Annotated in this window: 53 protein-coding genes, 2 pseudogenes and 1 riboswitch (1 of these 56 running past the window's edge); of the genes and pseudogenes, 29 read left to right on the top strand and 26 right to left on the bottom strand. The window is 68.4% G+C overall.

Features of this window, described 5'->3' with window-relative positions; translation table 11 throughout:
• From FFS52_RS06590 to FFS52_RS23840, 3 genes are all read left to right on the top strand, one after another.
• A protein-coding gene (locus FFS52_RS06590; protein WP_137809226.1) for a GMC family oxidoreductase crosses the window boundary here: on the top strand, positions 1 to 45 show its final stretch. It extends 1,734 nt beyond the left edge of the window; 45 of the gene's 1,779 nt are visible here — the last part of the coding sequence; its start codon lies off the left edge, out of view; the stop codon is at positions 43 to 45.
• A 95-nt stretch (positions 46 to 140) separates the two neighbouring features.
• Entirely contained in the window at positions 141 to 746 is a 606-nt protein-coding gene (locus tag FFS52_RS23845; protein ID WP_249356243.1) for an NAD-dependent epimerase/dehydratase family protein, read from the top strand.
• A 66-nt stretch (positions 747 to 812) separates the two neighbouring features.
• Positions 813 to 1,076: a DUF1731 domain-containing protein gene (locus FFS52_RS23840; RefSeq protein ID WP_249356240.1), complete on the top strand. Its 264-nt coding sequence runs from the start codon at positions 813 to 815 to the stop codon at positions 1,074 to 1,076.
• Positions 1,077 to 1,085: 9 nt separating this feature from the next.
• Here FFS52_RS23840 and FFS52_RS06580 read toward each other — a convergent pair whose 3' ends face one another.
• The 3 genes from FFS52_RS06580 to FFS52_RS06570 are packed head-to-tail and all read right to left on the bottom strand — an operon-like array spanning position 1,086 to position 3,020.
• Positions 1,086 to 1,688, bottom strand: coding sequence for an energy-coupling factor transporter transmembrane protein EcfT (locus FFS52_RS06580; protein WP_058250690.1), 603 nt, complete (start codon positions 1,686 to 1,688; stop codon positions 1,086 to 1,088).
• Positions 1,685 to 2,359: an ABC transporter ATP-binding protein gene (locus FFS52_RS06575; RefSeq protein ID WP_137809225.1), complete on the bottom strand. Its 675-nt coding sequence runs from the start codon at positions 2,357 to 2,359 to the stop codon at positions 1,685 to 1,687. The genes FFS52_RS06580 and FFS52_RS06575 overlap by 4 nt, the downstream gene beginning before the upstream one ends.
• Before the next feature lie 22 nt (positions 2,360 to 2,381).
• Entirely contained in the window at positions 2,382 to 3,020 is a 639-nt protein-coding gene (locus FFS52_RS06570; protein ID WP_065629955.1) for a biotin transporter BioY, read from the bottom strand.
• A 160-nt stretch (positions 3,021 to 3,180) separates the two neighbouring features.
• Between FFS52_RS06570 and guaA the strand changes: the two genes are divergently transcribed.
• A complete protein-coding gene (gene guaA, locus FFS52_RS06565; RefSeq protein ID WP_058250688.1) occupies positions 3,181 to 4,728 on the top strand; it encodes a glutamine-hydrolyzing GMP synthase in 1,548 nt (515 codons plus the stop codon).
• 60 nt (positions 4,729 to 4,788) lie between these two features.
• On the opposite strand, the gene FFS52_RS06560 is transcribed toward guaA, so the two are convergent.
• Entirely contained in the window at positions 4,789 to 5,019 is a 231-nt protein-coding gene (locus FFS52_RS06560; protein WP_058250687.1) for a hypothetical protein, read from the bottom strand.
• Positions 5,016 to 6,428, bottom strand: a complete 1,413-nt coding sequence (locus FFS52_RS06555) for a PspC domain-containing protein (protein WP_137809224.1) — start codon at positions 6,426 to 6,428, stop codon at positions 5,016 to 5,018. Before FFS52_RS06555 ends, FFS52_RS06560 begins: the two co-directional genes overlap by 4 nt.
• Before the next feature lie 173 nt (positions 6,429 to 6,601).
• On the opposite strand from FFS52_RS06555, the gene FFS52_RS06550 reads away from it, so the two are divergent.
• Both FFS52_RS06550 and FFS52_RS06545 read left to right on the top strand, forming a co-directional pair.
• Positions 6,602 to 7,870 (top strand): ATP-binding protein, encoded by a 1,269-nt coding sequence (locus tag FFS52_RS06550; RefSeq protein ID WP_058250685.1) that lies wholly within the window; start codon positions 6,602 to 6,604, stop codon positions 7,868 to 7,870.
• Positions 7,867 to 8,592, top strand: coding sequence for a response regulator transcription factor (locus FFS52_RS06545; protein ID WP_137809223.1), 726 nt, complete (start codon positions 7,867 to 7,869; stop codon positions 8,590 to 8,592). Before FFS52_RS06550 ends, FFS52_RS06545 begins: the two co-directional genes overlap by 4 nt.
• A gap of 16 nt (positions 8,593 to 8,608) precedes the next feature.
• Here the strand turns inward: FFS52_RS06545 and FFS52_RS06540 are convergent, their stop codons facing one another.
• A complete protein-coding gene (locus tag FFS52_RS06540) occupies positions 8,609 to 9,868 on the bottom strand; it encodes a serine/threonine-protein kinase (RefSeq protein ID WP_137809222.1) in 1,260 nt (419 codons plus the stop codon).
• A gap of 78 nt (positions 9,869 to 9,946) precedes the next feature.
• Here FFS52_RS06540 and FFS52_RS06535 point away from each other — a divergent pair, with 78 nt between their 5' ends.
• The 4 genes from FFS52_RS06535 (at position 9,947) to FFS52_RS06520 (ending at position 15,065) form a co-directional block, all read left to right on the top strand.
• Entirely contained in the window at positions 9,947 to 10,972 is a 1,026-nt protein-coding gene (locus FFS52_RS06535) for an Rv2578c family radical SAM protein (protein WP_137809221.1), read from the top strand.
• Positions 10,973 to 11,230: 258 nt separating this feature from the next.
• Complete coding sequence (locus FFS52_RS06530) at positions 11,231 to 12,079, top strand: hypothetical protein (RefSeq protein ID WP_171011569.1); 849 nt, start codon at positions 11,231 to 11,233, stop codon at positions 12,077 to 12,079.
• A complete protein-coding gene (locus tag FFS52_RS06525) occupies positions 12,079 to 13,752 on the top strand; it encodes a DNA polymerase Y family protein (protein ID WP_068971744.1) in 1,674 nt (557 codons plus the stop codon). The genes FFS52_RS06530 and FFS52_RS06525 overlap by 1 nt, the downstream gene beginning before the upstream one ends.
• Positions 13,753 to 13,835: 83 nt before the next feature.
• A complete protein-coding gene (locus FFS52_RS06520; protein ID WP_137809220.1) occupies positions 13,836 to 15,065 on the top strand; it encodes a UPF0158 family protein in 1,230 nt (409 codons plus the stop codon).
• Position 15,066: 1 nt separating this feature from the next.
• Here FFS52_RS06520 and FFS52_RS06515 read toward each other — a convergent pair whose 3' ends face one another.
• Positions 15,067 to 16,149, bottom strand: a complete 1,083-nt coding sequence (locus FFS52_RS06515) for an alanine racemase (protein WP_137809219.1) — start codon at positions 16,147 to 16,149, stop codon at positions 15,067 to 15,069.
• Complete coding sequence (locus tag FFS52_RS06510) at positions 16,146 to 18,089, bottom strand: SDR family oxidoreductase (protein ID WP_137809218.1); 1,944 nt, start codon at positions 18,087 to 18,089, stop codon at positions 16,146 to 16,148. Before FFS52_RS06510 ends, FFS52_RS06515 begins: the two co-directional genes overlap by 4 nt.
• Positions 18,090 to 18,293: 204 nt before the next feature.
• Between FFS52_RS06510 and FFS52_RS06505 the strand changes: the two genes are divergently transcribed.
• Entirely contained in the window at positions 18,294 to 19,031 is a 738-nt protein-coding gene (locus FFS52_RS06505; protein ID WP_137809217.1) for a hypothetical protein, read from the top strand.
• On the opposite strand, the gene FFS52_RS06500 is transcribed toward FFS52_RS06505, so the two are convergent.
• Complete coding sequence (locus tag FFS52_RS06500) at positions 18,967 to 20,910, bottom strand: heavy metal translocating P-type ATPase (protein WP_212743648.1); 1,944 nt, start codon at positions 20,908 to 20,910, stop codon at positions 18,967 to 18,969. The genes FFS52_RS06505 and FFS52_RS06500 overlap by 65 nt on opposite strands.
• 92 nt (positions 20,911 to 21,002) lie before the next feature.
• Here FFS52_RS06500 and FFS52_RS06495 point away from each other — a divergent pair, with 92 nt between their 5' ends.
• From FFS52_RS06495 to FFS52_RS06485, 3 genes are read left to right on the top strand one after another with little or no spacing between them, the layout of a single operon-like run.
• Positions 21,003 to 21,365 (top strand): metalloregulator ArsR/SmtB family transcription factor, encoded by a 363-nt coding sequence (locus FFS52_RS06495; protein ID WP_004021707.1) that lies wholly within the window; start codon positions 21,003 to 21,005, stop codon positions 21,363 to 21,365.
• 40 nt (positions 21,366 to 21,405) lie between these two features.
• Positions 21,406 to 22,209, top strand: coding sequence for an enoyl-CoA hydratase (locus FFS52_RS06490; RefSeq protein ID WP_068971750.1), 804 nt, complete (start codon positions 21,406 to 21,408; stop codon positions 22,207 to 22,209).
• A gap of 57 nt (positions 22,210 to 22,266) precedes the next feature.
• Positions 22,267 to 25,554, top strand: coding sequence for an error-prone DNA polymerase (locus tag FFS52_RS06485; protein WP_137809216.1), 3,288 nt, complete (start codon positions 22,267 to 22,269; stop codon positions 25,552 to 25,554).
• 140 nt (positions 25,555 to 25,694) lie between these two features.
• Here the strand turns inward: FFS52_RS06485 and FFS52_RS06475 are convergent, their stop codons facing one another.
• Positions 25,695 to 26,159, bottom strand: coding sequence for a tRNA (cytidine(34)-2'-O)-methyltransferase (locus FFS52_RS06475; RefSeq protein WP_058250672.1), 465 nt, complete (start codon positions 26,157 to 26,159; stop codon positions 25,695 to 25,697).
• A 54-nt stretch (positions 26,160 to 26,213) separates the two neighbouring features.
• Positions 26,214 to 27,152: a serine/threonine dehydratase gene (locus tag FFS52_RS06470; RefSeq protein ID WP_137809215.1), complete on the bottom strand. Its 939-nt coding sequence runs from the start codon at positions 27,150 to 27,152 to the stop codon at positions 26,214 to 26,216.
• A gap of 34 nt (positions 27,153 to 27,186) precedes the next feature.
• Between FFS52_RS06470 and FFS52_RS06465 the strand changes: the two genes are divergently transcribed.
• The 3 genes from FFS52_RS06465 to FFS52_RS06455 all read left to right on the top strand — a co-directional run bounded on the left by FFS52_RS06465 (position 27,187) and on the right by FFS52_RS06455 (position 30,170).
• A complete protein-coding gene (locus tag FFS52_RS06465; RefSeq protein ID WP_171011568.1) occupies positions 27,187 to 28,062 on the top strand; it encodes a bifunctional methylenetetrahydrofolate dehydrogenase/methenyltetrahydrofolate cyclohydrolase in 876 nt (291 codons plus the stop codon).
• Between the two features lie 101 nt (positions 28,063 to 28,163).
• Positions 28,164 to 28,436 (top strand): DUF3017 domain-containing protein, encoded by a 273-nt coding sequence (locus FFS52_RS06460; RefSeq protein WP_068971771.1) that lies wholly within the window; start codon positions 28,164 to 28,166, stop codon positions 28,434 to 28,436.
• 168 nt (positions 28,437 to 28,604) lie between these two features.
• Positions 28,605 to 30,170, top strand: a complete 1,566-nt coding sequence (locus tag FFS52_RS06455; RefSeq protein ID WP_137809214.1) for an Hsp70 family protein — start codon at positions 28,605 to 28,607, stop codon at positions 30,168 to 30,170.
• A gap of 22 nt (positions 30,171 to 30,192) precedes the next feature.
• On the opposite strand, the gene FFS52_RS06450 is transcribed toward FFS52_RS06455, so the two are convergent.
• A complete protein-coding gene (locus FFS52_RS06450; protein WP_058250670.1) occupies positions 30,193 to 31,347 on the bottom strand; it encodes a homoserine O-acetyltransferase in 1,155 nt (384 codons plus the stop codon).
• A gap of 16 nt (positions 31,348 to 31,363) precedes the next feature.
• Positions 31,364 to 32,698: a bifunctional o-acetylhomoserine/o-acetylserine sulfhydrylase gene (locus FFS52_RS06445; protein WP_065630708.1), complete on the bottom strand. Its 1,335-nt coding sequence runs from the start codon at positions 32,696 to 32,698 to the stop codon at positions 31,364 to 31,366.
• Positions 32,699 to 32,760: 62 nt separating this feature from the next.
• A riboswitch (SAM riboswitch) is annotated at positions 32,761 to 32,881 on the bottom strand.
• 268 nt (positions 32,882 to 33,149) lie between these two features.
• Between FFS52_RS06445 and FFS52_RS06440 the strand changes: the two genes are divergently transcribed.
• On the top strand, positions 33,150 to 34,946 hold the full coding sequence (locus tag FFS52_RS06440) for a PE-PPE domain-containing protein (RefSeq protein WP_137809213.1): 1,797 nt from the start codon (positions 33,150 to 33,152) through the stop codon (positions 34,944 to 34,946).
• 91 nt (positions 34,947 to 35,037) lie between these two features.
• Positions 35,038 to 36,327, top strand: a complete 1,290-nt coding sequence (locus tag FFS52_RS06435) for an MFS transporter (RefSeq protein WP_137809212.1) — start codon at positions 35,038 to 35,040, stop codon at positions 36,325 to 36,327.
• A 78-nt stretch (positions 36,328 to 36,405) separates the two neighbouring features.
• Here the strand turns inward: FFS52_RS06435 and bfr are convergent, their stop codons facing one another.
• Together bfr and FFS52_RS06425 are read right to left on the bottom strand one after the other, a co-directional pair.
• Positions 36,406 to 36,891 (bottom strand): bacterioferritin, encoded by a 486-nt coding sequence (gene bfr, locus FFS52_RS06430; RefSeq protein WP_137809283.1) that lies wholly within the window; start codon positions 36,889 to 36,891, stop codon positions 36,406 to 36,408.
• Positions 36,892 to 36,991: 100 nt separating this feature from the next.
• Positions 36,992 to 37,174 carry a (2Fe-2S)-binding protein gene (locus tag FFS52_RS06425; RefSeq protein WP_058250667.1) on the bottom strand — a complete coding sequence of 61 codons (183 nt, stop codon included), beginning with the start codon at positions 37,172 to 37,174 and terminating at the stop codon, positions 36,992 to 36,994.
• 149 nt (positions 37,175 to 37,323) lie between these two features.
• On the opposite strand from FFS52_RS06425, the pseudogene FFS52_RS06420 reads away from it, so the two are divergent.
• From FFS52_RS06420 to FFS52_RS06410, 3 genes and pseudogenes are all read left to right on the top strand, one after another.
• Positions 37,324 to 38,161: pseudogene (locus FFS52_RS06420) on the top strand (exodeoxyribonuclease III).
• A gap of 23 nt (positions 38,162 to 38,184) precedes the next feature.
• Positions 38,185 to 39,240 (top strand): tryptophan--tRNA ligase, encoded by a 1,056-nt coding sequence (gene trpS, locus FFS52_RS06415; protein WP_137809211.1) that lies wholly within the window; start codon positions 38,185 to 38,187, stop codon positions 39,238 to 39,240.
• 49 nt (positions 39,241 to 39,289) lie between these two features.
• Positions 39,290 to 40,390 (top strand): YhjD/YihY/BrkB family envelope integrity protein, encoded by a 1,101-nt coding sequence (locus FFS52_RS06410; protein WP_065630712.1) that lies wholly within the window; start codon positions 39,290 to 39,292, stop codon positions 40,388 to 40,390.
• Between the two features lie 21 nt (positions 40,391 to 40,411).
• On the opposite strand, the gene FFS52_RS06405 is transcribed toward FFS52_RS06410, so the two are convergent.
• The 4 genes from FFS52_RS06405 to FFS52_RS06390 form a co-directional block, all read right to left on the bottom strand.
• The gene (locus FFS52_RS06405; RefSeq protein ID WP_065630751.1) at positions 40,412 to 41,701 is read right to left on the bottom strand and encodes a D-alanyl-D-alanine carboxypeptidase family protein; all 1,290 of its coding nucleotides are present in this window, start codon (positions 41,699 to 41,701) and stop codon (positions 40,412 to 40,414) included.
• A 10-nt stretch (positions 41,702 to 41,711) separates the two neighbouring features.
• Positions 41,712 to 42,491, bottom strand: a complete 780-nt coding sequence (locus FFS52_RS06400; RefSeq protein WP_137809210.1) for a type 1 glutamine amidotransferase — start codon at positions 42,489 to 42,491, stop codon at positions 41,712 to 41,714.
• Positions 42,492 to 42,564: 73 nt separating this feature from the next.
• On the bottom strand, positions 42,565 to 43,044 hold the full coding sequence (locus FFS52_RS06395; protein ID WP_249356238.1) for a hypothetical protein: 480 nt from the start codon (positions 43,042 to 43,044) through the stop codon (positions 42,565 to 42,567).
• A 48-nt stretch (positions 43,045 to 43,092) separates the two neighbouring features.
• Complete coding sequence (locus FFS52_RS06390; protein ID WP_137809209.1) at positions 43,093 to 44,331, bottom strand: cytochrome P450; 1,239 nt, start codon at positions 44,329 to 44,331, stop codon at positions 43,093 to 43,095.
• Between the two features lie 164 nt (positions 44,332 to 44,495).
• Here FFS52_RS06390 and FFS52_RS06385 point away from each other — a divergent pair, with 164 nt between their 5' ends.
• Positions 44,496 to 45,074, top strand: coding sequence for a TetR family transcriptional regulator (locus tag FFS52_RS06385; protein WP_137809208.1), 579 nt, complete (start codon positions 44,496 to 44,498; stop codon positions 45,072 to 45,074).
• A gap of 42 nt (positions 45,075 to 45,116) precedes the next feature.
• Here the strand turns inward: FFS52_RS06385 and FFS52_RS06380 are convergent, their stop codons facing one another.
• The 4 genes from FFS52_RS06380 to sdhC are packed head-to-tail and all read right to left on the bottom strand — an operon-like array spanning position 45,117 to position 48,546.
• Complete coding sequence (locus tag FFS52_RS06380) at positions 45,117 to 45,905, bottom strand: succinate dehydrogenase iron-sulfur subunit (protein WP_058250661.1); 789 nt, start codon at positions 45,903 to 45,905, stop codon at positions 45,117 to 45,119.
• A complete protein-coding gene (gene sdhA / locus FFS52_RS06375; protein ID WP_058250660.1) occupies positions 45,905 to 47,659 on the bottom strand; it encodes a succinate dehydrogenase flavoprotein subunit in 1,755 nt (584 codons plus the stop codon). Before sdhA ends, FFS52_RS06380 begins: the two co-directional genes overlap by 1 nt.
• Before the next feature lie 14 nt (positions 47,660 to 47,673).
• On the bottom strand, positions 47,674 to 48,129 hold the full coding sequence (locus FFS52_RS06370) for a succinate dehydrogenase hydrophobic membrane anchor subunit (RefSeq protein WP_058250659.1): 456 nt from the start codon (positions 48,127 to 48,129) through the stop codon (positions 47,674 to 47,676).
• Positions 48,130 to 48,141: 12 nt separating this feature from the next.
• Positions 48,142 to 48,546, bottom strand: coding sequence for a succinate dehydrogenase, cytochrome b556 subunit (gene sdhC / locus FFS52_RS06365; protein ID WP_058250873.1), 405 nt, complete (start codon positions 48,544 to 48,546; stop codon positions 48,142 to 48,144).
• 224 nt (positions 48,547 to 48,770) lie between these two features.
• Here sdhC and FFS52_RS06360 point away from each other — a divergent pair, with 224 nt between their 5' ends.
• Genes FFS52_RS06360 through FFS52_RS06350 form a run of 3 tightly spaced genes read left to right on the top strand, consistent with a single transcriptional unit; the run spans position 48,771 to position 51,636 of the window.
• The gene (locus tag FFS52_RS06360) at positions 48,771 to 49,175 is read left to right on the top strand and encodes a cytidine deaminase (protein ID WP_137809207.1); all 405 of its coding nucleotides are present in this window, start codon (positions 48,771 to 48,773) and stop codon (positions 49,173 to 49,175) included.
• A complete protein-coding gene (locus FFS52_RS06355; RefSeq protein WP_137809206.1) occupies positions 49,172 to 50,509 on the top strand; it encodes a thymidine phosphorylase in 1,338 nt (445 codons plus the stop codon). Before FFS52_RS06360 ends, FFS52_RS06355 begins: the two co-directional genes overlap by 4 nt.
• Positions 50,506 to 51,636, top strand: coding sequence for an adenosine deaminase (locus tag FFS52_RS06350; RefSeq protein ID WP_068971758.1), 1,131 nt, complete (start codon positions 50,506 to 50,508; stop codon positions 51,634 to 51,636). The genes FFS52_RS06355 and FFS52_RS06350 overlap by 4 nt, the downstream gene beginning before the upstream one ends.
• A 43-nt stretch (positions 51,637 to 51,679) precedes the next feature.
• Here the strand turns inward: FFS52_RS06350 and FFS52_RS06345 are convergent, their stop codons facing one another.
• The 3 genes from FFS52_RS06345 to FFS52_RS06335 form a co-directional block, all read right to left on the bottom strand.
• On the bottom strand, positions 51,680 to 52,969 hold the full coding sequence (locus tag FFS52_RS06345) for a primosomal protein (RefSeq protein WP_137809205.1): 1,290 nt from the start codon (positions 52,967 to 52,969) through the stop codon (positions 51,680 to 51,682).
• Positions 52,970 to 53,093: 124 nt separating this feature from the next.
• Positions 53,094 to 54,053, bottom strand: a complete 960-nt coding sequence (locus FFS52_RS06340; RefSeq protein ID WP_137809204.1) for a C40 family peptidase — start codon at positions 54,051 to 54,053, stop codon at positions 53,094 to 53,096.
• Positions 54,050 to 54,424 (bottom strand): type VII secretion target, encoded by a 375-nt coding sequence (locus FFS52_RS06335; RefSeq protein WP_137809203.1) that lies wholly within the window; start codon positions 54,422 to 54,424, stop codon positions 54,050 to 54,052. Before FFS52_RS06335 ends, FFS52_RS06340 begins: the two co-directional genes overlap by 4 nt.
• A 119-nt stretch (positions 54,425 to 54,543) precedes the next feature.
• Between FFS52_RS06335 and upp the strand changes: the two genes are divergently transcribed.
• The 3 genes and pseudogenes from upp to FFS52_RS06320 form a co-directional block, all read left to right on the top strand.
• Complete coding sequence (gene upp / locus FFS52_RS06330; protein WP_058250653.1) at positions 54,544 to 55,173, top strand: uracil phosphoribosyltransferase; 630 nt, start codon at positions 54,544 to 54,546, stop codon at positions 55,171 to 55,173.
• Between the two features lie 64 nt (positions 55,174 to 55,237).
• A pseudogene (locus FFS52_RS06325) lies at positions 55,238 to 56,138 on the top strand (leucine zipper domain-containing protein).
• A gap of 316 nt (positions 56,139 to 56,454) precedes the next feature.
• Positions 56,455 to 56,606, top strand: a 152-nt coding sequence (locus FFS52_RS06320) for a transposase family protein (RefSeq protein WP_249358706.1), incomplete at its 3' end; no start/stop codon positions are given.

The following is a 56,606-nucleotide window of genomic DNA, read 5'->3' as shown; positions in this document are numbered from 1 at the left end:
CCGGTCGTCCCGGCCACTCCACTGACGGCTCAACGGATCTCGTAGCGTCGGTGCGCCGATCACCCGCCCTGTGAGCACGTAACCCCGGTCGGCGGCGTCGGCGGGTAGTGTCGTCGTCCAGTGCCGAACGGGGGAGACGCATGTCGGGGACAGAACCGCTGACCGTGGTGTTGGCGGGCGGAAGTGGTTCGCTGGGTACGCATCTGGCGACCGATCTCGCCGCGCGTGGGCATCATCCGGTCATCCTGACGCGGAGGATCGATCCGTCGTCGCCGTTCGAACAGGTGGTCTGGGACGGCAGGACCCAGGGCAACTGGGCCGAAGCGCTGACCGCGAACCGTCCGACGGCGGTGGTCAACCTCGCGGGCAAGCTCGTGGATTGCCGCCCCAGCGCCGAGAACATCGCGGCACTGCGGGACAGCCGGGTCGACGCGACGCGCGCACTCGTCACCGCATCGCGCGAACGCACGACGCCGATCTCGTACTGGCTGCAGTCCAGCACGACCGCGATCTGGAGCGACGCGGGCGAACTGTGGTGCACCGAATCGACGCCGATCCCGGTGGGCCTCCCGCAGATGACCGGCGTCGCACGGCCCTGGGAGGAGGCGGTGGACGGCGCGAACACCGACCATCTGACCGTGCTGCGCACCTCGATCGTGCTCGATGCTGATTCGCCGGCCATCCGACGCCTCGTGGGGCTCACGAGGTTCGGGCTCGGCGGCCGGGTCGGCGACGGCCGGCAATAGTTCAGCTGGATTCACATCGACGACTGGCTCGCGATCGCCCGCGCGGCACTGCGGGTCGACGACGCGGTGACGCTGCCCGACGGTGTCGTCGTGGCGGCCAGTCCGCATCCGGTGCGCAACTCCGAACTCATGGCGATGCTGCGCGCGGAGATCGGACGGCCGCCTGCGCCGCCGACGCCCGCGTGGTTGCTCAAACTCGGTGCGGTGGTGCTGCGCACGGACCCGGCCCTCGGACTCACGGGGCGCCGTGCGCGGTCGGATGTGCTCGCGGACGCCGGGTTCGACTTCCGCTTCCCACGGCTCGAGGACGCACTCTCCGATCTGCTCTGAGAGGTCGCCTCAGTCCAGTCCGCGCGCGGTGAGGGTGTCGGCGAAACCGTCGGCGGTGCGCAGGGCGGCGAGGACGACCGGGGCGACGAGGATGCGTGGACCGGGCCGGAGCCCGCGCGCCTTGCGCGCCTCGTCGACTTCCCGCACCACCTCGACCATCAGCGGGATCGCCCGGATGGTCAGTGCCAGCGCGAGCGCGATGAGGTCCACGCGCACCCCGAGCCGTCTCAGGGGGCCGAGCGCACGGACGATCGTGTCGAGCATGTCCGTCGTGCGGGTGGTCAGCGAGACGGCCGCGGCGAGTGCGACCGACAGCGCGAGGACGCCGCAGACGATTACCGCCCGCCGCCAGTCGGTGAAGACGACCTGGAACGCGAAGATGAACAGCAGCAACCACATCAGTGGCCGCAGCTGCCGCCACGCCTCGCGCGGCCCGATCCCCGCCAGCGCGTAGACGACCGCGACCCCGGCCGTCGCGATGCCGAGGGCGGTGAGCGACCGGACCGTCAGCGACAGCACCAGGATCACCACGCCCATCGCGACGAACTTGACGCCCGCGGGCAGTCGGTGCAGCAGCGTGTTGCCGGGACGGTAGACGCCGAGGACGTTCACGACATCATCCCGCGGTAGGCGGCCAGCGCGGGCCGAGGTTCGTCGTCGACGACGACCCGCCCCTCGTCGACGACGATGACACGGTCGAAGTCGGCCAGGATGTCGAGATCGTGGCTGACGACGACGAGTTGCTCGTCGAGGGTCGCGAACACGTCGGTGAGCATGCGGGTGTTGCGCAGGTCGAGCAGGGTGGTGGGTTCGTCGGCGACGATGATCGCGGGGTCGGTCACGAACACCGACGCCAGGGCGAGGAGCTGCTTCTGCCCGCCGGAGAGCCGCTGGGCCGGATGGTCCGCGTGGTCGGCGAGGCCGAACCGGGCGAGCACCTCGCCGGCACGCTCGGCGCGCGCCGACTTGTCGAGATCGGTTCGACGAAGCGACAGTTCGATGTCCTCGCGGACCGTCGGCATGATGATTTGACGGTCGGGGTCGGAGAAGATGAAGCCCACCCGGCGTCGGACCTCACGCTTGTTCTTCGCGACCGATAGCCCGTCGACGATGACGGTCCCGGAGTCGGGCACGACGAGCGCGTTGATCATCCGCGCCAGCGTCGACTTGCCGCTGCCGTTGGCGCCGACGATCCCGATCCGGTTCTCCGACAACGTCAGTGAGACCTCGCGCAGGACGACGCGGTCGCCGTAGGCGTGGGTGACGTCGGTGAACTCGATCATCGCCGGTGGGGTGGGGCGAGGGTCAGCCGGCCACGGTGCCGGATCGGCGCGCGCGCAACGGTTCGATGAGGCCCGGCCGGCCGCGGTGGACCTGGGCCGCGACCAGGGCCGCGATGACGCACTTGGCGATGTCGCCGGGGATGAACGAACCGTTGGTCGCGATGGCCGCCCACAGTGTCAGGTCGGTCCGCACCAGCAGGCCGAGCACCCCGCAGGCGTAGAGGACGACGATGCCGCCGAGCGCGTTGATGCCGATGCCCCACAGCACGCGATATTTCCCGGAGCCCGTCGTCCCGCCGGTCGAGACCATGAGTGCGGTCAGCACCCCGATGACGATGACCGCAGGGAGGAAGCCGATGAAGTATCCGGCCGTCGGGGAGGACAGCGCGGTGAGGCCGTTGCGTCCGCCCGAGAGGATCGGGAGTCCGGCGATCGCCAGCACCATGAAGATGACCACGGCCAGCGTGCCCTTCTTCGGGCCGAGAACCGCCCCGGCGAGGATGACCCCGAGCGACTGGAACGTGATCGGCACACCGCTGGTGCCGATGTTGATGGTCCCGGGCAGGCCGAGCGCGGCGATCAGCGCGGCGAACACGGCGGCCTGGGTGAGGTCGCCGATGCTCAGCGACCAGCGGTTGGGGGATTTCGGCGATGCAGTCATGTCGATTCCGGAGTATTTCACGCGGCGGCCGAGCAGCCGCACCCACCGGGCGGGGTGACCAGGTATCGACGCCGGTCCGCCCACTAGACTCGGCCCGGTGACAGACACTTCTTCTGCGAACTCGTCCTCTCCCGAGGATTTCCTCGAGGGCCCGCGGCCGGTGCTCGTCGTCGACTTCGGCGCGCAGTACGCGCAGCTGATCGCGCGTCGGGTGCGGGAAGCGCGGATCTACTCGGAGGTGATCTCGCACGAGGCGCCGATCGCGGAGATCCAGGAGAAGGATCCGGTCGCGATCATCCTGTCGGGCGGACCGTCGTCGGTGTACGCGGAGGACGCGCCGGACCTCGATCCCGCTCTCTTCGACCTCGACGTCCCGGTCTTCGGCATCTGCTACGGCTTCCAGGCGATGGCCGACAAGCTGGGCGGTGAGGTGGCCAACACCGGCGGGCGCGAGTTCGGCCGGACGACGTTCACGACCAACGGCGAAGGCGTTCTCCACCAGGGTCTCTCGGACACCCAGCCCGTCTGGATGAGCCACAACGACGCCGTCCAGTCCCCGCCGGAGGGGTTCACCGTCACCGGGTCGACGCCCGGTGCTCCGGTCGCATCCTTCGAGAACCTGAAGCGCCGGATGGCCGGTGTGCAGTACCACCCCGAGGTGCTGCACACGCCGCACGGCCAGCAGATCCTCACCCGTTTCCTGTACGAGATCGCCGGTCTCGAGGCCACCTGGACCGCGGCCAACATCGCCGACGCGCTGATCGACGCGGTCGCCGACCAGATCGGTGACGGGCGGGCCATCTGCGGGCTCTCCGGCGGCGTGGATTCCGCGGTGGCCGCCGCGCTGGTGCAGCGGGCCATCGGCGATCGTCTGACCTGTGTCTTCGTCGACCACGGCCTTCTGCGCGCCGGAGAACGCGAACAGGTACAGCACGATTTCGTCGGCGCGACCGGGGCGAAGCTGGTGACGGTCGACGCCGCCGACACATTCCTGCGTGAGCTGTCCGGCGTCAGCGACCCCGAGACCAAGCGCAAGATCATCGGCCGCGAGTTCATCCGGTCGTTCGAGGGTGCGGTCAGCGAGGTCCTCGGCGAGGAGGCCGAGGCGGGGGAGAAGGTCGACTTCCTCGTCCAGGGCACGTTGTACCCCGACGTCGTCGAGTCCGGCGGCGGCAGCGGCACCGCGAACATCAAGAGTCATCACAACGTCGGGGGTCTGCCCGACGACCTCGAGTTCAGTCTCGTGGAACCGCTGCGTCTGCTGTTCAAGGACGAGGTGCGTGCGGTCGGCCGCGAACTGGGGCTGCCCGAGGAGATCGTCGCCCGCCAGCCGTTCCCCGGGCCCGGCCTGGCGATCCGCATCGTCGGCGAGGTGACCGGCGACCGACTGGAGACGCTACGCAAGGCCGACCTGATCGCGCGCGAGGAACTGACCGCCGCCGGCCTCGACTCGCAGATCTGGCAGTGTCCGGTCGTGTTGCTGGCCGACGTGCGCAGTGTGGGCGTGCAGGGAGACGGCCGCACCTACGGCCACCCGATCGTGCTGCGCCCGGTGTCGAGCGAGGACGCGATGACCGCGGACTGGACGCGTGTGCCCTACGAGGTCCTCGAGATCATCTCCACCCGCATCACCAACGAGGTCGCCGAGGTCAACCGGGTGGTGCTCGACGTGACGAGCAAGCCGCCGGGCACCATCGAGTGGGAATGAGCTGACGAGAGCGGCCGGTGGCGTCTGCCACCGGCCGCTCTCGTCAGTGCGTGCCGGTTCTCAGCGCCGCGAACGCGTGCCGGACACGATCAGCACGAGTCCGACCAGCAGCCCGATCCCGACGACGACCCATCCGAGGTCGGCGGCGTCGGGCAGTGCCGGCCCGTCGGCGAGCCCCCACCCGGCCACCGCAAGGGCGGCGAGTCCGAGCAGCCCCAGACCGGGAGCGCGATGGGTGGCGCCACAACCTCGGTCGTCATCGGTGCCGGAAGCGTTCATCTCGGTGCTCATCGCAGGACCTCGACCTCTCCCAATCCGGTGCGGGCCTCGATCTGCAGGACCGGGCCATCGGTGCCGTCACGTCCGCCGTCGAGCCCGGTGGGGCAGTTGTAGTCGCCGACACCGGTCTGGCAGTCGGCACGCACGTTCATGGTCTCCGGCACGTGGACCGTGATCTTGCCGACCCCGCTCTCGAGTCGTACGGTCCGGTCGGCGGTGAGGTCGACCGCACGTAGGTCCAAGGCCATCTCACCGATGCCGAGTGAGTAATCGGCCTGGATGTCGTTCTCGGTCAACGGCTTCCACTCGCGGTCGCCGACCCCGCCGGGCGGCAGCGGGCCGGACAAGCCGTTCACCCCGGAGATCACGGTGGTGACGATGACCGCGGCACCGAGAGAGACCGCGATGGGCGCCAGGCCCGTGCTGTGCTCGCCGGTACGGCGCTTGACGACGGCCGCGACGAGGAGTCCGGCTCCGATCACGGCGAGGGAGAGCGACAGGATGTGGGGGACGGTGAACCACTCGACACCCATCTGGTGCAGGCCCGCACCGATCGCACCCACGATGGTCGCCAGACCGACCACGATCAGGGTCAGCGGTGAGCGTCGGTGCCGACGGACGGCCGGTTCGGCCGGGCGGGTCGGCTCGGGCAGATCCCAGGCGAACCGCGCCGCTCCCAACGGATCCCACGCGGGTGGACTCGCCTCGAGTGGTTCACTCTTCGACAGTTCGACTCCCGGCGCCGGGGTGGCCGGGTGTTCGGTGGCCGGATTCCCGCCGATCGCGGACGTGCCCGGTGCTTTGGTCATGGATACTCCTGGGGTCTGGGGGCCGTCCGTGGGGGTGACCGCGCCGGGGGCCGGGTGGCTCATCGCGCGCGGCACCCACCGTTCGAACTGCCCGGCCGCCGGCGGCGGGACGACGATGTCGGTGACCGCCGCGGTGTCGATGCTGGTACCGGCCGCTGGAGTCGGGGTCCGCAGGTACAGCAGGTACCAGCCGCCGAGCATCAGGATCGCGCCGACGAGCCCGCCCGAGCCCCAGGTGCGATTGGGGCCGAATGAGGTGACGATGACGATCGCGAGCACGACCAGCAGGATCACCTGCGGATTCCCCAGTCCGTGCATCGAGTTGTGCGACGCGGTGTGACCGGCCCGGGAGGAATCGACACGGAGCGCATCGGCCCGGGCGCGTCCGGCGCCCGGGAACGCGACCCAGGCCGCGAGATAGAGGATGAGTCCGCTGCCGCCGAAGAAGGCGGCCACCACGAACGCGACCTTCACCAGAGTCGGGTCGACGCGATACCGGGCGGCGATGCCGGTGCACACGCCGGCAATCGTCCGATCGTCGGGCCGATACGGACGGGTCGCCCACAGGCCCTGGATCTGCTGCTGGAACTCCTTGGTGTCCATGACGATCATCGTGCCGCCCGTCCGGCCCCGGACACATCGGGTGATCCCCTGAATTGTCCCCCGGAGAATCCGCCAGGCCCGGGGGCGGCGGAGCGGACACACCCTGAGATCGCGGCGCATGAACCGGGGTTGACCCCGATGTCGCGAAGCCGATCGCATGGGACGATCGAGGAGTGAGTCGAATGGAGGTCGAGCCGGTCCCGAAACTGGTGCGCCGCGACGGCGGCCGCGTCGTCGCCGGTGTCGCCGGCGGATTGGCCGATCATCTCGGGGTCGAGGTCTTCCGCGTGCGGATCGTCTTCGTGGTCCTGGCCGCGCTGGCCGGCGCCGGGGTCGCCGCCTACGGGCTGCTGTGGTTCTTCTGCCCGCAGGGCGACGACACCGCGTCACCGGCACCGGGAGAGCGTCGTCAATCCCTCGGTCTGGCGATGGTCGGGCTGGTGGCCATGGGCGTGGTCGGATTCGCGGCGTCGGGGACCCCTGCGGAGTACCTCATCCCGTTCGTCTTCATCGCGTTGGGCGCCGCCCTCGTGTGGCGCGAATTCGACACATCCCCGCGCGCACCCCGCACCCCACTGCGCACTTGGACGCGGTTGATCGGCGGCGTCGCGCTCGTTGTCGGCGGCCTCGTGGTCGTGGTGGTGGCCGGGGATCGCAGCTTCGGCGGTCTCAATTCCACGATCCTCGCGGTCGGGGCGACCCTGATCGGCGTCGTCCTGTTGACCGTGCCCCTGTGGATGCGGATGCTGCGCACCATCAACGAGGAGCGCTCGGCCCGCATTCGCAACGCCGAGCGCGAGGAGATCGCCTCGCATCTGCACGACTCGGTCCTGCAGACCCTGGCCCTGATCCAGAAGAAGGCGGGCCGCCCCGAGGAGGTGGCACGCCTGGCCCGGAGTCAGGAACGCGAGCTGCGGGCCTGGCTGTTCGGCGACCCGGCCACCGAACGCGGCTCGCTCGCGGCCGCACTCCGGAGTGTCGGCGCCGAGGTCGAGGACGCCTACGGTATCGAGGTGGAGATCATCACCGTCGGCGATCTGCGTCCGGACAACACCCGGGACGCCAAACGCTGGTCGGCTCTCGTGGGGGCCACCCGCGAGGCGCTGGTCAACGCCGCCAAGCACTCCGGTGAACGCACCGTGGACGTGTACGGCGAGATCACCGACGACGAGGTCGAGGTGTATGTCCGTGACCGGGGAATCGGTTTCGACCCCGACGCCGTCGACGACGACCGCCAGGGCATCTCCCGGTCGATCCGCGCACGTGTGGAGAGGATGGGCGGCCGCGTGCGGATCACGTCGACCCCCGGGCGCGGGACGAACGTGGGTCTGATGATGCCGCGTGGTGACGGGGGATCGGGATCGATCGACGAGAGAGCGGACGACACCCGACGCTCTGCCGAGGTGACCGTCGACGCGGTCGCCCCGACCGACAACAGGAAGGCACGATGACGCCGAGTTCCCCGAGTTCCGACCCGACCGGCCCCGGTCCGGTGACCGTCTATCTCGTCGACGACCATGCGGTCTTCCGCTCCGGGGTCCGTGCCGAACTGGCCGACGAGCCGGGCCTGCGCGTCGTCGGCGAGGCGGGCACCGTACCCGAGGCAATCGACGGGATCGTGGCGGCGGCTCCCGATGTGGTCCTGCTCGACGTGCACATGCCGGCCGGCGGCGGGGTGGCGGTCCTGGGCGGGGTGCTCGATCGACTCGGATCGAACGGAACGGGTTCGAATGCAACGGGTTCGACACCGCCGGTCTTCCTGGCCCTGAGCGTGTCGGACGCGGCCGAGGATGTCATCGCGACCATCCGGGCCGGTGCCCGCGGTTACGTGACCAAGACGATCGCGGGCCCGGAACTCGCCGACGCGGTCCGCCGGGTCGCCGACGGCGACGCGGTGTTCAGCCCACGTCTCGCGGGTTTCGTCCTCGACTCGTTCACCGGAAAATCCTCGGCACCCGAACCGCCGCTCGACCCGGAACTCGACTCGCTGACCAGGCGCGAACTGGAGGTGTTGCGCCTGCTCGCGCGCGGGTACACCTATCGGGAGATCGCCGAGGAGCTGTTCATCTCGATCAAGACGGTCGAGACACACGCGTCGAACGTCTTGCGGAAGACCCAGCAGTCCAACCGCAATGCCCTCACCCGATGGGCGGCCACCCGTCACATCGGCTGACCGCAGCGGCGCCGGCTCAGCGCAACAGCGCGATCGCGAGTACGACGACGACCGCGAGCACGGCGAAGAACACGAAGATCGACACCGCCAGTGCCGTGCTCGACGTGCCCGGTGCCGGCGGACCGGGGTTCGGTTGCCGGGATCCGGATGAGTACTGCTGGGAGGCAGGCGGTCTCGGTGTCGACGACAGTGGTTGCGGCGTCGACATCAGGGTCGGGGAGATGCCGCGACGTGTGTCCGGCAGGTCGCGGGAGCCGCGATCGGCGGACATCGTCGGGGCGTAGGGGGGCAGGGTGGCACCGGCCGGACGATGCGAACCGGTCGTCGACGACCGTGCGGAACGCTGTGACCAGGCCGGCGTGCCCGCTCCGGGCCGGGTGATGAGGCCGGTCAGGACCTGGTCGCGGGTGCCTCGGGAACCGGCCGCGAACGAGGTGAGCATGTCTCGTGCCTGACTCATCGTCGGGCGTTTGGTCGGGCTCGGTTCCAACAGGCGCAGCAGGATCGGCTCGAGCTCGGCGGCATTCTGCATGGGATTGATGCGTGCGCGTGCGACCTTGTGCAGCAAGGCGATCGAGTTGTCGTCGACACCGAAGGGCGGCTGACCCTCCACCATCGTGTAGACGGTCGCGCCCAGCGAGTAGACGTCCGAGGCCTCCTGTGGATCGGCGCCCCGCGCGACCTCGGGGGCGAAATACGCAGGCGTTCCGGTGATCACGCCGGTCTGGGTGAGGGTGACATCGTCCTTCGCCCGCGAGATCCCGAAGTCGGTGATCTTGACCAGACCGGTCTGCCGTCCGCCCTCGGCGATGAGGATGTTGCCGGGCTTGATGTCGCGGTGCACGATCCCCGCGGCGTGGGCCTCGACCATCGCATCGGCAACCTGGGCACCGATCTGGGCGGCCTCGGCGGGCGCGAGAGTCTTTGTGGCGTGCAAGATCTGGGCCACACTGCGGGAGGGTAGGTATTCCATGACCAGCCAGGGCTCGCCCCGGTCGAGGGCGACATCGTGCATGGCGATCGCATTGCGGTGGGAGAGCTTCGCGGCGATCCGCCCCTCCCGCATGGCCCGCTTGCGCACGTTGTCGGCGGAGTCCTCGGTGAGGCCCTCGGTGGAGACGACCTGCTTGACGGCGACGTCACGGTCGAGGAGCTGGTCGCGGGCGAGCCACACGGTTCCCATGCCGCCGCCGCCGATGCGCGACTTCAGACGGTACCGGCCGGCCACCAGGTACTGGGGACCCGGCGCATGGTGGGTTCCGGCGGTCGTCGACATACGGAGATGATAGCGGCGAGGTCGACGCCGCGGGCACCGCACTTGACAGCCATCTCGTACGTATGTTCGACTCCCATCATGCGATGGTCGGATCAGGCGGTCGAGGTCGACGACGGGTCGCTCCCGGGGCTGAGCCGCTCGGGTCTGGTGCGGTCGGTGCGTACGCCCGATTTCGAGGGTGTCACATTCCACGAGGTGCTGGCCAAGAGTGCGCTCAACCGCGTGCCGGAGGCCTCGCAGCTCCCGTTCCAGTTCACGGTCAACACCTTTCGCGGGTGCACGCATGCCTGCCGCTACTGTTTCGCCCGTCCGACGCACGAGTACCTCGACCTCGACGCGGGCACCGATTTCGACACCCAGGTCGTGGTGAAGCTCAACGTCGCGGCGGTGTTGCGCAAGGAACTCAAACGCCGGTCGTGGACCCGGGAGACGGTGGCGCTGGGCACCAACACGGACCCGTATCAGCGTGCCGAGGGGCGGTACCGACTCATGCCGGGCGTGATCTCCGCGCTCGCCGAGTCCCGGACGTCGTTCTCCATCCTGACCAAGGGCACCTTGATCCGTCGGGATCTTCCGCTGTTGCGTCAGGCTGCGGGGGAGGTCTCGGTCAGCGTCGGGATCTCGCTCGCGATCCTCGATCAGGATCTGCAGAAGAAGATCGAACCGGGGACGCCGTCGCCCCAGGCGCGGCTGTCGGTGATCCGCGATCTCGCCGATGCCGGCATCGCGCCGCATGTGATGGTGGCCCCTGTCATCCCGTACCTCACGGATTCGACCGCGCATCTCGACTCGTTGCTAGAGGCCCTCGCCGAAGCGGGCGCGTCTGGTGTGACCGCGTTCCCGATGCATCTGCGATCCTCGACCAAGCCGTGGTTCCTCGAGTGGCTGGCGGAGGAGCATCCGGCGCTCATCCGCCGGTACCGGGGGCTCTACGGGCGTGGCGCCTATGTCACCCCGGAGTACTCCTCGTGGCTGCGTGACCGGATGAAGCCGCTCGTGCACCGGCATGGCCTGGCCGGTTCCGGCGGTCTCCGGCAATCGGGTCCCGACTCGCCGGCGACGGTGGCCGCGCCCGGGCTGCAGCACGCCCTCACCCTGTTCTGACCCGTGCCGTCCTGACCGCGCCCCTGAGCTGGGCTGTTTTCGGCGTGGATGCAAACATCCTATGCTGCGCAACGGCTTTCGGCTTCGGTTGACGCTTGTCGGTGGTTGGTTCTACTCTCGAACAATCGAAACAGTGTTCGAATGATCGGCGGACGAGGGGCCTCCTCGGGATCGTTCGGGAACTGTGTCGAGAACCCTGATGGCGCGCACCTTCCCGGCTCGCTCGAGAACTACTCATGTCGACTGGAGGGTGCCGGAATGGATGTGTCTGCTGGTGTGGCCGTGACCGATGCCGTGACCGATACGGCGGCCGGTGGCCGGGCCGACGAGCTGGCGGGTCTGCGCCGGCGGATGGCGGCCATGTCCGGTCGGCCCGACCAGCGGGTGGTCGAGGTCCGAGACCGGTCGGTGGGTGTCCTTCCCGTGCCGGAATCGTTGTCGGACATCTTGCCGCACAACGGTATTCCGCGAGGGTCGGTGGCCCGGCTCGACGGCGCCCGTTCGGTGCTGATCGCGATGATCGCTTCGGTGACCCGTGCGGGTGGACAGGTGGGGATCGTCGGGTTGCCCCGGTTGAGTCTGCTGCCCGCGGCGGAGATGGGCGCCGACCTGTCCCGCATCGCCACCATCCCCGATCCCGGTCCCGACCCCGTCGAGGTGGCAGCGGTGCTGCTCGACGGTATGGACCTGGTGATCCTGGACCTGGGGAGCGGTGGCGAGGGTGCTCGCCCGCGGAACGAGATGGTGGCCCCCTCGCGTGCCCGGGTGGTCATGGGCCGCGTGCGCAAGCAGTCGTCGGTGCTGCTGGTGACCGGTGGTGCATGGCCGGGTGCGCAACTGGCCCTCGAGGCCCGTGTCCTCACCTACCGGCACAGTCCGGTCCTGCCCGGCCGGTCTGCTCCCGCCTCCCGCGCGGCCGGTCTCGACTCCGCACGCAGCGGCTACGGCCGCATCGGCGGGATGCGGCTGCAGGTCACGGTGTCGGGCCGCGGCCGGCGATCCGAGAGCACCGAGGTCGAACTCCGGGCCACGGGCCACGGTGCCGATCGCACGGTCGAGATGGTCGCGGCGACGACCGTCTCCCCGGTGCTCGCGGTGGCGAACTGATGCCCTCCGGAGAGCAGGGGTCCCGGCGTATCCTCGCGCTCTGGTGCCCGGACTGGCCGGCGATGGCCGCGGCGGCCGAGGCGGATCTGCCCCCGCTGCATCCGGTCGCGGTGCTGTCGGCGAATCGGGTGGTGGCCTGTTCGGCCTCGGCACGGGCCGCCGGTGTGCGGCGGGGAATGCGGAAGCGACAGGCGCAGGCGGCGTGCACGGAGATGACCGTGGTCGCCGCCGACGAGAACCGGGACGGACGGCTGTTCGAACCGGTGGTCGCCGCGGTCGCCGAGGTGATCCCCGCCCTCGAAGTGCTCCGGCCGGGTCTCCTGGTGATCGCCGGCGACCGTGCCGCCCGCTACTTCGGCGGGATGGAGGCCCTCGCGGAGGAGCTCGTCGACGTGGTGTCGGCGTGCGGCATCGAGTCGCAGGTCGGCATCGCCGACGAGATCTTCACCGCCGTCCTCGCCGCCCGGCACGGGCATCAGGTGGAGCCCGGGGGTGACCGGGAGTACCTCGCCGGCCGCCCCGTCGCCGACCTCGCCGTCGAACCCAGCATGAGCGATCCGTCCCGTGCCGATCTCGTGGAGTTGCTGCGCCGGTTGGGGATCGGCACGATCGGCGCCTTCGCCGACATGTCCGTCACCGACGTCGCCACCCGGTTCGCCCGGGATGCGGTCGTCGCGCACCGGCTGGCCAATGCGCTGCCGGGGCGTGTCCCGTCGTCACGTGGTGTGCCGGCCGAACTCGACGTCGACCACACCTGCGACCCGCCGGTCGACCGCATCGACGTCGCGGCGTTCATCGGTCGCACCCTCGCCGACGTGCTGCACCGACGCCTGCGTGATGCCGCGGTGGCCTGCACGCGACTCACCATCATCGCGACCACCGAACGCGGACAACAGCATTCGCGAACCTGGCGATGTGCCCAACCGCTGACGCCGGAGACGACCGCGGATCGTATCCGATGGCAACTCGAGGGGTGGCTGACCGGCGCGGCGCGGCCCACTTCCCCGCGGGTCGAGCCGCGCGCAGCGAGGAGCAGTGCCCGACCCGACTCGCCGATCGTCCGCCTGCGGCTCGAACCGGTCGAGGTCGTCGAGGCCGGGGCCCTGCACTATCAGCTCACCGACGATCTCTCCCGTGGCGGGCTGGCCGGTGAACCGGATGTGGAGGAGCGCGCCCGGCGTTCGCTGGTGCGGATACAGGGGCTGCTGGGCGGGGATGCGGTCCGTATTCCCGTGCTGAGCGGTGGTCGCGGACCCGCCGAACGGATCACCATGGTCTCCCTGGGCGACGAGCCGGCTCCGCGCCGGGATCCGTCGGCGCCGTGGCCCGGACGCCTGCCACAACCCAGCCCGACGGTGCTGGTGGAGACCGCGATCCACGTGCTCGACGCCGTGGGGCAACCGGTGAAGGTGACCGATCGCGGGGCCTTCACCGCCGAACCGGTGACCGTCGCGCTGGCCTCGTCCCGGGCGCGCCGGTCGAGTTGGGGCCTGTGCTGGTGGGCCGGGCCCTGGCCGGTCGGAGGCGCCGACCGGCCCGCCGGGGCCTCGGTGCCGACCGGAGCCGCCGAGACGGGACTGACCGCGCGGGCGCAGGTGCTGCTCGACGATTCGCGCGCTCTGCTGCTGTGCTACCGCGCCGGGGAGTGGATCGTCGAAGGTGTCTACGAGTGACTGCGTCCCGCGGAGTGGCCTTCGAGAAGAAACGCCGCGACCGAAAGCGTGCGCGTTCGCCTCGAAAATGCCACTCTCAACGCATGGCACGTACCTGGTTGTCGGTGACAGTGGAACTGCTCGGTGGTCGCGACGTTGAGTTGTGGCCCTGGCCCGGAAGGGTTTTCGCGGTCGGACCGGCGCACACGTTCAAGGATCTGGCGTCCGCCATCGATGACGCGTTCGCTCGATGGGATCGTTCCCATCTGTCACTGTTCACCCTGGACGACGGCAGGGTGGTCGCCGACGCCGCGCTCGGTGCCGACCTGGCCGGTGGTATCGGCGGCCCGATCTCCGAGCCCGTGGACATCGCCACGGCCAAGGTCGCCGCGTTCGCATCTACCGGTTCCGAGTTCCAGTACACCTTCGATCTCGGCGACGGGTGGACCCATCGGTGCGTCGTGGGAGACCTGAAGGTCGACCCGGTGGACGTGTTGGGCATCAAACCGAAAGCGCCGCTGGCGTACTTCGGTTGGGGCGACATCCCGGATCAGTACGGTCGACGGACGGCCGATGGGGACGACGAGACGCCACCACGCCCCACCGTTCCGCATCCGATGCTCGTCGGCCAGTGGCCCGCGCAGAAGGAGATACGCGAACTCGATCTGGGCGAGGTGCGCGGGTCGATCGCGTCGTCGGATGCCGATCGTTTCCTGGATGCCGTCATCGGATGCGATCTGCACGACGCACTCCAGCAGGTCGGCCCCGGGGTACCGATGGCACTGCAGAAGCGCCGCGAGCGAGCCGAACCGGTGGCCGTGTCGATCGTCGAACAACTCAACCGACGGGGCGAGGCCGGCGACGCCGAACTCGCCGAGGAACTACTCGCGAGCCTGCGCGGGGAACCCGCGCCGGGACGGCCGATCGCCGTGGATCTCGAGATGCTCAGCGACGAGATGGAGGGTGATCCGAACCGGTCAACCGGCGGACTCATCGACCTGAGCACCGGCTGGGTGTACAACGACGAGATGCTCGACCCGGGCGTGCTCGATGAGGAGATCGACGTCGAGGAGGACCCGGACCGCTGGCTGCGCTTCGACTGCATCGGTTCGCGCGACAGCTGGCGGGACATGGCCGATTTCGCCACGCGCACCACCGATCCCGACCTGCGAAACCGTCTGGAGCGCGCGATCGAGGGACGAGGTGCGTTCCGCAGGTTCCGGGACGTCGTCCACGAAGCGGGTGTGAGTCAGCAGTGGTATGCGTTCTCCACCGACCGCAAGTTCGGACGGGCACGCAAATTCCTGGTCCGTGAAGGCATCCGACCGATCTGACTCAACTGTTGCGCCCCCGCGCGATGACCGGCCACCGGCTGTCCGAGCCGTCGATCGCCACCAGTTCGTCGACGAGATTGACCGCAGTGCAGACGTGGTTCGGCACCACCCGGATCACGTCGCCCAACCGGGGGGCCGACGTCGATTCCGACGGAAACTCCACCACCGCATGATGTTCGGACAACTGCACGACGCGGGCGTCGGGGTGATCGAGGAGGCGTCCGTGCCCGGTCGCCCAGGCGGCTCGGTCGGCGCCGAGGATCTTGCTGCCCGCGTCGACGACGATCCGTCCGGGTTCGATCCGCACCACGGTCGCCACCGCCGTCAGTGCGACGTCGTCGAATCCGCAGGTGCCGATCTCGACCTGCTGGGCGTCGTTGAGGGGATACACGCCCGGACGGATCTCGGTGAGCACGCCCGCGTACGTGGGGTCGCCGACGAATTCGACGGTGGGTGTGGACCCGCCGCTGCGCACCCGCGGATCGATGCCCTGCGCTCGTAGGCTCTCCGCCGCCGTACGCAGTGCCGCCACCTCCTGTTCCGCGGCCCGCCGGCGGGTGTCGCCGACGCCGTAGCCGTGGCCGGGGAAGGTGAAGACGCCGACGACGTCGAGCCCCGCTGACACGCCCGCCGTCGCGACGTCTCCGGCGTCCCCCGGTGCGGTCCCGGTGCGGTGTTGCCCGGAGTCGACCTCGACGAGTGCCTCGATCCGCTGCTCGCCGAGCAGCGCTGCGAGATGCCGTGCGCCCTCGACGGAGTCGATACCCACCCGCAGCGACACCCGGTCCGCGAGAGTGCGCAACCGGGCGGCCTTCGCCGGTGTCGGCCAGATCGGGTAGGCGATGAAGATGTCTGTGCACGCGGTGATCTCGGCGGCGTCGGCGAAGGCCTCGGCCTCGCCGATGGTCGCCACCGCCAGACCCGCGGCACCGAGATCGAGCTGCATGCGGGCGATCTCGGCGCACTTGTGGGTCTTGACGTGCGGACGCACCGAGACGCCGATCGATCGCGCACGGTCGGCGAGGAACGTGAGGTTACGCGTCATGCGGTCGACGTCGACCTCGAGATAAGGGGTGTCGATCACGAATTCTTCCCGCCGGCATCACGATCCGACCGACCGAGCGCCGCTGCCGATTCGCCGAACACGAGGAATTCCTGGTGCAGGATGCGGGTGGTCAGTCCGGGGGTCACCCGGTGCCCGATCTCGGCGACGAGCCCGACGAGCGAGTCGACGCGTTTGGGCCGGTCGACGATGGCGTGCAGGACGCGCGCCGCGGCGCGGTCCACATTCCAGGTCCCGGGCTGGTTGTCGTAGGCCTCGGTGGGCGCGATCATCCGCGTCTTCACCAGGGGGAGGCGGACATTGGAGAAGGTGACATGGTCGGAGACGGTCTCGGTGCCGGTGACGTCGCTGAAGGCCTCCAGTGCGGCCTTCGACGCCGCGTACGCGCCGAACCGCGGGCCACGCGACTGCACCGCGACCGACGTCACGTTCACCACGTGGCCTGCCTGCCGGGCGACCATGTGCGGCAGCAATCCGAGGACGAGGTTCACCGCGCCGAAGTAGTTGACCGCCATCACCCGGTGGTAGTCGTGCGACCGGTCCACCGAGTTGACGGTGGCACGACGGATCGACCGCCCGGCGTTGTTGACCAGGATGTCCACGTGACCGTGTGCGGCCAGGACGGTCTTGACGAGGGCATTGACCGATTCCTCGTCGGTGATGTCGCACTGATACGAGGTCACCTGGCCGGGCGGGATGCCCTTCTTGCTCGTCGTCGAGTTCAGTTCCGCTGTCGCCGAGGCGAGTTCCTCGGCATTGCGGGCGACGATGAGGACGTTGGCGCCGCGGGCGACACACATCCGGGCGGTGGCCTTGCCGATCCCGCTCGACCCTCCGGTGATGAGGATGTTCTTGCCGACGAGCGGCCCGCGCGGATCGGTGCGGCGGTTGCGCGACCGGTCGAGGTGTCGCGACCAGTAGGTCCACAGGCGCGGAGCGTATTCGGCGAAGTCGGGCACGGTGATGCCGAGGTCGTGCAGAACCGCGACGGTGGTGTCGGCGCGGAAGTCGACCGGGATCGTCACCGCATCGAGCAGTGCCCCGGGTACGCCTTGCTGCGCGGCGACGAGGTTGCGTCCGACGCGCGCGATCCCCATGCCGGACAACGCCATCACGGGTTCCACCGCCGCCCGCGGAATGGCATCGAAGCCGCGCGGGGCGCGGAATGCCGGTGCCAGCGCGTTGTACATCTCGGTGGTGGTGAGCGACTTCGGGTCGCTGAGATGGAACACCAATCCACTGCGAGTGGGATTGACGCCGATGAGGGCGACCATCGCGTCGGCGACGTAGTCGACGGGCACGATGTTCAGCGTCCCCAGGTCGGGCATCGGCAACCGCAGCATCGAGGGCAGCCGGCCGAGCGCTCCCAGGTGGCCGAAGAAGTAGTAGGGGCCGTCGATCTTGTCCATCTCGCCGGTACGCGAGTCGCCGACCACGATCGACGGCCGGTAGACGCGCCAGCGGAGTCCCTCACGATCGCGGACCACGCGCTCGGCCTCGAATTTGGTGCGGTGGTACGGAGTCGGAAATCCCTGTCCGACTTCGAAATCCATCTCGGTGAAGCGCCCACGGTGGTCACCGGCCACGGCGATCGAGGAGACATGGTGGAACAGCGCATCGTGTGCGATCGCGAAGTCGGCGGCGCGCGAGGTCCCGACGACGTTGGCGGCGCGCTGGGACTCGGCATCGGCGGCCATGTCGTAGATCGCGGCGAGGTGGATGACATGGTCGATCGCGGGCACCGCGTCGGGCGCGATGCCGAGCCCGGGCGCGGTCAGGTCGCCGACCACGGGTGTGACGCGGTCGCCGGCGCCGAGGTCGTCGAGCATCGCGACGAAGGCCGCGCGTGACGACTCGCGAACCAGGGCGTGGATCGTGTCGTCAGGAGAGGCTGTCAGGAGGCGATCGAGAACGCGACGTCCGATGAATCCGCTGCCCCCGGTGATGAAGTAGCTCGTCATGTGAGAGATCCCATCAGATGGGCGGGCCGACGGCCCGCTGGCTGTCCGCGCCCCGCGGGCCGCGGATGTGTCTGGTACTCAGAGTGACACCAACTTGCGGCGATGGCAACGGTTCGTCCCGTCGCGAGTCGCCGGTGTTGACCATTCGTGAGCAGTGCTCTCTAATAGTGAGAGCACTGCTCACGAATTGAAACGGACTGGCTCATGGACCCCGCTTCTCGCCTCGCACTGCCCCCTCGGTCCGCACTACTCGGTCTCGCGGCGCTCTCCTTCCTGCTGTATCCGCTGCTGCGCGGTTTCGGCCCGGAGGTCGGAGTCGCCGGCGCCCGGCATCTCGGCTCCCCGAGCTGGGTCGCCGCACATGTGGCGGCGATGATCGGATTCGTCGCCCTGGCCATCGCTCTGCGCCGGGGAGCCGACGATCCGCGACGACGGTCGACCGAGCTGCTCGCCTGGCTCGCGACCTGTCTGCTCCTCCCGTACTACGGCGCGGAGACGTTCGCGCTCAACGCCGTCGGTCAGTGGGTCACCTCGGGTGGTGATCCGGCCGCGATGGCGGTTCCCGACGATTTCCGGATGTCGCCGGTCCCGCTCGTGACCTTTGTCGCCGGATGGGTGCTGCTGGGGTGGGTGGCGGTTCGGCTCGTGCGGGACGACGGCCGGGCTGCGTCGCCGCAACGGTGGGGTGTCCGGTTGACCGCGATCGGGCTCCTGCTCTTCCTCCCGCAGTTCTTCGCGCCGGGGCCGGTGCGCATCGCGCACGGGATCATCCTGGGTCTCGGTCTCGCGATCTGGGCGATCACCGAAGCCTGGCGCGACGACGGCGTCAGCGCCGCGAACTCGACTGTGCGCCCGAAACCGTCGACTGTGCGTCCGATTACGCCGACTGTGCACCCCGAGACCCCGACCACGCAGAACTCCGGAGCAGACGTGCGCCGTTGAGGGCGACCAGAACGGTGGAACCCTCGTGACCGGCCACGGCCAGGGGGAGAGGCAGGGTTCCGATCAGGTCCCAGGTCACGAGCGCGACGATCACGGTCGCCGCGATGCAGAGGTTGGCGATCACGTAGCGACGGGCGAGGCGTGACAACCGGATCAGTGCGGCGACCGCGGTGAGATCGTCGCGGACGATGATCGCGTCGGCCGTCTGAACTGCGAGATCAGCCCCACGGCGCCCCATCGCGACGCCGGTCCCGGCTGCGATGAGCGCCGGTGCGTCGTTGATCCCGTCGCCGACCACCAGCACGTGCCCGCCCGCCTCGCCGACAACCCGGACCTTGTCTTCCGGCAGGAGGTCGGCGTACACCTCGTCGATGCCGGTCCGGGCGGCGACGTCGGCCGCGACCGACGGGCGGTCGCCGGTCAGCAGGAGGACCGGACCCGACGTGACGTCGCCGATCAGACGTACCGCGTCGGCCGCATCGTCCCGGAGACGGTCGACGAGCTCGACCCGACCGATCTCCACGTTGTCGACGAGCACGCCGACCACGGTGCCGGTCGAGGCGGCGAACGTGCGCTCGACGGTGATCCGGCGTCCACCGACCGTGCCGGTGACGCCGCGCCCGGGAAGTGCCCGGAAGTCGTCGACCGGTTCGACATCCAGCCCGCGGTCGGCCGCGGCCGTCACGACCGCGCGACCCAGCGGGTGTTCGCTGGGGTGCTCGACCGCTGCGGCGAGTGCCAGTACCTCCGACGGATCGCGCCCGTCGAGTGCCGTCACGTCGACGACCTGGGGGCGTCCCTCCGTCAGGGTGCCGGTCTTGTCGAAGGCGACGACGGAGGTCCGTCCGACCGACTCCATCACCGCGGCGGACTTGACCAGGACGCCGTGGCGGCCGGCGTTGGCGATCGACGCCAGCAGCGGCGGCATCGTCGACAGGACGACAGCGCAGGGTGAGGCCACGATCATGAACACGATGGCTCGGCGCAGGGCCTCATCGAAGGCGCTGTCGGACAACAGCATCGGGATGCCCAGCACCAGAAGTGTGGCGACCACGACGATGGCGGAGTATGCCTGCTCGACCTTCTCGATGAAGAGCTGGGTCGGCGCCTTCGTCTCGGAGGCCTCGGCGACGAGTGTCGCGATGCGCGCGATCACCGACTCCGACGCCGAACGTGATACTTCGACGATCAAGGCGCCGGTGCCGTTGACGGTGCCGGAGAGCACCTCGTCACCGGCCTCGCGCACGATGGGTACCGATTCGCCGGTCACCGCCTGCTGGTCGACCTCGCTCCGGCCGCGGACGACCACTCCGTCGGCGCCGATCCGTTCACCGGGTCGGACGAGGATCTGTTGTCCCACGTCGAGGTCGCGACAGTCGACCTCGTGTGTCGTGCCGTCGGCTGCATGGCGGGTGGCCCGCTCGGGGGCCAGCCCGAGCAGCGCGGTCACCGAGTCGGCGGTGCGCTGGGTGACGACGACCTCCAGTGCGCCCGAGGTCGCGAAGATCACGATCAGCAGCGCGCCGTCGACGACCTGTCCGATCGACGCGGCCGCGATGGCGGCGATGATCATCAGCAGATCGACGTCGAGTCGTCGCTGCCGGAGTTCCTGCAGGCCGGACCGGGTCGGTTCCCACCCGCCGCTCAGGTAGCACGCGAGAAACACGGTCCACCACGACCATTCGGGCGCGTTGCCGAGTTGGAGCAACCACCCCGCGAGGAACAGAGCCAGCGCGATACCCGCTCGGCGCACCTCGGGCAGGCGGAGCCCGGTCCGGATCAACGACGGCGGGACGACGCTCCCGCGTTCGGCTCGCTGTCCCGGTGCATCGTCAGGTGCCGCGCGTCCCGTCGTGTCGGTCGCTCTCGTCGCGCCCATCGTGTCTCCCGTCTGCCGCCGACCAGATCCTGACAGTAACAGTTCATATGAAGATATATTCATGTGAAGGGCAACCGGTAGCATCTCGCTGCATGGGACACGGCATCGACGAGGGGATGCGGCCGGCTGCGCGGCTCGACCCGGAGTCGGCTGTGCATGTCGCCACCACGCTGCAGGCGCTCGCGACCCCGAGCCGATTGCTGATCCTCACCGCGTTGCGCTCCGGTCCGCGTTCGGTCACCGATCTCGCCGACGCCGTGGGTATGGAGCAGTCCGCGGTCTCCCATCAGCTCCGGTTGCTCCGGAATCTCGGACTGGTCACCGGCACGCGATCGGGTCGGTCGATCAGTTACAGCCTGTACGACAGTCATGTGGCCCAGCTGCTCGACGAGGCCGTCTACCACAGTGAACACCTGCGGCTCGGGCTCGCCGAGCGTCCGCCGTCGGCGGGTTGACCCCGGCGGCACGCGCAGGCGACGAACCGAAAGGCAGCGCATGAGTAGTGATCAGACGTCCACGCCGGTCGAACCGCCTCTGTTGATCGAGCAATCCGGAAGAGTGCGGACGCTCGTCCTCAACCGTCCGGAGGTCCGGAATGCGCTCAGTTCCGGCCTGATCGACGCTCTCCGAACCGAGTTGGCGAACGCGGATCACGCCGATGACGTCGACGTCGTCATCCTCACCGGCGCGGGGTCGGCATTCTGTGCCGGCCTGGACCTGGCCGAGTTGGGCTCGTCGACCGAGAGTGCTCGACTGCTCGATCATGCGGACGTACCTGTCGGGCATCCGTGGCGCCCCATCTCGAAGCCGATCATCGGCGCCGTCAACGGCGTTGCGGCCACCGGTGGTCTGGAGTTCGCCCTCGCGTGCGATGTCCTGATCGCGTCCGAACGGGCTCGCTTCGTCGACACCCATTCACGGGTCGGGGTGTTGCCGGGCTGGGGGCTGACATCCCGATTGCCGGAAGCGGTCGGCCGAGGTTTCGCACGCCGCATGAGCTTGTCCGGGGAGTTCGTCGATGCCCAGACGGCGCTGCGGGTCGGTTTGGTGACCGAGGTGGTGGCCCATGATCAGCTGATGGCCTCGGCGATGGACCTCGCGGTGTCCATCGCCGGAAGTGACCAGCTCGCGGTACGTACGATGCTCGACTCGTATCGGCGTGCCGAGGATCATCTCGTCGGTCCGGCACTCGATGCAGAACAACACACCTCGGTCGAGTGGATGGCAGGTTTCGACCCTGCTCGGGTGGCCGACCGTCGGTCCGGCATCGTCGAGCGTGGCCGGGTCAACAACAGCTGATCGACGGGGGCGGCAGTCCCGCTGTCGTATCGAACTCATGTTCGATAAACTCTGTGAGTGGGCTGGGATCAAGGGCCTCCGACATGGTCGGAGATGGAGCGGGTGCTCGCGGGCCGAGCGCCCGGGAACGCCGACCGGCCAGGCACCGAATTCGGCCCGGATCTCAGCGAATGGGCACCGTTTCCCGGCGACGGGGGTGACAGTCCGGCGTGGTCGCGCAAGCGCGGCGCCTATCAGGCCGAGGACATCGCGCGCGGCTCCTCGGCGGTGTCCTACGCCGAACTCCACGCGCACAGTTCGTACAGCTTCCTCGACGGTGCGTCGATGCCGGAAGAGCTGGTCGAGGAGGCGCAACGACTCGGTCTCCGCGCCCTGGCCGTCACCGATCACGACGGGTTCTACGGCATCGTGCGCTTCGCCGAGGCGGCCCGCGAGTTCGAGATGCCGACCGTCTTCGGCGCCGAGTTGTCGCTGGAGCCCGACGTCGCTCGGACGGGTCAGAACGATCCGCCGGGAGAGCATCTGCTGGTCCTCGCCCGGGACGGTGAGGGCTATCGGCGCCTGTCCCGGACCATCGCCGCCGCGCACATGGTCGCCGGGGAGAAGGGGCTGCTCCGCTACGACCGCGACACCCTGGCCGGTGCCGGTGGCGGGCACTGGCTCATCCTCACCGGGTGCCGGAAGGGTGCTCTGCGACGCGCCCTCGATCGCGGCGGCATCCCGGCCGCCGAGCAGGCGCTGCGGGAACTGATCGAGACCTACGGCCACGGCAACGTCGTCGTCGAGCTGACCGCGCAGGGCATGGCCGATGACGACGAACGCAATGCGGTGCTCGCCGGCCTCGCCGCCGGTGCGGGCGTGCCGACCGTCGCCACCACCGGCGCCCATTTCGCCGCGCCGCGACGCCGGCGGCTGGCGATGGCGATGGCCGCCGTTCGGGCCCGCACCGACATCGACACCATCTCGGGGTGGATGCCCGGGGTCGCCGGAGCGCACCTGCGCAGCGGTGACGAGATGGCCCGCCTGCTGCCCGCGCATCCCGATGCCATCGACAACGCGGTGAACATCGCCGCGGACTGCGCATTCCATCTGGGCCTTATCGCGCCGCAGTTGCCGCCGTTCGACGTCCCCGACGGGTACACCGAGGCGAGTTGGTTGCGCGAACTCACCATGACCCGGGCACGCCGCCGGTACGGCACCCCCGCCGAACATCCGCAGGCCTACCGGCAGATCGAGCACGAGCTCGCCATCATCGAGACGCTCACGTTCCCCGGCTACTTCCTGGTGGTCGCCGACATCGTCGACTACTGCAAGGCCAACGACATCCTGTGCCAGGGCCGGGGGAGTGCGGCCAACTCGGCCGTCTGTTACGCCCTCGGGATCACCAACGTCGACCCGGTCGCCAACACGCTGCTCTTCGAACGGTTCCTGGCCCCCGAGCGCGACGGCCCGCCCGACATCGACATCGACATCGAGTCCGACCGACGCGAGGAGGCCATCCAGTACGTCTACCGCCGCTACACCCGGGAGCGCAGCGCGCAGGTCGCCAACGTCATCACCTACCGGGGGAAGTCGGCGATCCGGGACATGGCCCGGGCGCTCGGGTACGCGCCCGGCCAGCAGGACGCCTGGGCCAAGATGCCCGACACCGCTCCCGCCGACGTCACCGAACTCGCCGGTGAGATCCTCGGGATGCCAAGGCATCTGGGCATCCACTCCGGCGGAATGGTGATCTGCGACCGGCCGATCGCCGATGTCTGCCCCACGGAGTGGGCGCGGATGGAGAACCGCAGCGTGCTGCAGTGGGACAAGGACGACTGCGCCGCCATCGGGCTGGTCAAATTCGACATGCTGGGTCTCGGCATGCTCTCCGCGCTGCACTATGCGATCGACCTGGTCGCCGAACACAAGGGGATAGACGTCGACCTCGCCACCCTCGACCTCGCTGAACCCGCTGTGTACGAGATGCTCTGTCGCGCCGACTCGGTCGGCGTGTTCCAGGTGGAGTCCCGTGCGCAGATGGCCACCCTCCCGCGGCTGAAACCGCGCTGCTTCTACGATCTCGTCGTCGAGGTGGCCCTGATTCGGCCCGGCCCCATCCAGGGCGGCTCGGTGCATCCGTTCATCAAACGGCGCAACGGGGAAGAGCCGGTGACGGTCGAGCATCCGTCGATGAGCAGGGCGCTCGAACGCACCCTGGGGGTGCCGCTGTTCCAGGAGCAGCTGATGCAGTTGGCCGTCGACGTGGCCGGATTCGACGCCTCCGAGGCCGACCAGTTGCGCCGGGCGATGGGTTCCAAACGGTCGCCGGAGAAGATGGAGCGTCTGCGGCAACGTTTCTACGAGGGCATGGAGAACCTGCACGGCATCACCGGGGACATCGCCGACCGCATCTTCGAGAAGATGGCCGCGTTCGCCAATTTCGGCTTCCCGGAGAGTCATTCGCAGAGCTTCGCGTCGCTGGTGTTCTATTCGTCGTGGTTCAAGCTGCATCACCCGGCGGCGTTCTGCGCCGCGCTGTTACGGGCGCAACCGATGGGTTTCTACTCACCGCAGACCCTGGTGGCCGACGCCCGACGGCACGGTGTCGCGGTCCATCGCCCCGACATCAATGCCTCACTCGCGCACGCCACCCTGGAGAACGAGGGTCTCGATGTCCGGTTGGGTCTCGACGGGGTGCGCGGCGTCGGAGAGGAGGCGGCGCAGCGCATCGTCGACCGTCGGTCCGATGGCCCCTACCTCGACATCATCGATCTCTCCAGGCGCGCCCGGTTGACGACCAAGGAACTCGAGGGGCTCGCCGGTGCCGGCGCCTTCGACGGGTTCGGCCTCAGCCGGCGTCAGGCCCTGTGGGAGGCCGGGGCCGCCGCGACGGTGCGCGACGACCAGCTGGCCCTGGAATCGGCGCAGGCGACCCCCACGCTTCCGGGTCTCTCCGACGTCGAGCTGGCGGCCACCGACGCCTGGGCCACCGGGATCACCCCCACGTCGTATCCGACGCAGTTCCTGCGTCCCCGGCTCGACGCGATGGGTGTGCTGGCCGCCGATCGCCTGCTGTCGGTGCCCGACGGTTCGCGCGTGTTGGTCGGTGGCGCGGTGACCCATCGGCAGCGTCCCGCCACCGCGTCCGGGGTGACCTTCATCAACCTCGAAGACGAGACCGGGATGGTCAACGTGGTGTGTTCGGTCGGGTTGTGGGCGCGGTACCGTGTACTCGCTCAGACGGCACCCGCTCTGCTGATCCGCGGCCGGGTGCAGAACGCCGAAGGTGCTGTGACCGTCGTGGCAGATCGACTGCAGCGCATGGATCTTCGGGTGGGGAGCAGATCCCGGGATTGGCAGTAGTCCTCCGGCGGACGCGCCGGGAGGTCCGAGACGGATCGGTGTTCACGAAGAAACAGGAAGAGCGATGCCGGGTCCCGAAGAGCAAGATCGCGCTCATCGGCGGTGCCACGGCACGCACCAGGCGCTACCGCGTCGGTTGATCAGACCGCGCCGGCGAAACCGTGCTGACGCCACGCCTCGTAGACGACGATGCTCGCGGCGTTGGCGAGGTTGTGGGAACGACGTCCGGCGAGCATCGGGATGCGGACCCGGTCGGTCACCTCGGGTTCGTCGAGGACCTCCGCCGGTAGCCCGGTCGGCTCGGGGCCGAACAGCAACACGTCGCCCGGCTGGTAGTCGACGTCGGTGTGGTAGCGCTCGGCATGGGCGGTGAACGCGAAGACCCGTTCCGGCTTCAGCGTCGTCCAGGCGGTCACCAGGTTCGGATGCACGGTGACATTGGCCATCTCGTGGTAGTCGAGTCCCGCGCGCTTCACCTGCGCGTCGGACATCGAGAACCCCAGCGGTTCGATGAGGTGCAGTTCGCACCCCGTGTTGGCGGCCAGCCGGATCGCGTTGCCGGTGTTCGGCGGGATGCACGGCTGGTAGAACATGATTCGGAACATGATGGTGCCAGCGTAGTCGGTGACGACCTTCGCAGATGCGCGCGATCGCGCCGGTCACACGGCGAGCGCGGTGTTGGCCCCGCAGAGCACGATGCACAGCGTCGAATCGGGTTGCGGCCGAACAGCTCCCGAGATCACACCGGCGACCGCGGTGGCGGTGCCGTGTTCGACGAGGATGCGGTGGGTGTCCCAGAGCATCCGTCGCGCCGCGATGATCTGCTTGTCGGTCACCAGGACGCTGCCGACCGCCGGGTTCCCGGCGACGGCCTTCCAACAGAGCTCGCCGACGCTGGTGGCGCCGAGCGAGTCCGCGGCGATGCTCTCGAGTTCGACGGGTACGGGAGCTCTCGCGGCGAGGGCCTGATGCAGACACGACGCACCGAGTGGTTCGACGCCGACGATGCGGTCGCCCGGGCGCAGTGTGGCGGTGAGGCCCGCCAGCAGGCCGCCACCACCGACACAGACAACCGTGGTGAGCGGTCCGGGCACGTCGTCGATGATCTCGAGACCGATCGTGCCGGCGCCCGCGACGACATCGGGAAGATCGTAGGCGTGCAGCGCGAGCGCGCCGGTCTGCTCCGCCAGCGCGACGGCGGCGTCGGCGGCCTCCGAATAACGCCGTCCGATGAGATGGACGCGCGCTCCCGCGGCGCGCAGCGCGTCGATCTTGACCGGCGGCGCGGTCTCGGGGATCACCACGGTGACCGGCACGCCGACGATCCGCGCCGCGACTGTCGCGCCGATCGCGGCGTTGCCGCCGGAGGCGACGAGCACGCCGGCGTCGGTCAGCAACCCCTGGTCACGGGCGTGCAGCGTGGCCCACAGACTGCCGCGCGGTTTGAAGCACCCGCCGAGCTGGGTGTACTCGAGTTTGAGAACCACCTCGACCGGCCCGTCGACGGTGTCGATGGTCGTGCGCAGTGTCGGCGTGCGACGGAGGTGGGGTGCGATCGCCGCGCGGGCGAGGTCGACGTCGCTGCGCACCACGGTCACCGTTCCGACAGTAGCGCCGTGGAAGAATGTCGGCGTGACCGCGATACGACTCGATGGCAAGACCACGCGCGACGAGATCTTCGCTGATCTGGCCGAGCGGGTGGAGAAGCTCAGGCTGGCGGGTATCACGCCTGGTCTGGGTACCGTTCTGGTCGGCGACGATCCGGGTTCGCACTCCTATGTCAAGGGAAAGCACGCCGATTGCGCCCGGATCGGCGTTGCCTCCATCCGCAAGGACCTGCCGGCCGATGCCACCACCGAGCAGCTCAGCGCGGCGATCGACGAGCTCAACGCCGATCCGGCTTGCACGGGCTACATCGTGCAGTTGCCGCTGCCCAGGCATCTCGACGAGAATGCCGCCCTCGAGCGGATCGACCCGCTGAAAGACGCCGACGGACTCCACCCGATCAACCTCGGGCGGTTGGTGCTGGGCAAGGAGTCGACGCTGCCCTGCACCCCGCGCGGGGTCATCCACCTCCTGCGACGCTACGACGTCCCGCTGGCCGGCGCCCGGGTCACGGTGGTCGGGCGCGGGGTCACCATCGGCCGGCCCATCGGGCTGCTCCTGACCCGCCGGAGCGAGAACGCGACGGTCACCCTGTGCCATACCGGTACCACCGACCTGGCGTCGGAGATCGAGCGCGCCGACATCGTGATCGCCGCCGCAGGCGTGCCGCACCTCATCACCGCGGACATGGTGAAGCCCGGCGCCGCGGTGGTCGACGTGGGCGTCAGCCGTACTGACGAGGGTCGTCTCGCCGGCGACGTTCATCCCGATGTCTGGGAGGTCGCGGGCCACGTCTCGCCGAACCCCGGTGGTGTGGGTCCGCTGACGCGGGCGTTCCTGCTGGTCAATGTGGTCGAACGCGCTGAGCAGATGCTCGCCTCGGGGAGTGGCAGCGACGCGTGACCCGAGAGGAGCACCAGAGTGAGTCCGCTCACTCCGAGTCGCCCGGCACCGCGGACGCCCGTCCCGGACACCGGGGGCGTCGTGCCGCCGACTCCTCCCGGTTGCGGGCGGTGCTCGTCCAGCTCCCGTACCTGCTGGTGATGCTGGGTGTGTTGGCCGCTGCGCTGCTCGTGATGTTCGATCGCTGGCGGCGTGGGTCCTTCGTCTTCGGGGCGGCTCTGCTCGTCGGAGCCGTACTCCGTGCCTTCATCCCGTCGTCGCAGGCAGGTCTGTTGCAGGTCAGGGGCAAATCGTTCGACGTGACGGCGATGGCCACGGTCGGCGGCGTGATGCTGTGGCTGGCGGCGTCGATCGACTCTTTGGGCACGGATTGATTACAATAGAGACCTGAGCGTGACCTGGCGAACCAGTCATGCGCTCAACCAGGCAATTTTCCGCTGCTCTGCGCAGACACACCGACCGCTGGAGTTTGTATCACCGCATCACCAACCGACGGCACCGTGAATGAAGTGACGTCCATGGGCGTGTCAGCAGGGGCTGGCATGATCCACTACGTCCTCTTGACGCGTGACGATCTCGGTCGCAGTGTGGTCGATTCCCGCGTGATCGACGTGGATCCCACCGACGGCCTCGACTCTGCCGGCCGGGTCAACGCCGGGATCGACGTGATGCTCAGCGCCGCCCGCGAGACCGGGACGCGAGTGGGCCCGATCGGGGTCGCCGCACGCACGGGGAGCCAGCGTCGGCAGTTGCGTTCACGGGGCAGCGGACCCCGGCGTCAGGTCCGTCTCGCCGGCGAAGACGAGGCCGTGCTGGCCTACCTGACCGACACCGGGGAGATCGACCGTTTCTCCGCGGCCGTTGTCGTCGACTGCGGCGACACCGGCATGTCGCTCTACACCGTCGATCCCCGCGAGGGTCGCATCGGCGACGCCGAGCACTCGACCGTGTTGAGCGGTCGTCGTCTCGACCGGTCCATCGTCGACCAGCTGACCGCCGACAATCCCGTCCTGGGCGACGCCACTCGGACGCGGGCGGAGCGCAGCGAGTTGCGCAGCGCGTGCCGGACCGCGAAAGAGGAGATCGCCTACGGCGGCGTCGCGGCCGCCGAGTCGGTCGTCGCGGTCTCGGCGAACACCGGTCGTGTGGCGCTGTCCGCGACCCAGGTCGAGCAGGCGATCGCGCCGATGATCGGTGATGCGAAAGAGGTGTTCGCCCGCTATGTCGCGGCCGTCAGGTCACGCGGCGTCCGACCGGACGCGGTGGTGTTCATCGGCGGACTCGCCAACCTCCCCGCGGTGCGCGCGATCGCGGCAGAGCATGAGCTCGAGGTCGTGAACCCGACGGCGCCGGAGCTGGTCGTGGCCACCGGCGCAGCCTTGCTGGCCCTCCAGAGTTATTCGGGCGCAGCGCGTCTGGCGTTCATCGGTGGCAAGCCGCAGCGCGAGTGGCTTTCCGCGACCCCGATTGCGGTTGCCGGGGCGGTCATCGCGGCCACGTTGATGACGATCTACGCGGTGAGCTCGTCGTTCGCCGACCGTCCGGCCGTCGAGCCGCAGCCGTCGGTGAGCAGTGTGCCCCCCGCGGCGGCGACCAGCGAGGAGGAGCCGCCGTCCACCCCGCGGTCCACCTCTCAGCCGATCACCCGAATCCCGGCCGAACCCGTCGAGCCCACCGTCGTCACTCCCGTTCCGACGCAACGGCCCGCGCCCGAGACCGGCTGGAACGACCCGCCGGCATGGGCGACGACGGAGTTGCCGCCGACGCGGCCGTCCACGAGTACCAGCACCCGCACTCTCTCGCCGTTCCCGTGGCCGGACCTGACCTTCCCGCCCGGTTCGACACCGACGATCCCGCCGGACCTGCTGCCCCCGGGTATGCGTCCGCCGAGTGTGGCGCCCACTCCGCCGCCGCCCACGTACTCGACGTCGACGTTGCGCTCCGCGCCCAGCGGCCCGCCGCGGCCGAGCAGCACCCGCGCCACCGGGTCGACTGAGATTCCGGGTGTACCCGAACCGGGGAAATCCGTTGACGGGGAGTCGGGCTCACCGGTGACCCCGGTACCTCGGTCCGGCAGCCCGGTCCCGTCGGTGCCGGCGCCGCGCTGACGGGACGCCGCCGACAGGTCCGTCAGGCGTCGCGACGCGCGAGTTCGACCGTGCGCTTGAGTAGATCGCTGATGGCATCGAATTCGGTCAGGAATCCGTCGTGGCCGGTCTCGGAGTTGACGACCTGGAGTCCGCCGACGCAGTTGCCCAGTTCGTCGGCGAGTTCGACCTGTAGCCGGATCGGGTAGAGACGATCGGAGTCGATCCCCCCGACGATCACCGGAACGCGGCAATTGTTGAGCGCCTTGGCGACTCCGCCGCGACCACGGCCGACGTCGTGGTGGTTGAGGACCTCGGTGAGGACGACGTAGCTGGCCGGGTCGAAGCGGGACATCAGCTTCGACGCCTGGTGGTCGAGATAGCTCTGCACCGCGTAGCGCCCGCCGGTCAGGGGATTCTCGTCGCCCTGGGCGTCGTTGCCGAAGCGGGAGTCGAGCTCCGGCTCGCTGCGGTACATGAGATGGGCGATCCGACGCGCGATCCCCATGCCCTGCAACGGAATCCGGCCGGTGCCGTGGTAGTCGCCGCCGCACCAGTCCGGGTCGGCCTTGATCGCGGCGATCTGTGCGGACTGGATACCGATCTGATCCGCGGTCGCGCGGGCGCCGACGGCGAGCACGAGGGCGCTGCGGACGCGGTCGGGGTACTCGATGGCCCACTCGAGCGCGCGGGCGCCGCCCATCGAACCGCCGAGAACCGCACCGACGCTGCGGATTCCGAGGCGGTCCAGCAGTGCCACCTCGGCGCGGACCTGGTCGAGCACGGTGATCTGCGGGAAGCGTGAGCCCCAGGGCCGACCGTCGGGGGCGATGGAGCCCGGACCCGTAGAGCCCTTGCATCCGCCCAGGACGTTGGCGGAGATGACGCACCATTCGTCGGTGTCGATGGCCTGTCCCGGGCCGATCAGCCCGTCCCACCATCCGGCCGAGTCGTGGTCGGCGTCGGCGGGTCCGGTGACGTGCGAGTCGCCGGTCAGTGCGTGGAGCGTGAGGATGACGTTGTCGCGGGACGGCGACAACGTCCCCCAGCGCTGGAACGCCAGGGTGACGTCGTCGATCCGTGCTCCGCTGTCGAGAGGCAACGAGCCGATGGGGATGCCGACGAGTTCCCCGTCCGGGAGGGTCTCCCAGTCGGGCTGATCAGATGCTGTCGCATTCAGGTCGATACTCACCGACAAAGCTGCCTCACCTGTTTCACTTGGCCGCCGCGAATCCCTGTTCGAGATCGGCCAAGATGTCGTCGATTCCCTCGATGCCCACGGCGAGCCGGACCAGTCCCGGGGCCACGCCCGCGGCGAGCTGCTCCTCGGGGGTGAGCTGGCTGTGGGTGGTCGAGGCGGGGTGGATGACCAGCGACCGCACATCGCCGATGTTGGCGACGTGGCTGTGCAGGCTGAGCGCGTCCACGAACTTCTTGCCGGCGTCCACTCCGCCCTGGATCTCGAAGGCGATGATCGCACCCTGACCCTTCGGGGCCAGTTCCTGACCGCGCTTGTACCAGGGCGAGGACTCCAGGCCCGCGTACGCCACGGACTCGACCTGCGGGTGTGCCTCGAGGAAGGCAGCGACCTTCTGCGCGTTGGCGACGTGGCGCTCGATGCGCAGACTCAGCGTCTCCAGGCCCTGTGCCAACAGGAACGCGTTGAACGGGGAGATCGCCGCGCCGGTGTCACGCAACCACTGCACACGTGCCTTGAGTGCGAACGCGGGCGCGCCCAGGTCGGCGAAGACGGCACCGTGGTAGCTCGGGTCCGGCGTGGTGAAACCGGGGAACAGATCCTTCCCGTCGCGCTGGACCCGCCAGTCGAACGTGCCGCCGTCGACGATGACGCCGCCGATCGCGGTGCCGTGACCGCCGATGTACTTCGTCGCCGAGTGCACGACGATGTCGGCGCCGTGGGCCAGCGGGCTGATCAGGTACGGGGTGGCGACGGTGTTGTCGATGATGAGGGGTACGCCGTTGCGGTGCGCGACCTCCGCGATCCCCGAGATGTCGAGGATCTCGTTGTTGGGGTTGGAGATCGACTCACCGAAGAACGCGCGGGTGTTGTCCTTGACGGCGGCCTGCCACGACGCCGGGTCCTCGGGGTCCTCGACGAAGCTCACCTCGACCCCGAGCTTGGGCAGTGTGTAGTGGAAGAGGTTGTACGTGCCGCCGTAGAGGCGGGGGCTGGACACCACGTGCCCGCCGGTCTCGACGGCGTTGAGGATCGCGTAGGTCTCGGCGGCCTGTCCCGACGCGACGAGCAGCGCGGCGACGCCGCCCTCGAGCGCGGCGATCCGCTGCTCGACGGCATCCTGCGTGGGATTCATGATGCGCGTGTAGATGTTGCCCGGTTCGGCGAGACCGAAGAGATTGGCCGCGTGCTGGGTGTCGTTGAAGACATACGACGTCGTCTGGTAGATCGGCAGCGCACGGGCGTTGGTCACCGCGTCCGCGGACTGCCCGACGTGGATCTGCTTCGTCTCGAAGCTCCAGTTCTCGCTGGGATCGTTGCTGTCGAGGGTGCCGTCAGGGACATCAGACATGGCGATTCATCACTTTCTACGGTCGGCAGGGCCAACTCGACCCTGTTGGGGTCCGACCTTCGGACCCGCGCTTGCCGGGGATCGCCACTGCGATCCCGCAACCCGGTCATCACCCGGAGCACCCCACCGCGGAAGGAGGGTTGCCGATCAGCCAGCCGGGGCTTCGCACTGATACTCATGACCTGGCGACAAGGATATAACACGGATGTGAGCGCCCGAGAACCGTCCCGGTCACGCCGCGCCCAACCCTTGAGAAGTGCACCGGAAGGGTGCCGGTGGCTGTCCTCCGACCGAGTGAAATCGGGTGTGGTCAGATACGAAACCGCTGGTCAAGATAGTTAGCGACGCTCAGCGTGCTGTCGGTTCCGCGATCGCGGATCTAGAGTTCGGGACAGCCCCGGCTGCACCGGAATGCTCCGCTCAGGTGGTCCGGGTTCGCACAGGAGCGCTCATGGCCGTGATGGCTCATCTCCGGACCCGACGGGCCTCGTTCACGGTCGCCGGCCTCACCGCATTTGCGGTGGCGGGCGCGCTCTGCCTGTCCGGTGTCGCCCCGGCGGGGGCCGCCGAATGCAGCGACACCGGCGCGGTCATCATCGTCGCCGGAACGAATGACCCGGAGAGTGCGCATCTCGTCGGCGTCACACAGCGCTACACCGGAAAGATGCCGACGGTGGTGGACGGTGACGTGGTCATCGTGGACGACCCTGACAGTGACTACCTGGCAACGCCGAAGGATGTCATCTACGTCGACTATCCGACCACGCTGTGGCCACTCGGCGCCGCGGGATACGACGACAGCACGACGCAGGGGAGAAGTGCGACGGCGTCGGCGATCGCCGGCTACCAGGCGCGATGCGGCGTCGAGTCGGACATAGTCGTCGCCGGCTATTCACAGGGCGCCCGGGTCGCCGGCGACGTGCTCGCCGACATCGGTAACGGGCGCGCCGAACAGATGGTCGCGACCGACGAGAACGGCGAGGTCATGCTCGACGAGAACGGCGAACCAATTCTCGTCACCATCGAGCCGGGCGGGATCTCCGGCGAGCTGTACTCCGACCCCCGTCGGGCGGGAGACAAGACCGGCCGCGGGATCGAGCTCTCGCTGATCGGCATCATCCCCGGTCTGACGATGTCCGGCCCGCGGGGGAAATCAGAGACCGACAGCGGGTTCGGTGAGCTCGAAGGCGAGGTGGTGTCGGTCTGTATCGACGGTGATCCCATTTGCGACCTGCCCGACCCGATCCACGACCCGATCGGCGCGATCGACGGTCTGCTCGGCTACTTCACGAAGCACAGCCGGTATCCGTTCCAGATGTACCGGGACCCGAAGGAGCCCGCCTGGAACGACGGGCGGGCGGTCGAGTGCGATCCGGAGACTGCCGTCTGCATCGTCGCAGCGGACTCCGCCTTCGCTGAACTGATCCAGGACTGGGCTCGCGACCTCGGATACCGGGGTACGATCGGCGACTTCCTGTCCGGGCGTCCGACGATCGACCTGCCGTACGGCATCGAACTCGCGAACCTGCAGCCGGTGGTCCGGCTCGTGCAGGACCTGTTGCCACCGTTGCCGAAACTCGGATACGGCGCGTATCTGCCGGACCTGTTCGTCTTCGAGGACATCCTGGAGGGGATCCTGACGCTGTCGCCGGCGCAGTTCGTCGGCGGCGCGCGAGCGTTGGCCGCCAGTCTCCGCAGCATCGTCCTGCTGCCGGTCAATTTCGTCCGGTACTGGACGGGCGCGATCATCGGGCCGGTGGCGTCGGAGGGCGGCGCCGTCACGATTCTCGCGGCGGACACGTCGCACCTGCGATCGTCCACGTTCGCGCGACTGGCGGCCGTACCCGACGAGTCCGTGGGACCGGTCCGCGCTGAAGAAGTGGGCGGGTCCGGCCCCTCGTCCGAGCCGTCGGCGGCCCGGGCTGCCGAACCGGATGCCACCGACCCGTCACCGGCCGAGCAGCCCCCGGTGGGCGACACGACCGACACGTCCTCGGGTGCCGACACGGGCGACGATGCCGAGACCGATACGCCCGACGCGGACCCCGCGCCTGCCCCGCCTCGAGACGACGACTCGCCGGCCGTCACCGATCCCTCGGGAAGCGATGTCGAGACGTCTGGAACCGACGGTCACGGGGGAGAGGACGGCGAGAGGGCCGGCTCGTCCGACACGGCTTCGGACCCGGACGGGCCCTCCCCAGACCCGTCCGAGCCCGACAGCGATGGGGGCTCCGAAGCCGGCGACTGACACCCCGCGCGATGCTCAGGACACTGCGCTTGTGAATGAACTCACCACCGGCTGAGGAATCAGCGCTGACGGGCGCGGGTTGGCATCAACCGTGCCTGATGCTCTCTCGACGACCGAAGCCCCGGCCGACCCTTCACTGACGGGTCCGTCCACCGCCGGGGAAGTCCGCAGCCCCGCACGGGCCGAATCGGCCGAGGTGCCCCGCCGGGTCCGTCGGTGGACGATCCTCGCCCTTGCGCTGGGTGGATTCGGGATCGGGACGACCGAGTTCGTCGCCATGGGCCTCCTGCCCAACATCGCCGGATCGCTCGGTGTCTCGGAACCGACTGCCGGACATGTCATCTCGGCCTACGCGATGGGTGTGGTGGTGGGTGCGCCGCTGATCGCGGCGCTCACCGCGCGGATGTCCCGTCGGACGCTTCTGATCGGCTTGATGGTGGCGTTCACGGTCGGCAACCTCGCGACCGTCCTCGCGCCGGATTACGGTCTGCTCCTGGTGGCGAGGTTCGTCGCCGGCCTCCCGCATGGCGCCTACTTCGGGGTCGCGGCTCTGGTCGCCGCTCATCTGGCCGGCCCGCGCAACCGTGGCAAGGCCGTGGGACAGGTGATGCTCGGTCTGTCCGTCGCGAACGTCCTCGGCGTACCGGCGGCCGCCTGGCTCGGCGAGACGTTCGGCTGGCGGTCCGCGTTCGCGATCGTGGTCGTGATCGGAATCGCCACCGTCGTCGCGCTGATCCGGGTGCTTCCCACGCTCACCGGAATGAAGACCACCGACCCGCTCACCGAGCTCGGTGCACTCAAGCGGTCCCAGGTCTGGTTCACACTGGTCATCGGAACCGTCGGGTTCGGTGGGATGTTCGCGTTCTACACGTATCTCAACTCCGCGCTGACCACCGACACCGGGTTGTCGGTGTCGGTCGTGCCGTTCGCCCTGATGCTGTACGGACTGGGAATGGTGACCGGCAACTTCGTCGGCGGTTATGTCGCCGACCGCAGCGTGGCGGTGGCGATCCTCGGCGGACTCACCGCCACCGCGCTCTCCCTCGGCGCTTTTGCGGTGCTGGCCGAGAATGCTTGGGCAGCATTGATCCTCACCTACCTCGTGGCGCTCACGGGATCGATGATGCTACCCGCGCTGCAGACCAGGCTGATGGATGTGGCGGCCGATGCGCAGACCCTGGCCGCGGCCCTGAACCATTCCGCGCTCAACATCGCCAACGCGGCCGGAGCGCTGCTCGGTGGCGTGGTGGTCAGTGCCGGCTACGGATACCTGGCGCCGTCGGTGGTCGGGGTGATGCTCGCGGTGGCGGGTATCGCGGTCACCGTCGTGGCCCTCGCGACCGCGCGGCGCCAGGCGCGGCATCAGCCCGTCGGGTCCTGAACGAGCGCGGCCGTCCTACCAACGACGAGGGCCGACCGGATAAGTCCGGTCGGCCCTCGTGTCGTCGAGTCGGTGCGTTCAGCCGTTCGTGGGCGGTGTGGCGATCGTCTTCGACAGGTAGAGCGGCTCGCCGAGCTTGTTGATCAGCTCGAGTTGCGTCTCGAGATAGTCGATGTGTTCCTCTTCGTCGGCGAGGATCTGCTCCAAGAGGTTGGCGCTGGTGATATCGCCCTTGGACCGGCACATCGCAATTCCGGGGCGGAGTCGTTCCACCACCTCGACCTCGATCGACATGTCCGACTCGAACTGCTCCCGGATCGACTGCCCAATACGCAGCGGCAGCAGGCGCTGATAGTTGGGCAGGGCGTCGAGGAACAGGATGCGATCGGTCAGGACCTCGGCGTGAGTCATCTCCTCGATCGACTCGGCCCGTGTCTTCGCGGCGATCTCGGTGAGACCCCAGCTCTGCTGCATCTTCGCGTGCAGGAAGTACTGGTTGATCGCGGTCAGCTCACTCGTGAGCTGTTCGTTGAGCAGGTCGATGACCTCGGGGTCGCCACGCATCTGTCTGCCTCCCATTTCCCGTGTGTGTCCGGTCGAACCGTAACACGACAAAACCCCCCGCGCGTCGTCTCGCGCGAGGTTCGTCGGCTCGGAGGTCAGGTCATGCAGCGGTCGTCGCGGTTGACGCCCTTTCGCTCAGGATGGTGTGCAGTTCGTCCAGGCAGGTCCCGCAGCCTTCGCCCGCGCCGCAGCGGTCGCTGATCGCGTCGACCGTGTACGCGCCCGCATCGCAGTGCGCATGGACCTCGTCCACGGTGACGGCGCGGCATATGCAAACGAACATCTCGGAAACTCACCTTCGTGCCTGGATTAGGCAATGCTTACATATCTTAGGGTGTCCGCACAAGGGTTGCCTTACCTTTTTTTGACGTCGTTCGAGTGGCGCGATCACGGCCAATGGGCTGTCGGACAGCCGCCGTAGCATGTGGCCCCGTGCCACTCACGATCTCCACGGTGAACGTCAACGGAATCCGCGCAGCGGTCAAACATCGGTCGGAGGCCAACCCGCGGCCTGCTGCCCTGGCTCGACACATCTGGACCGGATGTGGTCCTGCTGCAGGAGGTCCGCGCGAGCGAGGAACTCGCCCGCGACGCGCTGGCGCCGGTGCTCGACACCGGATGGCATCTGACGATGAGCGAGTCCTCGGTGAAGGGCCACGCGGGCGTCGGTGTGCTGACACGTAGCGCGCCGTCGGCGGTGCGCGTCGGATTCGGGAGCGCGGAGTTCGACGACCTCGGCCGCTATCTCGAAGTCGACGTCGACACCGACCTGGGACCGCTGACCGCGGGAAGCCTGTACCTGCCCAAGGGTGCCGCGCTCTCCGACGCCGAGAAGGACATCGCCAAGCACGACGAGAAGGTCCGTTTCATGCGCGAGTTCGGCGCGTACCTGGATCGGTTGGTCCGTCGACGCCGCCACGTCGTCGTGGGTGGCGACTGGAACATCGCGCCCGCCGAAGCCGACATCAAGAACTGGAAGGGCAATCTCAAGAGCCCCGGCTTCCTACCGCACGAACGGGCCTGGGTGGCCGACCTGCTCGCCGCCGGGTGGCGCGACGTCACGCGCGAACTCTTCCCCGACGACGCCGGGCCCTACTCGTGGTGGTCGTGGCGCGGTAAGGCCTTCGACAACGATTCGGGATGGCGAATCGACTATCAGCTCACCAACAAGATGCTGGCCGGCCGGGCGACCAAGGCCGAGGTGGAACGTGCCGCCGCCTACGACCTCCGCTGGTCCGACCACGCCCCGGTCACCGTGCGGTATGAGTGACCGGGTCTGACAAACTGGGCGTCATGACCAGCGACGTAGAGCGCAACGGAGACCCCACGGCCGAGTCGATGCCGACCCGTCCGCGTGTGCTGTCCGGTATCCAGCCGACGAGTGACTCCTTCCACCTCGGGAACTATCTCGGTGCGGTCCGGCAGTGGGTGGCGTTGCAGGACGACTTCGAGGCCTTCTACTTCATCCCGGACATGCACGCACTCACGGTGCCGTTCGACCCGAAGGTCCTCGCCGAACGCACCCGCCTGAGCGTCGCGCAATTGCTTGCCGTCGGTGTGGACCCCGAGCGGTCGACGATCTATGTGCAGTCCCACATCCCCGAGATCGCCCAGCTGACGTGGGTCCTGTCGTGCATCACCGGTTTCGGCGAGGCCAGCCGGATGACCCAGTTCAAGGACAAGTCGGCCAAGCAGGGCGTCGACGCGGCGGGCGTCGGCCTGTTCACCTACCCCATCCTGATGGCCGCGGACATCCTCGCCTTTCAGGTCGATCGGGTTCCGGTCGGGGAGGACCAACGGCAGCATCTCGAACTCACCCGAGACCTGGCCCAGCGATTCAACTCCCGGTTCGGCAAGGTGCTGAAGGTGCCCCAGGCGCACATCGTCGCCGAGTTCGCCAAGATCTACGACCTGCAGAACCCGACGGCCAAGATGAGCAAATCCGCCGAGACCGACAAGGGTCTGATCAACCTGCTCGACGATCCGAAACGTTCGGCGAAGAAGATCCGGTCGGCTGTCACCGACACCGGATCGGAGATCCGGTTCGATGTCGTCGAGAAGCCCGGTGTCTCCAACCTGCTGACCATCCAGTCGGCCCTGTCCGGTGTCGGCGTCGACGATCTGGTCGCCAAATACGAGGGCAAGGGATACGGCGACCTGAAGGTCGACACCGCGGAGGTGCTGACCGAGTTCGTCACCCCGCTGCGCGGGCGGGTCGAGGAGTATCTGTCCGACCCGGCCGAACTCGACGCCATCCTGGCTCGGGGCGCGGCCCGCGCGCGTGCCATCGCCTCCGAGACGCTGGCGTCGGTCTATGACAAGGTGGGGTTCCTGGCGCCTGGCCGGTGAGACCGCATCCGCCGGACGCCGTCCCGCGATCCGACCAGGAAGGCCATCCATGACCTCCGCGCGAGACTCGGCGAGATCACCGGTGGACACGGCGAAATCAGCTGTGGACAAAGGGATGTCGACCGTCGACAAGGGCAAGTCGGCCTTCGCCGCGGCGCGGGAGAAGTGGCCCGCCGTCGAGCACCTGGTGCAGACCGTCGAACGCTACAACGACCGGCGCGGAAACGTGTATGCGGCGGCCATCAGCTTCAACGGCATCCTCGCGCTCGTCCCGATCATCATGGTGGTGTTCTCGGTCGCCGCGTTCGTGTTGGCGAATCAACCACAGCTGCTCGAGGACCTGCAACAGGCGGTGGTCGACGCCGCGCCCGGCAAGATGGGCGAGCAGCTCAGTGAGGTCATCGATTCGGCGATCTCCTCCCGCGCCGCGGTCGGGATCGTCGGTCTGATCGGTGCCGCCTTCACCGGGATCGGGTGGATCTCCGGCGTCCGGGTCGCCTTCACCGAGATGTACGGGGGCCGCGTCGACCGCAACCCCGTGCTGTCGAAGGTGTGGGATCTCCTCACGTTCGCATTGCTGGGCATGGCCTTCGCCGTGACGATGGCGCTGACGACGCTGGGCAACAGCGGGCTCACCACCACGATGCTGTCCTGGGTGGGCCTCGACGACGCGTCATGGGCCCCGGTCGTGGTGCGGGCCGTCGCCATCGTCGTGTCGGTGTTCGCCAGCTGGCTGCTCTTCACCTTCGTGCTGGCGCGGCTACCGCTGGTGCCGCTGCCCATGACGCACGCCATGAAGGCCGGACTGGTCATCGCGATCGCGTTCGAGCTGATGAAATCCCTTGGCGGGCTGTATCTCCAATCGGTCCTGGGCTCGCCGGCCGGGGTGGCGTTCGGTCCGATCTTCGGTGTGTTCGTCTTCGCGTACCTCGCGTCGCGGATCGTGCTGTATGCCACCGCGTGGTGCGCGACCGACCCCATCAACAGCAAGTACCAGGTCGTGGAAGAGCCGGACGCGGAACTGCACCGGCCGGTCCAGATCTCGCCGACGGTCGAGGTGAGCCCGGCGCCCCGGCCCGGCGCCCTCGCGGCCGCCGTCGGACTGGGCGCAGTCGCGGCCGCGCTGATCGGAGCCCTTCGGCGGCGTTGACCTCCGGCGCTGGTCGTCTGATCAGCGGCGTCCGGAGAGCTTCAACCCGATGAGCAGGAGGATGACCGCCGCGAGTGCGGCCACGAGCCCGATGAGGATCTGGACCGAGGTCGACGACGCCTGGTCGGAACCTGTTGCGACGGCGCGGTTCTCGGTCTGCGTCGGCGCTGGTGTCGAGGACGGTCCGGACGCGGCCGACGGCTCGACGAGGCGGCCCACCGAGATGGCGGGGTCGGTTCGGAATCCGTAGTCGAACATCGCCTTCGCCTGGTCCCAGTACGGATCCCCGTCGACGGACAGGCCGAACATCTGCACGATGATCACCGTCCGGCCGTCGCGTTCGGCGGCACCCACGAACGTCTTCCGTGCGTCGTCGGTGTAACCGGTCTTGCCGCCGAGCATTCCTGGATACCCATCGACGAGGAGGCGGTTGGTGCTGTACATGTCGTAGGGCGGATGATCCTTGTCGCCGGGCACATCTGGACGCCGCGGGTAGCCCGGGAAGCGGAACGTGGGCATCGCGATGATCTCGCGAAAGGTCGGCTCGGTCATCGCGGCCCGGAACAGCAGCGCCAGATCGTAGGGCGAGGAGGACATCCCGGCGGCGTCCAGTCCGGACGGGCTGGCAGCACGCGTGTCCGTCGCGCCCAGGTGCGCGGCCCGGTCATTCATCTTCTCGAGTGTCGCGTCGACGCCCCCGAGCTGACGCGCGAGCGCATGCGCGCAGTCGTTGCCGGACACCAACAACAGTCCGGTGAGCACGTCGCGAACGGTGTAGACACCACCGGGCCCCATGCCGCATGAGTCGCCTTCGGTGCTCCAGTCCTCGACGGTGGGCACGATCGGCGCCGCGAGGTCGAGTTCGTCGAGGACGACGAGTGCGAGCAGCACCTTGATCGTCGACGCGGGCCGGTAACGGCCGTGGGGATCCTTGGCGGCGATGACCTGTCCGGACTCGAGATCGGCGATCAACCAACCCGCGGAGGTCAGCCGTGGCGGAACGGGACCCGCCGACGGATCGGCGACGACCCCGCAACCGGCGAGATCGGCACCCCCGACGGCGGGAGAGGGAACCGGAAGGGGAGCGGGGGTCGTCGAACCCGGTGCGACGACCTCGGATTCGTCGACGGCCGGAGGCGTGGCGACTTTGTGCGGGCAGTGATCGGTGACCGGCGTGGTGATCGCCGGAGGCGGTACGGTCGGCAGCGGGACGGCCACGGCCGGCGCTGCGCGGAAGACGAGGCCGAGCACTCCGACGGTCAGTACGGCGACGAGCGCGCACGCGGTACGACGAGTCCACGTCGGGGTCATCGGCCGCACGTTACCAGCGGGGCCGTGCGCTGCCGACGACATCCTGCAACCAGCGCCGCATCACCGCTTCCGCCGTCGGCACGGTCACTTTCTCCGCGGCCGCGGCGTCGATCGGGAAGCGGTCGGTGGCCGACTCACCCAGGACCTCGGCCACCGCGGACCGTGATTCCGGGTGTGACAGCCATCCCCTGACGAGATCGCCGCCGGCTTCGAGGTGGAACTGCACTCCGTAGCAGTTGTCCACGCGGAACAACTGATTGACGCAGGCGTCGGAGTACGCGAGCAGGGTGGCCCCGGGTGGCAGGGTGAACGTGTCGAAATGCCACTGGACGGTGTCGATGTCGCGTGGTGCGGGTGCGGTGACCGCCCCGCCCCACACCGGGTCGGCCATCCCTGCCTCGTTGAGACGCACCCGGCGTACACCGAGTTCCGGTGTGTCGCTCGTGTGCACCTTGCCACCGAGAGCCGCTGCCAGCATCTGCGCGCCCAGACAGACACCCCAGATGGGCACACCGCGTTCACGGGCTCGGCGGAGCAGGTCGATCTCGTCGGCGATCCACGGGATGCGGTCCGCGTCACCGACTCCCATCGCTCCGCCGAGAACGAGGATGGCGTCGAAATCCGCGGGATCGACGGTCGCGGGTTCGCGCCAGATCCGCAGGGTGGTCGTCTCGGTGATCGCGTGCAGGGCGGGTCCGTAGGCGCCGGGTGGTTCGGACTCCGCGTGCCGGATCTCCAAGACCCGCAACCGCTCCCGCGGGCGCTCGGCCGGCTGTGTTCTGGTGCTCATGACGAGTGCAAGAGTACGGTCTCGGTGGCGATTCCTCTCGCCGACGCGGGGTCGGAACCCACGCCGGGCTGCGTCAACCGGAATGACATGAACTCGTCGGACGGGACCCGTGCGCGGTGTGGTCGGCGACCCGTTCACCGTCGACCGTGATCTCACACCGGGCGAACCGTCCGCCGGACTGGAACAGCGCGTCGACCGGCGCCTCGCCCGTGGCCCGCGTGTACACCAACGACGCCTTGAACTTGCCGTCTGGATCTCGTTGCGACAGCGGCACTTCGGACTGTGTGCGGAGTCTTCCGTCTGCGTCCGTCCACGCTGCGGCGCCGTTGTGCTCGTGGTCGGAGATCAGCGTGATCGTGATGCGTTGCGTGTCGGTGGTGGGTGCTGCCGCGGCCGGTGCGAACACCAGGAGGCACGCGAGCGCACTCACCGCGAGTGTCAGCAGCAGCCGGAACAGAAGGGCGCGGGCCATGAAGTACTCCGTTCGATGGGCGATCACCGGTCCGGCGACGGGCCGGGTTCCTCGGTCTTCCTTCGACGCATCGGACGGCATATCGGTTCCATCGGGCTGCCGAGTGGCAGCGAAGGCGAGGTCTCCCTGTCAGCTGATCGTCAGCGGCAGCGTGGTGAAACGACGGACGAGAACCCCGGGCTCCCACGCCGTCTGCGTCAGATCGACCCGGAAGGCAGTCGCGGAGCGCAGCAGATGCTCGACCGCGAGGCGCGCCTGTAAGCGTGCCAGTGTCGCTCCGACACACAGGTGCAGGCCCTTGCCGAACGCCAGGTGCGACCTCCGGGCCGCCGGATCGAGATCGATCGCGCCGGGATCGTCGAAATGCGCGGGATCCCGATTGGCGGCACCCCACATGAGGAACACATGTGACCCCGCCGGCAAGGCGGTGTCGCCCAGCGTGGTGTCGGCGACCACATGCCGGAAATGCCCACGAAACGGGGTCTCGAGCCGAAGGGCCTCCTCCACGAACACCGGGATGAGCCCGGGGTCGCTGCGTAACCGTTCGACGACGTCGGGATGGCGGTCCAACAGCCAGACGACACTGTTGAGCAGGCTCGTGGTCGACTCGGCCCCGGCGGCGACCAGCTGGAACAGGATCATCACCGCGGTCTCGTGATCGAGACTGCCCTCGGCGACGCGGCGTGCCACCTCGACCAGCGCGGTCGGTCCGCTCGCTTCGCTCCCGGCGCCGGTGTCATTCGGCCCGCTCGCTCCGCTTCCGGCGCCGGTGCCGGTGTCTGCGTTGCTCATCGCCGCCGACAGATAAGCCGTCAGCTCACCGACCGCCGCGGTTGCCGTCGTCAGCTGGTCCGGCGTGATGACGCCGTCGATCAGGACGTTCGTGGCGATCGCCCACCGGGTCAGCGTGGCACGGTCGGCCACCGGCAATCCGATCACCGCGGTGGCGACCTCCATCGGAATCCGTTGCGCGACAGCGCTCACCCAGTCGATCCGGCCACCACGGAGATCGTCGGCCCATGCCTCCGTGATGCATCGACGAATGGTCGGTTCGAGCTCGCGGATGCGTGCCGGAGACACCGACCGCATGGCGAGCTTCCGATGATCGCGGTGCCGGGCCCCGTCGGCGGTGGCCAGGACGTGCATCGCGTCGCCCAGGCCGGCGACCGGGAACTCCGAGACCGTGCCGTCGCCGTGCCACACCATCGTGGCGGTCAGGTTCGACGAGAAGTCCTCGGGGCGTCGGACCGCGTCGGCGATCAGGTCCCAGGAGCCGACGGCGAAGAACGATGACTCCCCGATCCGCTGCACGGGCGAACCGGTGTGCAGACGCGAGTAGAAGGTCGTGGGGTCGGCGGTGGTGTCCATGGAGTCCAGCGTGGGCGACCCCGGGCCGTCGATGCACGCATATCCCCGAAGTCGAGATCGGTGAGAAGTCACGACACCATCCGGTGTCTCAGGCTAGCCTCGTGAACAGCTGGAACGTCCTTCATCGACAAGATGGTTCGTCTCACCATGAGAACGGGGGAGCGATGGCCCGGGACTGGCTGGTCGACGGAGACCGGCACGATGCTGCACGCGAGCGTCTGATCGCGCACGCGGCGGCCCTGATCGCACGCCGTGGCCTCGACGGGTTCGACCTCGACGAGCTCGGTCGTCGGGCGCACTGTTCGAGGGCGACGATCTACCGCCATGCCGGCGGTCGGGCCGCACTGATCGAGTCCGTGCTGGCCACCACGTCGGCACCGGTGCTCGCCGCCATCCGTGCGACCGTCGCGGATCTCACCGGGCCCGATCGCGCCCGGACGGCGATCATCGAGACCCTGCGCGCACTACGCGGCGACCGGGTCATCCGGCAGTTCCTCCGGCCCGACAACCTCATCGACGCGACGCCGACCGTCCTGTCGTCTCCCGCGGTGCACGCGGTGGCCGCCGATCTGGTCGGCGTCGATCCCGATGGTCCGGCGGATGCACGGTTCCTCATCCGTTCCGTTCTCGCCCTGCTGCTCTGGCCCGCCGAACCCGAGGAGGAGGCGCGGAGCGCGGAATCGATCGTCGCCGGCATCTTCCGTCGGGACCCCGGGACCGACGACGACGGCCCGCACCCCTGAGGGTGCGGGCCGTTGCCGGGCTGCAGAGAAAGTTCGAATCGGCTAGCGCGAGAACATGAGTGCGCGCTTGACCTCCGAGATCGCCTGGGTGACCTGAATGCCACGCGGGCACGCGTCGGTGCAGTTGAACGTGGTGCGGCAACGCCACACGCCGTCGACGTCGTTGAGGATGTCGAGTCGCTCGACGGCCCCCTCGTCGCGGCTGTCGAAGATGAACCGGTGCGCGTTGACGATCGCGGCGGGACCGAAGTACGAACCCTCGGTCCAGAAGACCGGGCAGCTCGTCGTACAGCAGGCGCACAGGATGCACTTGGTGGTGTCGTCGAACCGGGCGCGGTCGGCCTGGCTCTGGATGCGTTCGCGGGTCGGCTCGTTGCCCGAGGTGATCAGGAACGGCTTGATCGCGCGGAACGCGTCGAAGAACGGTTCCATGTCGACCACGAGATCCTTCTCCACCGGCAGGCCGCGGATCGGCTCGATGGTGATCGTGATCTCCTTGGACTTGTCCTTCGGGAGCATGTCCTTCATCAGCAGCTTGCAGGCGAGACGGTTGACGCCGTTGATCCGCATCGCGTCCGACCCGCACACGCCGTGGGCGCAACTACGACGGAACGTGAGCGTCCCGTCCAGGTAGCCCTTCACGTACAGGAGCAGGTTGAGCAGGCGGTCGGTCGGCAGCGCCGGGACGCGGAAGCTCTCGAAGCCCTGGGCGTCGGGATTCTCCGGGTTGAAGCGGAAGATCTTGAGCGTCACCATGGTGGCCTCGTCGGGCACCGGAGGCAACGGCGGATCGTCGGAAGACGGTGCGGGCTTGTCCAGAACAGATGTCATCAGTACTTACGCTCCATCGGCTCGTAGCGGGTTTCCACGACCGGCTTGTACTCCAACTCGATGTCTGAAAGGAGGTCCGTGCCCTTTTTGTAGGCCATGGTGTGCCGCTTGTAGTTGACGTCGTCACGATCCGGGTAGTCCTCGCGTGCGTGACCGCCGCGCGACTCCTTGCGGTTCAGGGCTCCGGCCACCGTCACCTCCGCCATCTCCAGCAGGAAGCCGAGTTCGATGGCCTCGAGGAGATCGCTGTTGAAGCGCTTGCCCTTGTCATGGACTCGAATGTGGGCGTAGCGCTCCTTGAACCGGTGGATGTCGGTCAGGGCCTGCTTGAGGGTCTCCTCGGTGCGGAACACCGAGGCGTTCGCGTCCATCGAGGCCTGCAGCTCGGTACGGATGTCGGCGACGCGCTCGTGTCCGTGGTCGCTGAGCAGCAGCTCGAGCCACGAGTCGACCATCTCGGTGGGCGTCTCGGGAAGCTCGGCGAACTCGGCCGAGTTCGCGTAGTCCGCGGCCGCGATCCCCGCGCGTCGTCCGAAGACGTTGATGTCGAGCAGTGAGTTGGTGCCCAGCCGGTTGGCTCCGTGGACCGACACGCACGCACACTCGCCGGCGGCGTACAGGCCGTGGACGACCTCGTCGTTGTTGCGCAGCACCTGACCGTTGATGTTGGTCGGTATGCCGCCCATGACGTAGTGACAGGTGGGGAACACCGGCACGTACTCGGTGACCGGGTCGACGCCGAGGTAGGTACGGGCGAACTCGGTAATGTCGGGGAGCTTCTCGTTGAGGACGTCCTCGCCGAGGTGGGTCACGTCGATGTAGACGTAGTCCTTGTTCGGCCCGGCGCCGCGACCTTCGAGTACCTCGAGCACCATCGACCGGGCCACGATGTCGCGCGGCGCGAGGTCCTTGATGGTGGGGGCGTAGCGCTCCATGAAACGCTCGCCGTCGGCGTTGCGCAGGATGCCGCCCTCACCGCGGACCGCCTCCGAGATGAGGATGCCGAGCCCCGCGAGACCCGTCGGATGGAACTGGTGGAACTCCATGTCCTCGAGCGGCAGGCCCTTGCGGAAGATGATGCCCATGCCGTCGCCGGTCAGCGTGTGCGCGTTCGAGGTCGTCTTGTACATACGGCCCGAGCCGCCGGTGGCGAACACGATCGACTTGGCGTGGAAGACGTGGATCTCGCCGGTCGCGAGCTCGTAGGCGACGACACCGGTCGCGACCTGCTCGCCCTTCTCGTTCTCCGTGAGGCAGATGTCGAGGGCGTAGAACTCGTTGAAGAACTCGACGTCGTGCTTGACGCAGTTCTGGTAGAGCGTCTGCAGGATCATGTGGCCGGTGCGGTCGGCGGCGTAGCAGGCCCGCCGGACCGGGGACTTGCCGTGATCGCGGGTGTGGCCGCCGAAGCGCCGCTGATCGATCTTGCCCTCGGGCGTCCGGTTGAAGGGCAGGCCCATCTTCTCGAGATCGAGCACCGCGTCGATGGCCTCCTTGGCCATGATCTCGACGGCGTCCTGATCGGCGAGGTAGTCACCACCCTTGACGGTGTCGAAGGTGTGCCACTCCCAGTTGTCTTCCTCGACGTTGGCGAGTGCCGCACACATGCCGCCCTGGGCCGCGCCGGTGTGGCTGCGGGTCGGGTACAGCTTGGTCAGCACCGCGGTGCGAGCACGAGGGGCGGCTTCGATCGCCGCGCGCATGCCTGCGCCGCCGGCGCCCACGATGACGACGTCGTAGCGATGTTCCTGCATGTTGTGGGTCTCCTCTAGCCGACGCTGTTGACGTCGAAGGTCAGGAGGGCGTAGGTGCCCATCGTGAGGACGAGGATCATCGACACGGCGAGCAGCACGTTCAGCCAGAAACGGGTCGAGTCCTTGCGGGAGTAGTCGGCGATGACGGTGCGCACACCGTTGCCGCCGTGCAGCTGGGCCAGCCACAGCATGGTGAGGTCCCAGATCTGCCAGAAGGGTGAGCTCCAGCGCGCGGCGACGAACGAGGAGTCGATGCGGTGCACGCCGCCGTCCCAGGCCAGCATGATGAACATGTGGCCGATCGTCAGGACGACGAGCAGCAGCCCGGAGAACCGCATGAACAGCCACGCGTTCTTCTCGAAGTTGCCGCCCTTGGGCTTGCGGGGCGAGCGCGGGTTGTCCAGGCTCGCGGGACGGTCGTGCTGAGTACCGAGGGTCTTGGCGACACCGGTGGCTTCCGAGGTGGTCATCTCTGGTGTCTCCTACAGGTGGCTGAACATGATCTGCAGCAGGCGGACCGTGCCGGCACCGAAGACGATGACGAACAGGGTCATGGCCACCCACAGCATCTGTCGCTGGTACTTGGGTCCCTTGGACCAGAAGTCCACGAGGATCAGGCGCACACCGTTGAAGGCGTGGAACAGGACGCACGCGACCAGGGCGATCTCCATGAGACCGATGATCGGCGTCTTGTAGGTCTCGATGATCTCGTCGTACTGATTGGGGTCGACTCGGATGACCGCGGTGTCGAGCACGTGTACGAAGAGGAAGAAGAAGATCGTGACGCCGGTGATGCGGTGCAGGACCCACGACCACATGCCGGGATCGCCGCGATAAAGAGATCGTCTGCGCACCGGGTCGGGTGCGACTTCGGTCGAGGTGCTCATCGGGAAAGTGGCCTCCAACATCGTCGATGGACGCGTCGAATCGGCATGCTCCGACTCGACCATGGACCCATACGAAGAGACTCTAAACCCATGCACATTCCGGTGGTAAATTGCCCGAACCGATCTGGGCGACAAGACATTACGACTTAGGTTTGCCTTACCCAAGCTTTGCGGTGATGAAATCCGGATGAACGGCCGATGACGCCGGGCGACAGGAGATCCACGTGGTAACAGAAATCGATTGGGATGTGTTGCGGGACAAGGCCAGATCGATGATCGGTCGTGCTTACGCACCCTACTCCCGGTACCCGGTGGGCGCCGCCGGGATCACAGCCGAGGGCCGTGTCGTCGCCGGTTGCAATGTGGAAAATGTCTCATATGGCCTGGGTATCTGCGCCGAGGTCGCGCTGGTCGCGGCCCTGGTGAACGGGGGCGGGCGGGCGCTGCGGGCGGTCAGCGTCTGCGACGCCCGCGGGGCGGTTCTGATGCCGTGCGGACGGTGCCGACAGGTCCTTCTCGAACACGGCGGGCGCGAGCTCCTCGTCGACCATCCCGGTGGTCCCCGGATGCTGTCGGAGCTGCTTCCCGATGCCTTCGGACCCGACGATCTCGAGGCGGTCCGTTCATGACGGTCGACGCCCGGGAGATCATCCACGCGGTGTCGGTGATCGCCACCAAGCGCGGCGGGCACGAACTCGCTGACGCGCAGATCGCGTGGATGGTCGACGGCTACACCCGCGGCGAGGTGGCGCCGGAACAGATGTCGGCATTGCTGATGGCCATATATCTGCGCGGGATGAACCGCCGGGAGATCGCGTCCTGGACGCACGCGATGATCGACAGCGGGCGCCGGATGGACCTGTCCGGTCTGCAGCGGGACGGGCGGCCGCTGGCCACCGTGGACAAACACTCCACCGGCGGCGTCGGGGACAAGATCACCCTCCCGCTCACGCCGCTCGTCGCGTCGTTCGGCGTCGCGGTGCCGCAGCTGTCCGGTCGGGGGCTCGGTCACACCGGGGGGACGCTCGACAAGCTGGAGTCCATCCCGGGGTGGCGGGCGGAGGTGAGCACGTCCGACATGCTCGACCAGCTCGAGCGGGTCGGTGCGGTCATCTGTGCCGCGGGCGCCGACCTGGCGCCGGCCGACCGCAAGCTCTATGCCCTGCGCGATGTCACGGGCACGGTCGAGTCCATTCCGCTGCTGGCGTCGTCGATCATGAGCAAGAAGATCGCCGAGGGCACCGGTGCGCTGGTCCTCGACGTCAAAACCGGGTCGGGTGCCTTCCTGCCCGATGAGGACGATGCGCGCGAACTGGCGTCGACCATGGTCGAACTCGGTCACGACGCCGGCGTCGACACCCGTGCGGTCATCACCGATATGGGCACACCGCTCGGACTCGCGATCGGCAACGCCGTGGAGGTGGCCGAGTCGGTGGAGGTACTCGCCGGCGGCGGACCCGCCGACGTCGTCGAACTGACCCTGGCCCTCGCCCGGGAGATGCTCGACGCCGCCGGGCTCGTCGACGCCGACCCCGCAACCCATCTCGCCGACGGCCGGGCGATGGACACGTGGCGGGCGATGATCGCGGCGCAAGGTGGCGACCCCGATGCGCCCCTGCCGACGGCGCGCCACCACGACACCGTGACCGCGTCGGGCGACGGCATCGTCACCGAGATGGACGCGCGCGCGGTCGGCGACGCCGCGTGGCGCCTCGGCGGCGGCCGATCGAAGCCGGGGGAGGCGGTCGCGGCAGAGGCGGGAGTGACCATCCATGCGAAGCCCGGTGATCGTGTCCGAGCCGGTCAACCGTTGTTCACCCTGCACACGCAGGATGAGGACCGGATCCCCGGCGCCCGCTCCTGCCTGGCCGGGGCGACGACCGTGGGGCCCGACTCCGCCGAACACGCGGGCGGCGCGCGCACCCGTCCACTGATCATCGACCGCGTTAGGTTTCCATCATGACGACGCTGACCCCGGCGAACATCTCCCTCGCCCCGAAGGTGCTCCTCCACGACCACCTCGACGGCGGACTCCGGCCCGCGACGGTCCTCGAGTTGGCCCACGAGGTGGGATACGACGGCCTCCCGGCGGATGAGAACGGCAGGCAGATCGATGACGCCGAGACGCTCGGGCAGTGGTTCCGACGTGCGGCCGACAGCGGCTCGCTCGAGCGCTACCTCGAGACCTTCTCGCATACGGTCGCGGTGATGCAGACCGTCGGCGGGTTGGAACGCGTCGCGCGCGAGTGCGTGGAGGACCTCGCCGCCGACGGGGTCGTGTACGCCGAGGTGCGTTATGCGCCCGAACAGCATCTCGAAGGTGGGCTGACCCTCGACGAGGTCGTCGAGGCGGTGCTGCGGGGCTTCGCCGAGGGCGAGGCGGTCGCGGCCGAGCGGGGCCGGACGATCACCGTGCGGTGCCTGGTCACCGCGATGCGCCACGCCGCCCGGTCACGCGAGATCGCCGAACTCGCGGTCCGCTACCGGGACCGGGGTGTCGTCGGTTTCGACATCGCCGGCGCCGAGGCTGGGCATCCGCCGACCCGCCACCTCGACGCCTTCGAGTACATGCGGGCCAACTGTGCGCCCTTCACCATCCACGCCGGCGAGGCATTCGGGCTGCCGTCGATCCACGAGGCCATCGGCTTCTGCGGGACGGACCGGCTGGGTCACGGCGTCCGCGTCTTCGACGACATCGAACTCCCGGAGGGGGTCGATCTCGCTGCGCACTCGTTCGCGGGTGCGCGGCTGGGCCAGGTGGCGAACATCGTGCGGGACAAGCGGATTCCGCTGGAGCTGTGCCCGAGTTCGAATGTGCAGACCGGGGCGGTCGGTTCACTCGCCGAGCATCCGTTCAACGTGTTGGCGCGCCTACGGTTCCGGGTGACGGTGAACACCGACAACCGATTGATGTCCGACACCACCATGAGCAAGGAATTCGGCCTGCTCGCCGATCGGTTCGGCTACGGCTGGGCGGATTTCGAACGGTTCACGGTGAACGCGATGAAGTCGGCGTTCATCCACTTCGACGAGCGGCTGGCGTTCATCGACGACGTGATCAAGCCCGGCTACGCGGTGCTGCTCGGCTGAGCAGCACCGTCGCGGCCGGTTATGGCGGAGAGGACTGCGCCCGTCAGCCCTTCTTCGTGAGCCGGGCCTCGAAGTCGTGCTCGAGCGCGCGCCACGCCTCGGCCTCGTTGTCGAACGGACCGCTGGGCGCCATGCGCTTGGGGTCGGGGTTGACGGTGTAGTCGACGAACCATCCCAGCGGAGTGGTGGCGCCGAGGGCCTCGGAGACCGTGTTGTCACCGGCGTAGTCGGCTGCGTCGGTGAAGAGTTCGACGGCGAGGTCGAGCTGGTCGCGATCCATTCGGCGGGGGCCGTCGGCGATGTCGTCGGCGAGACCCGGCAGGACGTAGACGTTGTCGTCGATGACGTCGAACTCGAGGGATCCGTTGGTCGCCTCGGTGCGGACCTCGTCGAACGTGGACAGGTCGGCGAGGTCATGCGTGTTGTCGTCGGCGAGGAACCGCGAGAGCGAGCGCGCCGAGGTGAACACGAAGATCTTGCCCTTGGTGCCGAGGAACACCGGGTCGTCTCCGAGGTAACACCGCAGTGTCAGGTACTCGTTCGCGCTGGTGACGATCTTGATCGGGTCGATGCCGACCGACGCCCAGAAATCGTCGTCGTCGTAGTCGTCCTCGTCCTCCTCGTCCGTGTCCTCTTCGAGGTCATCGTCGTCGGCGGCGTCCGAGGACTCGGAGTCGGGGGCACCGACGATCTCGATGTCATCGTCGGTCGGCTCGTCCTCGTCCTCGGCGGACGCGGCGGCCTCGAGTTCGGCCTCGGCGGTCTCGACGGCCTTGGCGTCCACCTTCGGTGTGCTGATGACACCGTCGATGGCATCGAGCACGTCATCCCAGTGCTTGGCGATGAGCCGGCCGATGCGCACCCAGAGGTCGGTGCCCTCGCGGCCGTCGAAGTTGCGTGTGCCGGTGGTGACGGCGCCCAGGATCGGGTTGCCGTTGAAGAACTTGGTGACCGGTGTCAATTCGCAGACCTCACCGAGGATGCGGACGATCTCGAGTGCGTCTTCGAGTTCGGCGATGACCTCGGCGGTGGGGTCCTCCGCGGCGAGCTCGGGTACGCCGACGAGGTCGTAGCTGTGGCGCCCGTCGGGGACCAGTTCATCGGCCTGCAGGCCGACCACGGTCGACCACGCCGGGTGCTCGACGAGATCGTTGTCCTCGTTGGTGCGGATGAACGCGGCGAGCTCGGCGACAGAGGGCAGGACGTACAGGTCCTCGTCCAGTCCGAGGAAGGCCTCCCATTCGTCATCGCCCTCACGCCAGCGGGGTGCCCACAGGGTGAAGCTGTTTCCGTCGGTGAGTCCGAGCTCAATCGGGACGATGTCTCCGGCCATGGGGACACAGCCTAGCGATTGTCGGCGGCGGATCCAGTAGTGCCCCCACAGACGGTCGGTGGTGTGCCGACGACATTTCGATGAACTCCTGACTCGCCCACGGGTGCGACCATCGGCGCGGCTCTCATCGTGGACGGAAGAATCCTTCGAATGCCTGGTCGAGGTTCGAGGTGCGCACCGGCGAGACGCCCACGGGGTCACCGGCTTCGATCATTTGACCATTGCCGATGTACATCGCCACGTGGCCGGACCACACCGCGAGGTCTCCGGGCTGCAGCTGCGCCTGGGACACCTGATACCCGGCGGTGTCCTGCTCCTGGGCGAGGCGGGGGAGTTCGAGCCCGGCCTGCCGGTAGGCCCACTGTGTGAAGCCGCTGCAGTCGAATCCGTCGGGCGTCGTCCCGCCCCAGACATAGGGCACCCCGCGTTGACTCAGCGCGGCCCGCACCGCGGTCGCCGCGCGTTCGTTCGGAGCGTGGGCGACCGAGCCGTCGGGCAGCGTGATGGGGACGCCGCCGGGCGTGGGGACGGGCGACAGTCTGGCGGCGTCGCCGCCTGCGACTCCGACCATCTCGGCCGGCGCCGTGCGGCGGGCCAGGGCGGCCATCGCCTCGGTGTCGGAGCCGAGCTCGGCGCGAGCACGTCCGATGATCTCCACGCCGCGGCTCAGATGCTCGACGGCGACCGGCAGGACCGCGAGAAGGACTGCCGGAGTGGCCAGTCCGCCGTTGAGGCCGCGGACATGCCGTTCCAGGGAGTCCACGAGGCCGTTCAGAGCGGTCGACGCCGTGTGGACGGTACGGCCGGCGCTCTCGACGAGCCGGCCGAACTCCGCGGCGCACTCGGTGAGTTCGGTGAGTCGGCGCTGGTTCGCCGCGGTGGCGGCTGCGGCTCCGGCGGCCCCGGCTCCGTCCCACCGCGTGAGGACGGACTCGGCGGCCGACGTCGACCGTTGGCGCACCGACTCGACGGTGCCCCCAACGGTTCGGACCTGCTCGGCGGGGTTGCCCGGTGCCAGGATGCCGGTCCCCAGCGCGGCGATCAGTTGCCGCAGTGGCTCGATGAGGAGTTCGACGGGGATCACAGCGTCAGCTCACCGGTCGTCGCGATCCGGTCGGCGGCGGCGCAGTCGCAGTCGGCGTAGGACGTTGCGGCCGAGTTCGTCGTGAGTGCAACGCGTTCCTCGCGCGCCGTCGCGGCCTCGATGGTGCGACGATGCAGGTCGAGGAACTCGACGACGGCGGTGAGGAACTCGATGCCGATGAGACCGAAGGTGATGGCGAGTTCGACCACGGCGGCGTCGTCGCTGCCGGTCCCGCCCTCGAGCATCCGGGCGTTGGTGCGGTGTGCGCCGGAGAACTCGTGCAGCGCAGACGGATCGGCGAACAGTCGGCCACCGGTGTCCGGGCCTGGCCGGGTGGGTGCGGGATAGGGGTGAGGGGAGGACGGGCTCATGGGTTTTCGACGCGGCGCGGCCCCGTTGGGTTCCATCAAATTCTCGCGGCGACCCAGACCGGCGTGGTGGAGCTCGCCCAAGCGGCACGCGAGCGCCGGGGAGGAAATAGGGTGTCGGCATGGAGTCCCTGATCGTCGACCATCCCCTCGCAGCCGCGCGTCTGACCACGATGCGCGACGAGACCACCGACAACGCCGGATTCCGGGCTGCGCTGTCTGACCTCACCCAGATGCTGATCTACGAGGCGCTTGCCGGTGCGCCGCGCGCCGACGTCGCGATCAACACGCCGATGACCGCGCACACGGGATCGAGGCTGGCATCCCCGCCTCTCCTGGTCCCGGTCCTGCGGGCCGGACTCGGCATGGTCGAGCAGGCGCACGCGATGGTGCCCGAGGCGCATGTCGGTTTCGTGGGCCTCGCCCGCGACGAGGAGACCGCACAACCCGTGCCGTACCTGGAGTCGCTGCCGGAGGACCTGTCGGGACGGCCGGTGTTCGTCCTCGACCCCATGCTCGCCACCGGCGGCTCCATGCTCCACACCATCGAGTTGCTGGTCGCCCGCAATGCCACCGACATCACCGCCGTGTGTGTCGTCGCCGCACCTGAAGGGGTTGCGGCGCTGGAGAATTCCGGTCACCCGTGCCGGCTCGTCGTGGCTGCCGTGGACGACGGGCTCAACGAGGTCAACTACATCGTGCCCGGTCTCGGTGACGCGGGCGACCGGCAGTTCGGTCCGAGGTATTCGTGAGTATGGCTGAACCTCGCGCGGCACGTCGCTGAGACAAGCCACACGTCGTCATTCAAGGGCCCTCATGACCCGCCCTGATGTTCTTTTCGCCGAACGCTGCCGTCTGGTACTGGCAGGATGCTTCGTCGATCACCGATCACGGACGGCCGCTGCGGTGGGCCGCCGGACGGTTTGAATGCTCGAGCGACGGCCGAGAAACGGGCCGACGGCTACCGCGTTCACGGCGAAGCCGGCATGACAGATCGCTCCAGCCGCCCCACCCGTCACCCAACGAGCCCCGGTGCGACGTGAACGTCGAATCATCAAGCTACGCCTATCTCCCCGCCGGGACGCAGCTCCTATTGCCACGCATCTACTGCTGCGAGATCGATCGTCAAGGCGGTGCTGCGCCGATATGGGATGCCACTGTTGCGACACCTCGCCCAGGCCATCGCGCTGCCGGTACGCCGAACCCCGCCGCGGCGCTTAGATCACGGCGCTCCCGGAGGCCGCCATATCGTCGACGACCACACTCGGTTGCGTACTCCGAGATCCTCACCGACGAACGCACAGAGACCGATACGCAATTCTGGGGCCGGGCACGCCCTTCTTCCACGCGCACGGCATCACGAACAACAGTTTGTTGGCCGACTACGGCGGCAGTTGCCGCCCAGGGCTTTCCGCGCATGCCCTCGGCCCTGAGATCGCGCACCAGAGACCCGTCTGTACCGGCCACAGACCACAACAGAGTTGAACGCTTCCACCGGTTGCTCGCCTCGGAAAGGGCCTTCGCGAGGTCCACACCACTGAAGCCGCCCGAGCGGCGACCTACGACGACTGGCTGCACGACTACGAAAACCACCGAATCCACACCGGTATCGGCGGATTCGCCCGAACGCCTACGCGTTCACAACTTCACCGGGGCTATAGCGAATCCGCGGCAAGAACACCGTTGGAAGAACGAATTCCGAAACGGGTGTGACTGAAGTTCACCACTGTCATCGATCCACGCTCTGCAACGCACAGTGGACGAAAAGCACTGCACAGTAATTGGTTTCGTAACTTCCGGGCTTGTGGAGTTTTCTCGTAATCGAATGGGTGGGGCTCTTCTGACCCTGAAGTGGGCTACTTTTAGCGAGCCTAATGCACGCAACGCCCAGTCTCGCTTAGGTTTTGACTTGCGAAGAAAAAGACCTAGAGGAGTGGGCGTTGCGCACTGTCAGAGTACTGCAGAAGTTGCTTGGAATCGAGCGTGCCCGTGTCGTGGGTGTCAGGTTCGATGAGGATGATCGCGGGCACGTCATGGTGGCGACACTAGAACTGCACAAGAACGCACGATCACGGTGTCCGCAGTGCAAGAAGCGCTGCCCGGGTTACGATCAGCCGCCGGCACCGCGGTTGTGGCGGCATCTGGATATGGGCGGCTGGCGGTGTTTCCTCGAGCTGCCCGCGAC

The organism is Gordonia sp. ALPHA1B1 (assembly GCF_005502615.1).
Taxonomy (GTDB): Bacteria; Actinomycetota; Actinomycetes; order Mycobacteriales; family Mycobacteriaceae; genus Gordonia; species Gordonia hongkongensis.
Note: the sequence above shows the minus strand (reverse complement) of the source record. Positions and strands in the feature narration are given on the sequence as shown.

Coding starts and splice junctions, on each gene's coding strand:
- FFS52_RS23845 (WP_249356243.1), top strand. CDS start 141: ATGTCGGGGACAGAACCGCTGACCGTGGTGTTGGCGGGCGGAAGTGGT.
- FFS52_RS06575 (WP_137809225.1), bottom strand. CDS start 2,359: ATGATCGAGTTCACCGACGTCACCCACGCCTACGGCGACCGCGTCGTC.
- FFS52_RS06570 (WP_065629955.1), bottom strand. CDS start 3,020: ATGACTGCATCGCCGAAATCCCCCAACCGCTGGTCGCTGAGCATCGGC.
- FFS52_RS06560 (WP_058250687.1), bottom strand. CDS start 5,019: ATGAGCACCGAGATGAACGCTTCCGGCACCGATGACGACCGAGGTTGT.
- FFS52_RS06555 (WP_137809224.1), bottom strand. CDS start 6,428: ATGATCGTCATGGACACCAAGGAGTTCCAGCAGCAGATCCAGGGCCTG.
- FFS52_RS06550 (WP_058250685.1), top strand. CDS start 6,602: ATGGAGGTCGAGCCGGTCCCGAAACTGGTGCGCCGCGACGGCGGCCGC.
- FFS52_RS06545 (WP_137809223.1), top strand. CDS start 7,867: ATGACGCCGAGTTCCCCGAGTTCCGACCCGACCGGCCCCGGTCCGGTG.
- FFS52_RS06540 (WP_137809222.1), bottom strand. CDS start 9,868: ATGTCGACGACCGCCGGAACCCACCATGCGCCGGGTCCCCAGTACCTG.
- FFS52_RS06535 (WP_137809221.1), top strand. CDS start 9,947: ATGCGATGGTCGGATCAGGCGGTCGAGGTCGACGACGGGTCGCTCCCG.
- FFS52_RS06530 (WP_171011569.1), top strand. CDS start 11,231: ATGGATGTGTCTGCTGGTGTGGCCGTGACCGATGCCGTGACCGATACG.
- FFS52_RS06525 (WP_068971744.1), top strand. CDS start 12,079: ATGCCCTCCGGAGAGCAGGGGTCCCGGCGTATCCTCGCGCTCTGGTGC.
- FFS52_RS06520 (WP_137809220.1), top strand. CDS start 13,836: ATGGCACGTACCTGGTTGTCGGTGACAGTGGAACTGCTCGGTGGTCGC.
- FFS52_RS06510 (WP_137809218.1), bottom strand. CDS start 18,089: ATGACGAGCTACTTCATCACCGGGGGCAGCGGATTCATCGGACGTCGC.
- FFS52_RS06505 (WP_137809217.1), top strand. CDS start 18,294: ATGGACCCCGCTTCTCGCCTCGCACTGCCCCCTCGGTCCGCACTACTC.
- FFS52_RS06500 (WP_212743648.1), bottom strand. CDS start 20,910: ATGGGCGCGACGAGAGCGACCGACACGACGGGACGCGCGGCACCTGAC.
- FFS52_RS06495 (WP_004021707.1), top strand. CDS start 21,003: ATGGGACACGGCATCGACGAGGGGATGCGGCCGGCTGCGCGGCTCGAC.
- FFS52_RS06490 (WP_068971750.1), top strand. CDS start 21,406: ATGAGTAGTGATCAGACGTCCACGCCGGTCGAACCGCCTCTGTTGATC.
- FFS52_RS06475 (WP_058250672.1), bottom strand. CDS start 26,159: ATGTTCCGAATCATGTTCTACCAGCCGTGCATCCCGCCGAACACCGGC.
- FFS52_RS06455 (WP_137809214.1), top strand. CDS start 28,605: ATGATCCACTACGTCCTCTTGACGCGTGACGATCTCGGTCGCAGTGTG.
- FFS52_RS06445 (WP_065630708.1), bottom strand. CDS start 32,698: ATGTCTGATGTCCCTGACGGCACCCTCGACAGCAACGATCCCAGCGAG.
- FFS52_RS06440 (WP_137809213.1), top strand. CDS start 33,150: ATGGCCGTGATGGCTCATCTCCGGACCCGACGGGCCTCGTTCACGGTC.
- bfr (WP_137809283.1), bottom strand. CDS start 36,891: ATGCGTGGCGACCCCGAGGTCATCGACCTGCTCAACGAACAGCTCACG.
- FFS52_RS06425 (WP_058250667.1), bottom strand. CDS start 37,174: ATGTTCGTTTGCATATGCCGCGCCGTCACCGTGGACGAGGTCCATGCG.
- trpS (WP_137809211.1), top strand. CDS start 38,185: ATGACCAGCGACGTAGAGCGCAACGGAGACCCCACGGCCGAGTCGATG.
- FFS52_RS06410 (WP_065630712.1), top strand. CDS start 39,290: ATGACCTCCGCGCGAGACTCGGCGAGATCACCGGTGGACACGGCGAAA.
- FFS52_RS06405 (WP_065630751.1), bottom strand. CDS start 41,701: ATGACCCCGACGTGGACTCGTCGTACCGCGTGCGCGCTCGTCGCCGTA.
- FFS52_RS06400 (WP_137809210.1), bottom strand. CDS start 42,491: ATGAGCACCAGAACACAGCCGGCCGAGCGCCCGCGGGAGCGGTTGCGG.
- FFS52_RS06395 (WP_249356238.1), bottom strand. CDS start 43,044: ATGCCGTCCGATGCGTCGAAGGAAGACCGAGGAACCCGGCCCGTCGCC.
- FFS52_RS06390 (WP_137809209.1), bottom strand. CDS start 44,331: ATGGACACCACCGCCGACCCCACGACCTTCTACTCGCGTCTGCACACC.
- FFS52_RS06385 (WP_137809208.1), top strand. CDS start 44,496: ATGGCCCGGGACTGGCTGGTCGACGGAGACCGGCACGATGCTGCACGC.
- FFS52_RS06380 (WP_058250661.1), bottom strand. CDS start 45,905: ATGACATCTGTTCTGGACAAGCCCGCACCGTCTTCCGACGATCCGCCG.
- sdhA (WP_058250660.1), bottom strand. CDS start 47,659: ATGCAGGAACATCGCTACGACGTCGTCATCGTGGGCGCCGGCGGCGCA.
- FFS52_RS06370 (WP_058250659.1), bottom strand. CDS start 48,129: ATGACCACCTCGGAAGCCACCGGTGTCGCCAAGACCCTCGGTACTCAG.
- sdhC (WP_058250873.1), bottom strand. CDS start 48,546: ATGAGCACCTCGACCGAAGTCGCACCCGACCCGGTGCGCAGACGATCT.
- FFS52_RS06355 (WP_137809206.1), top strand. CDS start 49,172: ATGACGGTCGACGCCCGGGAGATCATCCACGCGGTGTCGGTGATCGCC.
- FFS52_RS06350 (WP_068971758.1), top strand. CDS start 50,506: ATGACGACGCTGACCCCGGCGAACATCTCCCTCGCCCCGAAGGTGCTC.
- FFS52_RS06345 (WP_137809205.1), bottom strand. CDS start 52,969: ATGGCCGGAGACATCGTCCCGATTGAGCTCGGACTCACCGACGGAAAC.
- FFS52_RS06335 (WP_137809203.1), bottom strand. CDS start 54,424: ATGAGCCCGTCCTCCCCTCACCCCTATCCCGCACCCACCCGGCCAGGC.
- upp (WP_058250653.1), top strand. CDS start 54,544: ATGGAGTCCCTGATCGTCGACCATCCCCTCGCAGCCGCGCGTCTGACC.